53 protein-coding genes and 2 pseudogenes (2 of these 55 cut by a window edge) are annotated in these 57,671 nt (G+C 58.9%); 46 read left to right on the top strand and 9 right to left on the bottom strand.

Annotated features, from left to right (window positions below):
- The 3 genes in view from recF to dnaA are tightly spaced (at most 39 nt apart) and all read right to left on the bottom strand, a layout consistent with a single transcriptional unit that may run on beyond the window.
- On the bottom strand, positions 1-120 hold the 5' portion of the coding sequence (recF, locus tag TU81_RS26360; protein WP_048397363.1) for a DNA replication/repair protein RecF. 984 nt of this gene lie to the left of the window's left edge; 120 of the gene's 1,104 nt are visible here — the first part of the coding sequence; it begins with the start codon at positions 118-120; its stop codon lies beyond the left edge, outside the window.
- A gap of 20 nt (positions 121-140) precedes the next feature.
- Complete coding sequence (gene dnaN / locus TU81_RS26365; RefSeq protein ID WP_007903001.1) at positions 141-1,244, bottom strand: DNA polymerase III subunit beta; 1,104 nt, start codon at positions 1,242-1,244, stop codon at positions 141-143.
- Between the two features lie 39 nt (positions 1,245-1,283).
- Positions 1,284-2,804, bottom strand: a complete 1,521-nt coding sequence (dnaA, locus tag TU81_RS26370; protein ID WP_038980409.1) for a chromosomal replication initiator protein DnaA — start codon at positions 2,802-2,804, stop codon at positions 1,284-1,286.
- Between the two features lie 567 nt (positions 2,805-3,371).
- Between dnaA and rpmH the strand changes: the two genes are divergently transcribed.
- The 39 genes and pseudogenes from rpmH (at position 3,372) to TU81_RS26555 (ending at position 42,823) form a co-directional block, all read left to right on the top strand.
- A complete protein-coding gene (gene rpmH / locus TU81_RS29935; protein WP_003213577.1) occupies positions 3,372-3,506 on the top strand; it encodes a 50S ribosomal protein L34 in 135 nt (44 codons plus the stop codon).
- A gap of 16 nt (positions 3,507-3,522) precedes the next feature.
- Positions 3,523-3,924, top strand: coding sequence for a ribonuclease P protein component (rnpA, locus tag TU81_RS26375; RefSeq protein WP_038983561.1), 402 nt, complete (start codon positions 3,523-3,525; stop codon positions 3,922-3,924).
- Positions 3,917-4,162: a membrane protein insertion efficiency factor YidD gene (gene yidD / locus TU81_RS29940; protein ID WP_052966011.1), complete on the top strand. Its 246-nt coding sequence runs from the start codon at positions 3,917-3,919 to the stop codon at positions 4,160-4,162. Before rnpA ends, yidD begins: the two co-directional genes overlap by 8 nt.
- 2 nt (positions 4,163-4,164) lie before the next feature.
- Complete coding sequence (gene yidC, locus TU81_RS26380; protein WP_038980411.1) at positions 4,165-5,853, top strand: membrane protein insertase YidC; 1,689 nt, start codon at positions 4,165-4,167, stop codon at positions 5,851-5,853.
- A 79-nt stretch (positions 5,854-5,932) separates the two neighbouring features.
- Positions 5,933-7,303: a tRNA uridine-5-carboxymethylaminomethyl(34) synthesis GTPase MnmE gene (gene mnmE, locus TU81_RS26385; protein WP_038980412.1), complete on the top strand. Its 1,371-nt coding sequence runs from the start codon at positions 5,933-5,935 to the stop codon at positions 7,301-7,303.
- A 551-nt stretch (positions 7,304-7,854) separates the two neighbouring features.
- Positions 7,855-9,747: a tRNA uridine-5-carboxymethylaminomethyl(34) synthesis enzyme MnmG gene (gene mnmG / locus TU81_RS26390; protein WP_038980414.1), complete on the top strand. Its 1,893-nt coding sequence runs from the start codon at positions 7,855-7,857 to the stop codon at positions 9,745-9,747.
- On the top strand, positions 9,744-10,388 hold the full coding sequence (gene rsmG, locus TU81_RS26395; RefSeq protein ID WP_038980416.1) for a 16S rRNA (guanine(527)-N(7))-methyltransferase RsmG: 645 nt from the start codon (positions 9,744-9,746) through the stop codon (positions 10,386-10,388). Before mnmG ends, rsmG begins: the two co-directional genes overlap by 4 nt.
- Before the next feature lie 18 nt (positions 10,389-10,406).
- A complete protein-coding gene (locus tag TU81_RS26400; RefSeq protein WP_008007890.1) occupies positions 10,407-11,204 on the top strand; it encodes a ParA family protein in 798 nt (265 codons plus the stop codon).
- Positions 11,205-11,213: 9 nt separating this feature from the next.
- Positions 11,214-12,086 (top strand): ParB/RepB/Spo0J family partition protein, encoded by an 873-nt coding sequence (locus TU81_RS26405; RefSeq protein ID WP_008007888.1) that lies wholly within the window; start codon positions 11,214-11,216, stop codon positions 12,084-12,086.
- 148 nt (positions 12,087-12,234) lie between these two features.
- Positions 12,235-12,642, top strand: coding sequence for a F0F1 ATP synthase subunit I (locus TU81_RS26410; protein WP_007903021.1), 408 nt, complete (start codon positions 12,235-12,237; stop codon positions 12,640-12,642).
- 16 nt (positions 12,643-12,658) lie between these two features.
- Positions 12,659-13,528, top strand: coding sequence for a F0F1 ATP synthase subunit A (gene atpB, locus TU81_RS26415; protein WP_007903023.1), 870 nt, complete (start codon positions 12,659-12,661; stop codon positions 13,526-13,528).
- 133 nt (positions 13,529-13,661) lie between these two features.
- Entirely contained in the window at positions 13,662-13,919 is a 258-nt protein-coding gene (atpE, locus tag TU81_RS26420) for a F0F1 ATP synthase subunit C (RefSeq protein WP_002555987.1), read from the top strand.
- A gap of 56 nt (positions 13,920-13,975) precedes the next feature.
- A complete protein-coding gene (locus TU81_RS26425) occupies positions 13,976-14,446 on the top strand; it encodes a F0F1 ATP synthase subunit B (protein ID WP_007903028.1) in 471 nt (156 codons plus the stop codon).
- A gap of 12 nt (positions 14,447-14,458) precedes the next feature.
- Entirely contained in the window at positions 14,459-14,995 is a 537-nt protein-coding gene (locus TU81_RS26430; protein ID WP_038980428.1) for a F0F1 ATP synthase subunit delta, read from the top strand.
- Between the two features lie 21 nt (positions 14,996-15,016).
- Positions 15,017-16,561: a F0F1 ATP synthase subunit alpha gene (atpA, locus tag TU81_RS26435; protein WP_038980430.1), complete on the top strand. Its 1,545-nt coding sequence runs from the start codon at positions 15,017-15,019 to the stop codon at positions 16,559-16,561.
- 50 nt (positions 16,562-16,611) lie between these two features.
- Positions 16,612-17,472, top strand: a complete 861-nt coding sequence (atpG, locus tag TU81_RS26440) for a F0F1 ATP synthase subunit gamma (protein WP_038980432.1) — start codon at positions 16,612-16,614, stop codon at positions 17,470-17,472.
- Positions 17,473-17,499: 27 nt separating this feature from the next.
- Positions 17,500-18,879, top strand: a complete 1,380-nt coding sequence (atpD, locus tag TU81_RS26445; RefSeq protein WP_038980433.1) for a F0F1 ATP synthase subunit beta — start codon at positions 17,500-17,502, stop codon at positions 18,877-18,879.
- Between the two features lie 45 nt (positions 18,880-18,924).
- Positions 18,925-19,350, top strand: a complete 426-nt coding sequence (locus TU81_RS26450) for a F0F1 ATP synthase subunit epsilon (RefSeq protein ID WP_007969909.1) — start codon at positions 18,925-18,927, stop codon at positions 19,348-19,350.
- A 117-nt stretch (positions 19,351-19,467) separates the two neighbouring features.
- A complete protein-coding gene (gene glmU / locus TU81_RS26455; protein ID WP_038980434.1) occupies positions 19,468-20,835 on the top strand; it encodes a bifunctional UDP-N-acetylglucosamine diphosphorylase/glucosamine-1-phosphate N-acetyltransferase GlmU in 1,368 nt (455 codons plus the stop codon).
- A 197-nt stretch (positions 20,836-21,032) separates the two neighbouring features.
- Positions 21,033-21,809 carry a DeoR/GlpR family DNA-binding transcription regulator gene (locus TU81_RS26460; RefSeq protein ID WP_038980435.1) on the top strand — a complete coding sequence of 259 codons (777 nt, stop codon included), beginning with the start codon at positions 21,033-21,035 and terminating at the stop codon, positions 21,807-21,809.
- 1 nt (position 21,810) lies between these two features.
- Entirely contained in the window at positions 21,811-23,643 is a 1,833-nt protein-coding gene (glmS, locus tag TU81_RS26465; protein ID WP_038980436.1) for a glutamine--fructose-6-phosphate transaminase (isomerizing), read from the top strand.
- 711 nt (positions 23,644-24,354) lie between these two features.
- Positions 24,355-25,416: a Gfo/Idh/MocA family protein gene (locus tag TU81_RS26470; protein ID WP_038980437.1), complete on the top strand. Its 1,062-nt coding sequence runs from the start codon at positions 24,355-24,357 to the stop codon at positions 25,414-25,416.
- A 4-nt stretch (positions 25,417-25,420) separates the two neighbouring features.
- Positions 25,421-26,536, top strand: a complete 1,116-nt coding sequence (locus tag TU81_RS26475) for a DegT/DnrJ/EryC1/StrS family aminotransferase (protein WP_048397370.1) — start codon at positions 25,421-25,423, stop codon at positions 26,534-26,536.
- The gene (locus tag TU81_RS26480) at positions 26,537-27,049 is read left to right on the top strand and encodes an NUDIX hydrolase (protein WP_038980441.1); all 513 of its coding nucleotides are present in this window, start codon (positions 26,537-26,539) and stop codon (positions 27,047-27,049) included.
- Positions 27,046-28,149, top strand: a complete 1,104-nt coding sequence (locus TU81_RS26485; RefSeq protein WP_048397372.1) for a DegT/DnrJ/EryC1/StrS family aminotransferase — start codon at positions 27,046-27,048, stop codon at positions 28,147-28,149. Before TU81_RS26480 ends, TU81_RS26485 begins: the two co-directional genes overlap by 4 nt.
- On the top strand, positions 28,130-29,500 hold the full coding sequence (locus TU81_RS26490; protein WP_048397374.1) for an NAD(P)/FAD-dependent oxidoreductase: 1,371 nt from the start codon (positions 28,130-28,132) through the stop codon (positions 29,498-29,500). The genes TU81_RS26485 and TU81_RS26490 overlap by 20 nt, the downstream gene beginning before the upstream one ends.
- On the top strand, positions 29,497-30,195 hold the full coding sequence (locus TU81_RS26495; protein ID WP_048397375.1) for an HAD family hydrolase: 699 nt from the start codon (positions 29,497-29,499) through the stop codon (positions 30,193-30,195). The genes TU81_RS26490 and TU81_RS26495 overlap by 4 nt, the downstream gene beginning before the upstream one ends.
- A gap of 2 nt (positions 30,196-30,197) precedes the next feature.
- Complete coding sequence (locus TU81_RS26500) at positions 30,198-31,310, top strand: fatty acid desaturase family protein (RefSeq protein WP_048397378.1); 1,113 nt, start codon at positions 30,198-30,200, stop codon at positions 31,308-31,310.
- Complete coding sequence (gene mtnP, locus TU81_RS26505) at positions 31,307-32,218, top strand: S-methyl-5'-thioadenosine phosphorylase (protein WP_048397380.1); 912 nt, start codon at positions 31,307-31,309, stop codon at positions 32,216-32,218. Before TU81_RS26500 ends, mtnP begins: the two co-directional genes overlap by 4 nt.
- Positions 32,219-32,222: 4 nt before the next feature.
- Positions 32,223-32,819, top strand: a complete 597-nt coding sequence (gene nudK / locus TU81_RS26510; protein ID WP_038980451.1) for a GDP-mannose pyrophosphatase NudK — start codon at positions 32,223-32,225, stop codon at positions 32,817-32,819.
- Between the two features lie 2 nt (positions 32,820-32,821).
- On the top strand, positions 32,822-33,739 hold the full coding sequence (locus tag TU81_RS26515) for an ABC transporter substrate-binding protein (RefSeq protein ID WP_048397381.1): 918 nt from the start codon (positions 32,822-32,824) through the stop codon (positions 33,737-33,739).
- Between the two features lie 7 nt (positions 33,740-33,746).
- Positions 33,747-34,958, top strand: a complete 1,212-nt coding sequence (locus TU81_RS26520) for an MFS transporter (protein WP_048397465.1) — start codon at positions 33,747-33,749, stop codon at positions 34,956-34,958.
- Between the two features lie 7 nt (positions 34,959-34,965).
- The gene (locus TU81_RS26525) at positions 34,966-35,622 is read left to right on the top strand and encodes an HAD family hydrolase (RefSeq protein ID WP_082157886.1); all 657 of its coding nucleotides are present in this window, start codon (positions 34,966-34,968) and stop codon (positions 35,620-35,622) included.
- A gap of 60 nt (positions 35,623-35,682) precedes the next feature.
- The gene (locus TU81_RS26530) at positions 35,683-36,585 is read left to right on the top strand and encodes a LysR family transcriptional regulator (RefSeq protein WP_048397385.1); all 903 of its coding nucleotides are present in this window, start codon (positions 35,683-35,685) and stop codon (positions 36,583-36,585) included.
- Positions 36,586-36,716: 131 nt separating this feature from the next.
- Positions 36,717-37,343 (top strand): glutathione S-transferase family protein, encoded by a 627-nt coding sequence (locus TU81_RS26535; RefSeq protein WP_048397466.1) that lies wholly within the window; start codon positions 36,717-36,719, stop codon positions 37,341-37,343.
- 63 nt (positions 37,344-37,406) lie between these two features.
- Positions 37,407-38,360: pseudogene (locus TU81_RS26540) on the top strand (pyridoxamine 5'-phosphate oxidase family protein); the annotation flags it as partial.
- Positions 38,361-38,763: 403 nt separating this feature from the next.
- Positions 38,764-39,138 (top strand): annotated as a pseudogene (locus TU81_RS26545) (DUF6124 family protein).
- 372 nt (positions 39,139-39,510) lie between these two features.
- Positions 39,511-40,704, top strand: a complete 1,194-nt coding sequence (locus TU81_RS26550) for a DUF3142 domain-containing protein (RefSeq protein WP_048397389.1) — start codon at positions 39,511-39,513, stop codon at positions 40,702-40,704.
- Positions 40,691-42,823, top strand: a complete 2,133-nt coding sequence (locus TU81_RS26555) for a hypothetical protein (protein WP_048397391.1) — start codon at positions 40,691-40,693, stop codon at positions 42,821-42,823. The genes TU81_RS26550 and TU81_RS26555 overlap by 14 nt, the downstream gene beginning before the upstream one ends.
- Positions 42,824-42,840: 17 nt before the next feature.
- Here the strand turns inward: TU81_RS26555 and TU81_RS26560 are convergent, their stop codons facing one another.
- Positions 42,841-43,470 carry a LysE family translocator gene (locus tag TU81_RS26560; RefSeq protein ID WP_048397393.1) on the bottom strand — a complete coding sequence of 210 codons (630 nt, stop codon included), beginning with the start codon at positions 43,468-43,470 and terminating at the stop codon, positions 42,841-42,843.
- Positions 43,471-43,615: 145 nt separating this feature from the next.
- Here TU81_RS26560 and TU81_RS26565 point away from each other — a divergent pair, with 145 nt between their 5' ends.
- Complete coding sequence (locus tag TU81_RS26565) at positions 43,616-44,089, top strand: Lrp/AsnC family transcriptional regulator (protein ID WP_048397395.1); 474 nt, start codon at positions 43,616-43,618, stop codon at positions 44,087-44,089.
- 154 nt (positions 44,090-44,243) lie between these two features.
- On the opposite strand, the gene lpdA is transcribed toward TU81_RS26565, so the two are convergent.
- Complete coding sequence (gene lpdA, locus TU81_RS26570) at positions 44,244-45,644, bottom strand: dihydrolipoyl dehydrogenase (protein WP_048397397.1); 1,401 nt, start codon at positions 45,642-45,644, stop codon at positions 44,244-44,246.
- Positions 45,645-45,850: 206 nt separating this feature from the next.
- Between lpdA and hflK (TU81_RS26575) the strand changes: the two genes are divergently transcribed.
- From hflK (TU81_RS26575) to cfaB, 5 genes are all read left to right on the top strand, one after another.
- Positions 45,851-47,815, top strand: coding sequence for a protease modulator HflK (gene hflK / locus TU81_RS26575; RefSeq protein ID WP_048397468.1), 1,965 nt, complete (start codon positions 45,851-45,853; stop codon positions 47,813-47,815).
- Entirely contained in the window at positions 47,812-48,861 is a 1,050-nt protein-coding gene (hflC, locus tag TU81_RS26580) for a protease modulator HflC (RefSeq protein WP_048397400.1), read from the top strand. The genes hflK (TU81_RS26575) and hflC overlap by 4 nt, the downstream gene beginning before the upstream one ends.
- On the top strand, positions 48,858-49,916 hold the full coding sequence (gene hflK, locus TU81_RS26585) for a protease modulator HflK (RefSeq protein WP_048397402.1): 1,059 nt from the start codon (positions 48,858-48,860) through the stop codon (positions 49,914-49,916). The genes hflC and hflK (TU81_RS26585) overlap by 4 nt, the downstream gene beginning before the upstream one ends.
- Positions 49,913-51,823 (top strand): cation-translocating P-type ATPase, encoded by a 1,911-nt coding sequence (locus tag TU81_RS26590; RefSeq protein WP_048397405.1) that lies wholly within the window; start codon positions 49,913-49,915, stop codon positions 51,821-51,823. The genes hflK (TU81_RS26585) and TU81_RS26590 overlap by 4 nt, the downstream gene beginning before the upstream one ends.
- 197 nt (positions 51,824-52,020) lie before the next feature.
- The gene (gene cfaB / locus TU81_RS26595; protein WP_038980482.1) at positions 52,021-53,208 is read left to right on the top strand and encodes a C17 cyclopropane fatty acid synthase CfaB; all 1,188 of its coding nucleotides are present in this window, start codon (positions 52,021-52,023) and stop codon (positions 53,206-53,208) included.
- Here cfaB and cls read toward each other — a convergent pair.
- Positions 53,205-54,644 carry a cardiolipin synthase gene (gene cls, locus TU81_RS26600; protein ID WP_038980485.1) on the bottom strand — a complete coding sequence of 480 codons (1,440 nt, stop codon included), beginning with the start codon at positions 54,642-54,644 and terminating at the stop codon, positions 53,205-53,207. The two genes, cfaB and cls, sit on opposite strands and share 4 nt — an antisense overlap.
- Before the next feature lie 131 nt (positions 54,645-54,775).
- Here cls and TU81_RS26605 point away from each other — a divergent pair, with 131 nt between their 5' ends.
- The gene (locus TU81_RS26605) at positions 54,776-55,297 is read left to right on the top strand and encodes a DUF3617 domain-containing protein (protein WP_038980487.1); all 522 of its coding nucleotides are present in this window, start codon (positions 54,776-54,778) and stop codon (positions 55,295-55,297) included.
- Positions 55,298-55,375: 78 nt separating this feature from the next.
- Here TU81_RS26605 and TU81_RS26610 read toward each other — a convergent pair whose 3' ends face one another.
- The 3 genes in view from TU81_RS26610 to TU81_RS26620 are tightly spaced (at most 35 nt apart) and all read right to left on the bottom strand, a layout consistent with a single transcriptional unit that may run on beyond the window.
- Positions 55,376-56,278: a His/Gly/Thr/Pro-type tRNA ligase C-terminal domain-containing protein gene (locus tag TU81_RS26610; protein ID WP_038980489.1), complete on the bottom strand. Its 903-nt coding sequence runs from the start codon at positions 56,276-56,278 to the stop codon at positions 55,376-55,378.
- 35 nt (positions 56,279-56,313) lie between these two features.
- Entirely contained in the window at positions 56,314-57,651 is a 1,338-nt protein-coding gene (locus tag TU81_RS26615) for a dihydroorotase (protein WP_048397407.1), read from the bottom strand.
- Between the two features lie 2 nt (positions 57,652-57,653).
- A protein-coding gene (locus TU81_RS26620) for a gamma carbonic anhydrase family protein (protein WP_048397409.1) crosses the window boundary here: on the bottom strand, positions 57,654-57,671 show its 3' portion. 543 nt of this gene lie beyond the right edge of the window; the window shows 18 of its 561 coding nt (coding positions 544-561); the start codon falls outside the window, past its right edge — the gene reads right to left on this strand; the stop codon is at positions 57,654-57,656.

Here is a 57,671-nt window from a genome sequence, read left to right on the forward strand (position 1 = left end):
CAGAACACTGGTTTTGCCGCTGCCGTTGGCGCCGTAAAGAATGTTTATTCGGGGGGAGGGGGAGAAGGTCACCGGGTGCAGATTGCGCACCGCGGTGACCGAGACGCGACTTAAGGACATCTAGCTTCTGCTGAGCATGATTACAGACGCATCGGCATGACAACGTAGGCCGAGTCGTCGTTGTCGGACTCTTGCACCAGCGCACTGCTGTTGGAGTCGGACAGGATCAAGCGAACCTGCTCGGTGGTCATCACGCCCAGCACGTCGAGCAAATAGCTCACGTTGAAGCCGATTTCCAGAGAGCCTCCGTTGTACTCAACGCCCACTTCTTCTTCCGCTTCTTCCTGTTCCGGGTTATTCGCCTGAATCTTCAGCTGACCATTGGCCAGTTGCAGACGGATGCCACGGTACTTCTCGTTGGACAGAATCGCGGTACGGCTGAACGCCTCGCGCAACGCCTGGCGATCGCCGAGTACCAGCTTATCGCCGCCTTTGGGCAGAACACGCTCGTAGTCAGGGAATTTACCGTCGACCAGTTTCGAGGTGAAGGTGAACTCGCCGGTGGTGGCGCGAATGTGGTGCTGGCCCAGCACGATGCTGACGTTGCCGTCCGGTTCGGTCAGCAGACGCGCCAGCTCCAGAATACCTTTGCGCGGTACGATCACCTGATGACGATCCGGCTGACCGATATCGGCCTGCATCGAACACATGGCCAGACGGTGACCGTCCGTCGCCACGGCGCGGATGATCCCCGCCGAGACTTCCAGCAGCATGCCGTTGAGGTAGTAACGTACGTCCTGCTGCGCCATGGCGAAGCTGGTGCGTTCAATCAGACGACGCAGTTTGCTTTGCTCAAGGCTGCAGGTCAGCGAGCCTGGGCCTTCTTCCACGGTCGGGAAGTCATTGGCTGGCAGGGTCGACAGGGTGAAGCGGCTACGGCCGGCCTTTACTACGAGCTTCTGCTCATCGACCTTGATGTCGATCAGCGCATCGTTCGGCAGACTCTTGCAGATGTCCATCAGCTTGCGCGCAGGCACAGTGATGGAGCCCGGGTCCGCAGGCTCTTCGAGTTGCACACGACCGACCAGCTCGACTTCCAGATCGGTACCGGTCAGCGACAGTTGCTGGCCTTCGACAACCAGCAGCACGTTGGAGAGCACCGGCAAGGTCTGTCGGCGCTCGACGACGCCTGCGACCAGTTGCAGGGGTTTCAACAGGGCTTCGCGTTGAATGGTGAAATGCATGGTCTAGTCCCTTGCCTTAATAAGCTGCGCTGGTGTTCATCAAGTAGTCAGTGTACGCAGCAGGTTCTTATAGTCCTCGCGGATGTCCGCGTCGGATTCCTTAAGCTCGTTGATCTTGCGGCAGGCGTGCAAAACAGTCGTGTGGTCGCGGCCACCAAACACATCGCCGATTTCCGGCAGGCTGTGGTTGGTCAATTCCTTGGACAACGCCATGGCGACCTGACGCGGACGTGCTACCGAGCGTGAACGACGCTTGGACAGCAAGTCGGAGATCTTGATCTTGTAATACTCGGCGACGGTGCGCTGAATGTTATCCACAGACACCAGTTTGTCTTGCAGCGCCAACAAGTCTTTCAGGGATTCGCGAATCAGCTCGATAGTGATATCGCGACCCATGAAGTGCGAGTGGGCGATCACGCGTTTAAGCGCGCCTTCCAGCTCACGGACGTTGGAGCGAATACGCTGGGCAATGAAGAACGCCGCGTCGTGTGGCAGATCGACCTTGGCCTGGTCGGCCTTTTTCATCAGGATCGCCACGCGGGTTTCCAGCTCCGGTGGCTCGACGGCAACCGTCAGGCCCCAGCCGAAACGTGACTTCAGGCGTTCTTCAAGGCCTTCGATTTCTTTCGGATAGCGGTCACTGGTAAGAATGACCTGCTGGCCACCTTCAAGCAGGGCGTTGAAGGTGTGGAAAAATTCTTCCTGGGAGCGTTCCTTGCGGGCGAAGAACTGAATGTCATCGATCAGCAACGCATCCACCGAGCGGTAGAAGCGCTTGAACTCGTTGATCGCATTCAGCTGCAAGGCCTTGACCATGTCCGCAACGAAACGCTCGGAATGCAGGTACACAACCTTGGCATTCGGATTCTTCTTTAATAGGTGGTTACCCACAGCATGCATCAAGTGGGTTTTACCCAAGCCGACACCGCCATAAAGGAAGAGCGGGTTGTAGCCGTGCTTGGGGTTGTCCGCCACCTGCCAGGCCGCAGCCCGGGCCAGTTGGTTGGACTTGCCTTCGACGAAGTTCTCGAAGGTAAAAGTACGATTCAGGTAGCTGGTGTGCTTGAGCGCGCCTTCGACCTGCACCGTACGCTGTTCGGCGCGAACCGGAGCCTGTTGCGAACTGGCGCCGGCCATTGGATCGAAGCTGTCGCGGGACGGCTCTTCACTGACTTCAGCAACCTTTTGTGTCGCACGCTTGGTCGATGCAGCTGCCGGGGCTGGCGCCGGAGCGCTGACAGGCGCTTGAGCGGCCTGGGCCTGGGACGCCGCGGCGGCCAATGGAGCATTAGGTGCCGCACGCGGCGCCGAACTGCGTTTGCTGCCTATTAATAAGGAGAGCGCCGGCGCCAGGCCATTGCCATGCTCATCCAGCAGTTCAAGGACGCGGCCCAGGTACTTTTCATTGACCCAGTCGAGAACAAAACGATTCGGCGCGTAGACACGCAGCTCGTCGCCTTCGGCTTCGACCTGTAGTGGACGGATCCAAGTGTTGAATTGTTGGGCAGGCAGCTCATCGCGCAAAAGCTCTACGCACTGCTGCCAAAGTTCCACTGACACGGATATCCCCTAAGTTGAAAGCCGGTGAGGCAAAAACAAGCGGTCATTGTAGCGACCAGACGTCCACTTATCCACATGCAGGTTGCGCACAGGGCATGATTTATCAATGCGTTAACCCTGGAAAAGAAGACCAGCGGTATGTGAATAAGCTCTGTGGATAACCGCCCATGAGGGCATTGGACAAGTGGGGGCGAAACTCGGTGGATAACCTGCCTGTGGATAACTAGCCTTTCCATACACAGCTTATCCGACAGCGCAGCACAGGCTGACCACCGTTTTCCACCGTAGTTGTCATTCTCTGTACATCACGGTTTAGAAGGGCTAAAGGTAGTTATCCACAGATGAACGTGACCCTAGCTTTTATAAGCTTTACAGAAAAGCTTTAAATAATTCCCTTCTTTATTTCTATATCTAGCGAACGAGCTTCGACGAGCAAATCGTCTGGAGATCTATTTATAAGGAAACGCTGGTTGGAAATTGACCTAGAGGCTTGCTTTCTCTAGAATCCCCGGTCTCTTAAAACGGGGGCCATTCCGGCCCGTTGTGGACGAACCAGGTAACACGACAATGAAACGTACTTTCCAACCAAGCACTATCAAACGCGCTCGTACCCACGGTTTCCGTGCTCGCATGGCTACCAAGAACGGTCGTGCCGTCCTGTCGCGTCGTCGCGCCAAAGGTCGTGCGCGTCTGGCAGTTTGATAATCCGGCACTGGAGGTGAGTCAGGACTTCAGTCGGGAAAAGCGTCTGCTTACTCCCCGGCATTTCAAGGCAGTCTTTGACTCCCCTACCGGCAAGGTTCCGGGGAAAAATCTCCTGCTCCTTGCGCGCAATAACGATCTTGATCACCCCCGTCTCGGGCTGGTTATCGGGAAAAAGAGCGTAAAGCTCTCCGTCGAGCGCAATCGCCTCAAACGTCTGATGCGCGAATCGTTTCGCCTGAACCAGGATTTACTGGTCGGTTGGGACATTGTTATCGTCGCGCGCAAAGGTTTGGGTGACGTAGAAAGCCCCGAATTGATTCAGCATTTCGACAAGCTCTGGAAACGTCTGGCACGCAGCAAGCCGGTACCAGCAGTCAAAACCGAAACTGTAGGGGTAGACAGTCCCGATGCGTAAACTGGCACTCGTTCCGATCCAGTTTTATCGCTATGCCATCAGTCCCCTGATGGCCAGTCACTGTCGTTTCTACCCCAGTTGTTCCTGCTACGCGTATGAAGCCATAGAAAATCATGGCCTTCTGCGCGGTGGCTGGCTGACCTTTCGTCGTTTAGGTCGCTGTCATCCGTGGAATCCCGGTGGTTATGACCCGGTTCCATCTATCCCTACCTCCCGTTCTTCTTCGATGGCCGAGTAATCATGGATATCAAACGCACGATCCTGATCGTCGCCCTGGCAATCGTGTCCTACGTTATGGTTCTTAAATGGAACCAGGACTATGGCCAGGCTGCCCTGCCGACTCAGAATGTTGCTTCCAGTACTACCGCTCCGGGCCTACCGGATACGGCGACTGGCAATAATGCTTCTGTCAGTGACGACATTCCCCGCGCCGCAAGCGATACCAGTGCAACTGCACCTGCTGAAACACCAGTAGCTGCAAGCAAAGACCTCATCCAGATCAAAACGGATGTGCTCAACCTGGCAATCGATCCACAAGGTGGCGATGTTGCCCAGTTGACGTTGCCGCTGTATCCACGTCGCCAGGACCATCCGGAAATTCCATTCCAGCTGTTTGATAACGGCAACGAGCGGACTTATCTGGCTCAAAGTGGCCTGATCGGCACCAACGGTCCGGACGCAAGTCCTGCCGGTCGTCCGGTTTACTCCTCCGAGAAGAAGATTTATCAACTGGCTGACGGTCAAGACCAATTGGTCGCGGACCTGAAGTTCAGCAAGGACGGCGTCAACTACATCAAGCGTTTCACGCTGAAACGTGGCCTGTATGACGTAACCGTTTCCTACCTGATCGACAACCAGAGCGCTCAGCCCTGGTCCGGTGCAATGTTCGCGCAACTGAAGCGCGATGCCAGCTCCGATCCTTCTTCCAGCACCGCCACCGGCACCGCGACTTACCTGGGCGCCGCCCTGTGGACAAGTAACGAGCCGTACAAGAAAGTGTCGATGAGCGACATGGACAAGGCTCAGCTGAAAGAAACCGTCACCGGTGGTTGGGTTGCCTGGTTGCAGCACTACTTCGTGACTGCCTGGATTCCGGTCAAGGGCGAAAACAATATCGTCCAGACCCGTAAAGACAGCAAAGGCAACTACATCATCGGCTACACCGCCCCGGCAATGACTGTCGCGCCAGGTGCAAAAGCCGAAACCAGCGCCGTTCTGTACGCAGGTCCGAAAAGCCAGGCTGTGCTGAAAGAGTTGTCCCCAGGTCTGGAATTGACCGTCGACTACGGCATTTTGTGGTTCATTGCCCAGCCAATCTTCTGGTTGCTGCAACATATCCACGCGCTGGTCGGTAACTGGGGCTGGTCGATCATCTTCCTGACCATGCTGATCAAGGGGATTTTCTTCCCGCTGTCGGCTGCCAGCTACAAATCCATGGCGCGCATGCGTGCAGTGGCACCGAAACTGGCCGCGCTGAAAGAGCAACATGGCGACGACCGGCAGAAAATGTCGCAAGCCATGATGGAGCTGTACAAGAAAGAGAAGATCAATCCGCTGGGTGGCTGCTTGCCAATCCTCGTGCAGATGCCGGTTTTCCTTTCGCTGTACTGGGTTCTGCTGGAAAGCGTGGAAATGCGCCAGGCGCCGTTCATGCTGTGGATTACTGACCTGTCGATCAAGGATCCGTTCTTCATTCTGCCGATCATCATGGGTGCAACCATGTTCATCCAGCAGCAGTTGAACCCGACTCCTCCGGATCCGATGCAGGCGAAGGTCATGAAAATGATGCCAATCATCTTCACCTTCTTCTTCCTGTGGTTCCCGGCAGGTCTGGTGCTGTACTGGGTTGTGAACAACGTGCTGTCCATCGCACAACAGTGGTACATCACGCGTAAGATCGAAGCGGCTACCAAAAAAGCCGAGGCGTAACTTACTCTGTGGATAACCACTCAAAACGCCCCCTAGTGGGGCGTTTTGCTATCTGTCACTTTTGTCTGGATACCGGTTTATGAGCGTTCCTCGTGAAACCATCGCTGCCGTCGCCACCGCTCAAGGTCGCGGCGGTGTGGGCATCGTCCGTATTTCCGGGCCGCTGGCGAGTCTGGCGGCCAAAGCCATCAGCGGTCGCGAACTGAAACCGCGGTTTGCCCATTACGGCCCGTTCCTCAGTGCAAACGAAGAGGTGCTGGACGAGGGCATCGCCCTATATTTCCCGGGACCGAACTCGTTCACCGGCGAAGATGTGCTTGAGCTGCAGGGCCACGGCGGGCCGATCGTTCTGGATATGCTGCTCAAGCGTTGCCTTGAACTGGGCTGTCGTCTGGCCCGGCCGGGTGAATTCAGCGAGCGCGCCTTCCTCAACGACAAACTCGATCTGGCTCAGGCCGAAGCCATTGCCGACTTGATCGAGGCAAGTTCTGCACAGGCGGCACGAAATGCCCTGCGTTCGTTGCAGGGTGCGTTTTCCCAGCGTGTGCATAACCTCACCGAGCAACTGATAGGCCTGCGCATTTACGTCGAGGCAGCCATCGACTTTCCCGAAGAAGAAATCGACTTCCTCGCCGACGGCCACGTCCTGAGCATGCTCGACAAAGTGCGCGACGAATTATCCACAGTGATGCGTGAAGCCGGGCAAGGAGCCTTGCTACGCGACGGCATGACCGTGGTCATCGCCGGCCGGCCGAATGCCGGTAAGTCCAGCCTTCTGAATGCCTTGGCTGGACGTGAAGCTGCGATCGTGACCGAGATTGCCGGCACTACCCGAGACATTCTTCGCGAACATATCCACATCGATGGCATGCCGTTACACGTGGTCGATACTGCCGGCTTGCGGGATACCGATGATCAGGTGGAAAAAATTGGCGTCGAACGGGCATTGAAAGCCATCGGCGAGGCAGATCGGGTATTGCTGGTGGTCGATGCCACCGCTCCCGAAGCCCTTGATCCCTTTGCCTTGTGGCCCGAATTCCTCGAAACCCGCCCGGATCCGGCAAAAGTTACGCTGATCCGTAACAAGGCAGACCTGACGGGCGAAGCGATTGCCCTGGAAGTCAGCAACGATGGCCACGTTACTATCAGCCTCAGTGCGAGGTCTGCCGGTGAAGGCCTGGAGTTACTGCGTGAGCACCTCAAGGCCTGCATGGGTTACGAGCAGACCTCCGAAAGCAGCTTCAGCGCTCGCAGGCGTCACCTGGAGGCATTGCGTCATGCGAGTGCGTCCCTCGAGCATGGCCGTGCGCAGCTAACGTTAGCGGGTGCCGGTGAACTGCTCGCCGAAGATTTGCGGCAGGCGCAGCAGTCTTTGGGCGAAATCACCGGTGCATTCAGCTCCGATGATCTGCTGGGAAGGATCTTTTCCAGCTTCTGTATCGGTAAATAGTCCTTTCTGATGTCCCCAGACAGGCCATTCAGGCCTGTCTGTTCTCTCCTTTTCTGATTTTTTTTCCCGTTGCCGAGCAGATTCTTCGCTTGAGCGGATTTCCCTTGCCCGGGATTTGCTCATTCGACGGCTTTTCTGTGGATTAAGCCCTGTGAATAAGTGCCGCTAAGGGCAGTTGATAACAAGGCCTCAAAACTGAAGATAACCGCCTCTGTGGATAACCACCCCTTTCATCCACAGGCTTAAACCGGTTATCCAAGGGCCTCCTTGGCACATGACCACAGGGTTTTGAATCTCTGTACATATTGAAAATAAAGGGCTGTATCAATCTATCCACAGAAAGGTGGCTCAGTAGAAATAAACATAAAAACAAAGATTTAATAAATTTCTCTCTTTTTAATTTCTATAACCTCGACTTCTCCACAGCTGGTTAAATTTTGTGCAAAGGGTTCTTTAGGAAGGGCGAAGTCCCTATACTTGCCGACCAGGTCCAAAAACCTGAGCTCAAACTATTTCCGAATTACCTGACTGAAGCAGGCACGAGGTGCGTGGTGGATTTCCCTTCCCGTTTTGAAGTGATCGTCATCGGCGGCGGTCATGCCGGTACCGAGGCAGCACTGGCGTCAGCACGTATGGGGGCAAAAACCCTGTTGCTGACGCATAACGTGGAAACCCTCGGTGCCATGAGTTGCAACCCCGCCATTGGCGGGATCGGCAAAAGCCATTTGGTTAAAGAAATCGATGCCCTGGGCGGCGCGATGGCCATGGCTACCGATAAAGGCGGTATTCAGTTTCGCGTATTGAACAGCCGCAAAGGCCCAGCCGTGCGTGCAACCCGCGCACAGGCAGATCGGGTTCTGTACAAGGCAGCTGTCCGCGAAGCGTTGGAAAACCAGCCGAACCTGTGGATATTTCAACAGGCTGCTGACGATCTGATCGTCGAGCAGGAACAAGTGCGCGGTGTTGTCACCCAAATGGGCCTGCGTTTCTTCGCAGATTCCGTGGTGTTGACCACTGGCACCTTCCTCGGTGGACTTATCCACATCGGCATGCAGAATTATTCCGGCGGTCGCGCCGGTGATCCGCCATCGATTGCGCTGGCTCATCGTCTGCGCGAACTGCCATTGCGTGTTGGTCGCCTGAAAACCGGTACACCGCCGCGTATCGACGGTCGCACTGTGGATTTTTCGGTGATGACCGAGCAGGCAGGGGATACGCCGATTCCGGTGATGTCGTTCATGGGCTCCAAAGAGCAGCATCCGAAACAGGTCAGCTGCTGGATTACCCACACCAACGCCCGTACCCACGAAATCATTGCTTCGAACCTTGATCGTTCGCCGATGTATTCCGGTGTGATCGAAGGTATCGGCCCGCGTTATTGCCCATCGATCGAAGACAAGATCCACCGCTTTGCCGACAAGGAAAGCCACCAGGTGTTCATCGAGCCGGAAGGTCTGACCACCCACGAGCTGTACCCGAACGGGATATCCACATCCTTGCCGTTCGACGTGCAGCTGCAGATCGTGCAATCGATCCGCGGCATGGAAAACGCGCACATTGTTCGGCCTGGCTACGCCATCGAGTACGACTACTTCGACCCGCGTGACCTGAAGTACAGCCTGGAAACCAAAGTGATCGGCGGTTTGTTCTTCGCCGGGCAAATCAACGGCACCACCGGTTACGAAGAAGCCGGCGCCCAAGGTTTGCTGGCCGGAGCCAACGCCGCACTGCGTGCTCAGGGCAAAGATGCCTGGTGCCCGCGTCGCGACGAAGCGTACATCGGCGTTTTGGTCGACGACCTGATTACCCTGGGTACCCAGGAACCGTATCGGATGTTCACGTCCCGCGCCGAATACCGTTTGATCCTGCGCGAAGACAACGCCGACCTGCGCTTGACCGAAAAAGGTCGCGAATTGGGTCTGGTCGATGACGCGCGTTGGGCAGCGTTCTGCAAGAAACGCGAGAGCATCGACCTGGAAGAGCAACGCCTGAAAAGTACTTGGGTTCGCCCAGGCACCGAGCAGGGCGATGCGATTTCCGAGAAATTCGGTACGCCGCTGACCCACGAATACAATTTGCTCAACCTGCTGAGCCGTCCGGAAATCGACTACGCTGGTCTGATCGCCGTGACCGGCGGGGGCGCAGAAGATCCACAGGTCGCCGAACAGGTCGAAATCAAGACTAAATACGCCGGTTATATCGATCGCCAGCAGGACGAAATCGCACGGCTGCGGGCCAGCGAAGACACAAAACTGCCTGTGGATATCGATTACACGAACATCTCTGGTCTCTCGAAAGAGATCCAGAGCAAGCTAGGTGCGACCCGTCCAGAGACCCTGGGCCAGGCGTCGCGTATTCCGGGCGTGACCCCGGCAGCGATTTCGCTGTTGATGATTCATTTGAAAAAACGCGGCGCGGGCCGTCAGTTGGAGCAAAGCGCTTGAGTTCGTTGGTCACCTCGCAACACGCCGAAGAGTTATCCACAGGTGCTCGCCAGCTCGGTGTCAACCTGACGGAAGCCCAGCATGCACAGCTGCTGGGTTATCTGGCCCTGTTGATAAAATGGAACAAGGCCTACAACCTCACGGCAGTGCGTGATCCGGACGAAATGGTTTCACGGCATTTGCTCGATAGCCTGAGCGTTATGTCCTTCATCGAAAACGGCCGTTGGCTGGACGTGGGCAGTGGCGGCGGCATGCCGGGGATTCCCCTGGCGATCCTGTTTCCCGAGTCGCAAGTGACCTGCCTGGATAGCAACGGCAAGAAAACCCGCTTCCTGACCCAGGTAAAACTCGAACTCAAACTGGATAACCTGCAAGTTATCCACAGTCGCGTCGAAGCCTTCCAGCCTGAACTGCCATTCAACGGGATCATTTCCCGTGCGTTCAGCAGCATGGAGAACTTCAGCAACTGGACTCGCCATTTGGGCGACGCCGAAACACGTTGGCTGGCAATGAAGGGCGTTCATCCCGCCGATGAGCTGGTAGCATTGCCGGCAGACTTCCACCTCGATAGCGAACACGCCCTGGCCGTACCTGGTTGCCAAGGCCAACGCCATCTGCTGATACTGCGCCGCACGGCATGATTGGGAACACAAGCAAGAATGGCTAAGGTATTCGCGATAGCGAACCAAAAGGGTGGTGTGGGCAAGACCACCACCTGCATCAACCTCGCAGCTTCCCTGGTCGCTACCAAGCGTCGGGTGCTGTTGATCGATCTCGATCCACAGGGCAACGCCACCATGGGTAGCGGTGTGGATAAACACGGCCTGGAAAACTCGGTCTACGACCTGCTGATCGGTGAATGCGATCTGGCTCAGGCCATGCACTATTCCGAGCACGGCGGTTATCAATTACTGCCGGCCAACCGCGACCTGACCGCGGCTGAAGTCGTTCTGCTGGAAATGCAGATGAAGGAAAGTCGTCTGCGCAGTGCGTTGGCGCCGATCCGTGAAAACTACGATTACATTTTGATCGACTGCCCGCCGTCGCTGTCGATGTTAACGCTCAACGCGCTGGTTGCCGCCGACGGGGTAATTATCCCCATGCAGTGCGAGTACTTCGCGCTCGAAGGGTTGAGCGACCTTGTGGATAACATCAAGCGGATTGCCGAACTGCTGAACCCGAACCTGAAAGTCGAAGGCCTGTTGCGGACCATGTACGACCCGCGCCTGAGCCTGATGAACGACGTATCGGCGCAGCTCAAGGAACACTTCGGCGATCAGCTCTACGACACCGTGATTCCACGCAACATCCGCTTGGCCGAAGCGCCAAGCTATGGCATGCCGGCGCTGGCGTACGACAAATCATCGCGGGGCGCGATTGCCTATCTGGCATTGGCGGGCGAGATGGTTCGCCGTCAGCGCAAAAATTCACGCATCGCCGCTGCTCAGGCAACTTAAGGAATCCCCATGGCCGTCAAGAAACGAGGTCTCGGACGTGGACTGGATGCACTGCTGAGTGGTCCGACTGTCAGCTCGCTGGAAGAGCAGGCGGTGCAAGCCGATCAGCGTGAGCTGCAGCACCTGCCCCTGGACCTGATCCAGCGTGGCAAGTACCAGCCGCGTCGGGACATGGATCCTCAAGCGCTGGAAGAGCTGGCGCAGTCGATCAAGGCCCAGGGCGTGATGCAACCGATCGTGGTTCGCCCGATCGGCAGCGGGCGCTTCGAAATCATCGCCGGCGAACGCCGCTGGCGCGCCAGCCAGCAGGCTGGCCAGGAAACCATCCCGGCGATGGTTCGCGATGTGCCGGATGAAACCGCCATCGCCATGGCGCTGATCGAGAACATCCAGCGCGAAGACCTCAATCCGATCGAAGAAGCAGTGGCCTTGCAGCGTTTGCAGCAGGAATTCCAGCTGACTCAGCAACAAGTGGCAGAGGCTGTGGGTAAGTCCCGCGTCACCGTGGCCAATCTGTTGCGTCTGATTGCGCTGCCTGAAGTCATCAAAACCATGCTGTCTCACGGCGACCTGGAAATGGGTCATGCCCGTGCCTTGCTCGGTTTGCCGGAAAACCAACAAGTCGAAGGGGCGCGACACGTTGTCGCACGAGGGCTGACTGTTCGCCAGACTGAAGCACTGGTTCGCCAGTGGTTGAGTGGCAAACCGGAGCCTGTGGAACCTGCAAAACCAGACCCGGATATCGCCCGACTCGAGCAGCGCCTGGCCGAGCGCCTAGGCTCTGCGGTGCAGATCCGCCACGGAAAGAAGGGTAAGGGGCAGCTGGTGATCGGCTACAACTCTCTTGATGAGCTTCAAGGTGTGCTTGCACACATCCGCTGAAACAATTCCTCATGTAGCGTGAAGTCGGAAATCACTACCTGACAGTTGAATAGGGGCAGAACCGCCCCTATACTCTGCGCGCATTTTGTCGGCACAAATTATGCCAAGTTATTGAATTCTGGCAGCCGACCATTGGGGAGCAAAAGAGATGGAAAACCGCACGCCAGACCGCTTGCCGTTCCATCGCCTGGCAGTTTTTCCGGTGTTAATGGCTCAATTTGTCGTTTTGCTGATTGCCGCTTTGGCGCTCTGGCAATGGCATGGAGTCGTTGCCGGGTACTCAGGACTCTGCGGAGGCCTGATAGCCTTGCTTCCCAATATTTATTTCGCTCACAGGGCATTTCGGTTTTCCGGCGCCCGAGCAGCTCAAGCCATCGTCCGGTCTTTTTATGCCGGCGAGGCGGGCAAACTGATTTTGACGGCAGTGCTGTTTGCATTGACGTTTGCAGGTGTGAAGCCATTGGCGCCGTTAGCAGTCTTCGGCGTCTTCGTGCTGACCCAACTGGTTAGCTGGTTCGCTCCCCTGCTAATGAGAACAAGACTTTCGAGACCTTAGGGCGTTTGAGGCAACCATGGCAGAGACAACCGCTTCGGGCTATATCCAGCACCACTTGCAGAACCTGACCTTCGGTCAGCACCCAACTGGCGGGTGGGGTTTTGCCCACACCGCAGCAGAAGCCAAAGAAATGGGCTTCTGGGCTTTCCACGTCGATACTCTCGGCTGGTCGGTCGCGTTGGGTCTGATTTTCGTTCTTCTTTTCCGCATGGCGGCGAAGAAGGCGACTTCCGGTCAGCCTGGTGCTTTGCAGAACTTCGTTGAAGTATTGGTCGAATTCGTCGATGGCAGCGTGAAAGACAGCTTCCATGGCCGTAGCCCGGTGATTGCACCGTTGGCGCTGACCATCTTCGTCTGGGTCTTCCTGATGAACGCCGTCGACCTGATTCCGGTTGACTGGATTCCTCAAGTGGCCATGTTGATCTCCGGCGATCCGCACATTCCGTTCCGCGCCGTATCGACTACTGACCCGAACGCTACCCTGGGCATGGCCCTGTCGGTATTCGCGTTGATCATTTTCTACAGCATCAAGGTCAAGGGCATCGGCGGTTTCATCGGCGAACTGACCCTGCACCCATTCGGCAGCAAGAACATCTTCGTTCAAGCCCTGCTGATTCCGGTGAACTTCCTGCTTGAGTTCGTGACACTGATTGCCAAGCCAATCTCGTTGGCACTGCGTCTGTTCGGCAACATGTATGCCGGCGAACTGGTCTTCATTTTGATTGCTGTGATGTTCGGCAGCGGTCTGCTCTGGCTTAGCGGCCTGGGCGTAGTTCTGCAGTGGGCGTGGGCTGTGTTCCACATCCTGATCATCACCCTGCAGGCGTTTATCTTCATGATGCTGACCATCGTTTACCTTTCGATGGCGCACGAAGAGAACCATTAAGACCAGTCTCGACTAGTCTGATGTCCCACCCGGTAACACGGGTGGGTGCCCGAACAGGGCTATGAAACGATTTGTTTTACCGCTTTAAAATCTAAAAAACCTAAACCATACGACGTAAAAGTCGGGAGGAAAGATGGAAACTGTAGTTGGTCTAACCGCTATCGCTGTTGCACTGTTGATCGGCCTGGGCGCACTGGGTACCGCAATTGGTTTCGGCCTGTTGGGCGGCAAGTTCCTGGAAGGCGCCGCGCGTCAGCCAGAAATGGTTCCAATGCTGCAAGTTAAAATGTTCATCGTTGCCGGTCTGCTCGACGCCGTAACCATGATCGGTGTTGGTATCGCTCTGTTCTTCACCTTCGCGAACCCATTCGTTGGTCAACTCGCTGGCTAATCACTCGAATCGTCGAGTGATTAGTGTGTTGTGCAACGAACGAGCGAGGTGTTGGCGTGAACATTAATGCAACCCTGATTGGCCAGTCCGTTGCGTTCTTAATTTTTGTACTTTTTTGCATGAAGTTCGTATGGCCTCCGGTCATCGCGGCTTTGCACGAACGTCAGAAGAAGATCGCGGATGGACTGGACGCTGCCGCCCGAGCAGCTCGCGACCTGGAGTTGGCCCAAGATAAAGCGGGTCAACAACTGCGCGAAGCGAAAGCTCAGGCAGCCGAAATCATTGAGCAAGCCAAGAAACGCGGTAACCAGATCGTTGAAGAGGCTGTTGAAAAAGCCCGTATCGACGCTGACCGTGTGAAGGTTCAGGCTCAGGCCGAGATCGAGCAGGAACTGAACAGTGTCAAAGACGCGCTGCGTGCCCAATTGGGTGCACTGGCTGTCGGCGGCGCCGAGAAGATCCTGGGTGCCACAATCGATCAAAACGCGCACGCGGAGCTGGTAAACAAACTGGCTGCTGAAATTTAAGCGAGGGCGATCATGGCAGAATTGACCACGTTGGCCCGACCTTACGCTAAGGCAGCCTTCGAGCACGCCCAGGCCCACCAGCAACTGGCCTCTTGGTCAGCCATGCTCGGCCTGGCTGCAGCAGTGTCGCAAGACGACACCATGCAGCGCGTGCTCAAGGCCCCGCGACTGACGAGCGCAAACAAGGCCGCCACGTTTATTGACGTGTGCGGCGACAAGTTTGATGCCAAGGCACAGAACTTCATTAACGTCGTTGCCGAAAACGACCGTCTCCCGCTTTTGCCGGAGATTTCCGCTCTGTTCGACCTGTACAAGGCTGAACAAGAGAAGTCGGTAGACGTTGAAGTGACCAGTGCTTTTGCATTGAACCAAGAACAGCAAGACAAACTCGCCAAGGTTCTCAGTGCACGACTCAACCGGGAAGTGCGCCTGCAAGTCGAGGAAGACAAATCCCTGATTGGGGGCGTTGTCATCCGCGCCGGCGACCTGGTTATCGATGGCTCGATTCGCGGCAAACTCGCGAACCTTGCCGAAGCATTGAAATCTTGAGTTTGAAGGGGCAGCAGAGCAATGCAGCAACTCAATCCTTCCGAAATAAGTGAAATTATCAAGGGCCGCATCGACAAGCTCGATGTGACCTCCCAAGCCCGTAACGAAGGCACTGTCGTCAGCGTATCTGACGGTATCGTGCGGATTCACGGTCTGGCCGACGTTATGTACGGCGAGATGATCGAGTTTCCGGGCGGCGTCTTCGGTATGGCTCTCAACCTGGAGCAAGACTCCGTAGGTGCCGTTGTATTGGGCGCTTACCAGTCTCTGGCTGAAGGCATGAGCGCCAAGTGCACCGGCCGCATCCTCGAAGTTCCGGTTGGTAAGGAACTGCTGGGTCGCGTAGTCGACGCACTGGGTAACCCGGTTGACGGCAAAGGTCCGCTGAACAACACCTTGACCGATGCGGTCGAGAAAGTTGCTCCAGGCGTGATCTGGCGTAAGTCGGTAGACCAGCCTGTACAGACTGGCTACAAGGCTGTCGATGCCATGATCCCTGTCGGCCGTGGCCAGCGTGAGCTGATCATCGGTGACCGTCAGATCGGTAAAACCGCTCTGGCGATCGACGCGATCATCAACCAGAAAAACAGCGGAATTTTCTGTGTCTACGTAGCAATCGGTCAGAAGCAATCGACCATCGCCAACGTGGTTCGCAAGCTGGAAGAAAACGGCGCTTTGGCCAACACGATCATCGTGGCTGCCAGTGCTTCGGAATCTCCTGCGCTGCAATTCCTGGCACCGTACTCCGGTTGCACCATGGGTGAATTCTTCCGCGACCGCGGTGAAGACGCGCTGATCGTTTATGACGATCTGTCCAAGCAAGCAGTGGCATACCGCCAGATTTCCCTGCTGCTGCGCCGTCCACCAGGCCGTGAAGCTTACCCAGGCGACGTGTTCTATCTCCACTCCCGTCTGCTGGAGCGCGCATCCCGCGTTTCGGAAGAATACGTAGAGAAGTTCACCAACGGCGCAGTGACCGGCAAAACCGGTTCCCTGACCGCACTGCCGATCATCGAAACCCAGGCTGGCGACGTTTCCGCGTTCGTTCCGACCAACGTGATTTCCATCACCGACGGTCAGATCTTCCTGGAATCGGCCATGTTCAACTCCGGGATCCGTCCTGCTGTGAACGCCGGTGTTTCGGTATCCCGTGTGGGTGGTGCCGCTCAGACCAAGATTATCAAGAAGCTCTCCGGTGGTATCCGTACCGCTCTGGCTCAGTACCGTGAACTGGCGGCATTCGCCCAGTTCGCTTCTGACCTGGACGAAGCGACCCGTAAGCAACTTGAGCATGGTCAGCGCGTTACCGAGCTGATGAAGCAGAAGCAATACGCACCAATGTCGATCGCTGACATGGCGCTGTCGCTGTATGCCGCTGAGCGTGGGTTCCTGACTGACGTCGAAATCGCCAAGATCGGCAGCTTTGAACAAGCGCTGATTGCTTTCTTCAACCGCGATCACGCCGAATTGATGGCGAAGATCAACGTGAAGGGTGACTTCAATGACGAAATCGACGCTGGCATGAAAGCCGGTATCGAGAAGTTCAAGGCCACCCAAACCTGGTAAGCCGCAGCGGGAGCCGCAAGGCTCCCGCTTGCTAACCTGATAGGTGTTACATGGCAGGCGCAAAAGAGATTCGCAGTAAGATTGCGAGCATCAAAAGCACGCAAAAGATTACCAGCGCCATGGAAAAAGTGGCGGTCAGCAAAATGCGCAAGGCACAAATGCGCATGGCTGCTAGCCGTCCTTACGCGGAGCGCATCCGCCAGGTTATTGGCCATCTGGCCAACGCCAACCCGGAATATCGCCACCCATTCATGATCGACCGTGAAGTAAAGCGCGTCGGTTACGTCGTGGTGAGCAGTGACCGTGGTCTGTGTGGTGGCTTGAACACCAACCTGTTCAAGGCCCTGGTCAAGGACATGGCGGTAAACCGCGATAACGGCGTCGAGATTGATCTGTGTGTCGTTGGTAGCAAGGGTGCGGCTTTCTTCCGCAACTTCGGCGGTAACGTCGTTGCAGCTATCAGCCACCTGGGTGAAGAGCCGTCGATCAATGACTTGATCGGCAGCGTCAAGGTGATGCTGGATGCCTACCTGGACGGCCGTATTGATCGCCTGTCCGTGGTATCCAACAAGTTCATCAACACCATGACGCAATCGCCTACCGTGGAGCAGTTGATTCCACTGGTGGCAACCCCGGATCAAGAACTCAAGCACCACTGGGATTATCTGTACGAACCGGACGCCAAAGAGCTGCTTGACGGCTTGATGGTCCGTTACGTGGAGTCGCAGGTCTACCAGGCGGTGGTCGAGAACAACGCGGCTGAACAAGCTGCGCGGATGATCGCGATGAAGAACGCTACCGACAACGCCGGTGATTTGATCAGCGATTTGCAGCTGGTCTACAACAAGGCGCGTCAGGCTGCGATCACCCAAGAGATCTCGGAAATCGTCGGCGGCGCTGCCGCGGTTTAACGGTTCAAATATTCAGAGGATCCAGCTATGAGTAGCGGACGTATCGTTCAAATCATCGGCGCCGTTATCGACGTGGAATTTCCACGCGACAGCGTACCGAGCATCTACAACGCGCTGACAGTTCAAAGCGCGGCCGGGACCACCCTGGAAGTTCAGCAGCAGCTGGGCGACGGCGTGGTTCGTACCATTGCGATGGGTTCCACCGAAGGCTTGAAGCGCGGTCTGGACGTCATCGACTCCGGCGCAGCCATCTCCGTACCAGTCGGTAAAGCGACCCTGGGCCGGATCATGGACGTTCTGGGTAACCCGATCGACGAAGCTGGCCCGATCGACACCGAAGAGCGCTGGGGCATTCACCGTCCTGCGCCATCCTTCGCTGAACAAGCGGGCGGCAACGACCTGCTGGAAACCGGCATCAAGGTTATCGACCTGGTTTGCCCGTTCGCCAAGGGTGGTAAAGTCGGTCTGTTCGGTGGTGCCGGTGTAGGCAAAACCGTAAACATGATGGAACTGATCCGTAACATCGCCATCGAGCACAGCGGTTATTCCGTGTTCGCCGGTGTGGGTGAGCGTACTCGTGAGGGTAACGACTTCTACCACGAGATGAAGGATTCCAACGTTCTGGACAAAGTGGCACTGGTTTACGGTCAGATGAACGAGCCGCCGGGTAACCGTCTGCGCGTAGCACTGACTGGCCTGACCATGGCCGAGAAGTTCCGTGACGAAGGTAACGACGTTCTGCTGTTCGTCGACAACATCTATCGTTACACCCTGGCCGGTACTGAAGTATCCGCACTGCTGGGCCGTATGCCTTCGGCAGTAGGTTACCAGCCGACCCTGGCTGAAGAGATGGGCGTTCTGCAAGAACGTATCACTTCGACCAAGGAAGGTTCGATCACTTCGATCCAAGCGGTATATGTACCTGCGGATGACTTGACTGACCCGTCGCCAGCGACCACCTTCGCCCACTTGGACGCCACCGTCGTTCTGTCCCGTGACATCGCTTCCCTGGGTATCTACCCAGCGGTCGATCCACTCGACTCGACTTCGCGCCAGCTGGACCCGAACGTAATCGGCCAGGACCACTACGACACCGCTCGCGGCGTACAGTATGTTCTGCAGCGTTACAAAGAACTGAAGGACATCATTGCGATCCTGGGTATGGACGAGCTGTCGGAAGCCGACAAGCAGTTGGTAAACCGTGCTCGTAAGATCCAGCGTTTCTTGTCGCAGCCGTTCTTCGTGGCTGAAGTCTTCACCGGCGCTTCGGGTAAATACGTTTCCCTGAAAGACACCATTGCTGGCTTCAAAGGCATCCTCAACGGTGACTACGACCACCTGCCAGAACAAGCGTTCTACATGGTCGGCGGCATCGAAGAAGCGATCGAGAAAGCCAAGAAACTGTAATCCCGGCGCCCGGCAACGGGCGCTAATTTAGGTTGAGGCAATCAGATGGCTATGACAGTCCATTGCGATATCGTCAGCGCGGAAGGGGAAATCTTTTCCGGTCTGGTCGAGATGGTGATTGCGCACGGTGCACTGGGTGATCTTGGTATCGCTCTGGGTCACGCGCCGTTGATCACTAATCTCAAGCCGGGCCCGATCCGCCTGGTCAAGCAGGGCGGGGAAGAGGAGGTGTATTACATCTCCGGCGGTTTCCTCGAGGTTCAGCCGAACATGGTCAAGGTTCTTGCCGACACCGTGCAACGTGCTGCCGACCTGGACGAAGCCTCCGCTCAGGAAGCCGTTAAGGCTGCCGAGAAGGCCTTGCATGAGCGAGGCGCGGAATTCGATTACGGTTCTGCTGCCGCACGTCTGGCCGAGGCTGCAGCTCAGCTGCGCACCGTCCAGCAGATCCGCAAGAAGTTCGGCCACTAATCGGCCATCGACTTATTGTGTGATTGATTAAAAAGGGTAGCCTCGGCTACCCTTTTTTCTTTTTCCGAGTTTCATCACCCGGTCGCAGCCGCTGACCCCCAGGATTAGTAGCCTGTCATGTCTCTTGAAATCGTTATCCTCGCTGCCGGCCAAGGCACGCGCATGCGTTCGGCCTTGCCGAAAGTTCTGCACCCGGTTGCCGGTAACTCAATGCTTGGCCATGTTATCCACACGGCCCGGCAACTTGATCCACAACGCATCCATGTGGTGATCGGACATGGTGCCGAATCGGTGCGCGAGCGTCTGGCGGCCGATGACCTGGATTTCGTCCTGCAGGATCAACAACTGGGTACCGGACATGCGGTGGCCCAGGCGGTACCGTTCATCAAGTCCGACACCGTGCTGATTCTGTACGGCGACGTCCCCTTGATCGAAGTCGAAACCCTGCAACGCTTGCTCAAGCATGTGGTGCCAGGGCAGATGGGCTTGCTGACCGTCGAACTGGACGACGCGACTGGTTATGGCCGCATCGTGCGCGACACTGACGGTAACGTTGCAGCCATTGTTGAACACAAGGACGCCAACGAGGCTCAACGTGCCATCAATGAAGGCAATACCGGCATCCTTGCTGTTCCTGCCGATCGCCTGGCCGACTGGACGAGCCGTCTTTCGAACAACAATGTTCAGGGAGAGTACTACCTGACCGATGTCATCGAAATGGCGGTCAGCGATGGTCTGGTGGTGGCTACCGAGCAACCCCACGACCCTATGGAAGTGCAGGGCGCCAACGATCGCAAGCAACTGGCTGAGCTTGAGCGTCACTATCAGCTGCGCGCTGCTCGTCGTTTGATGGCTCAGGGCGTGACCCTGCGCGACCCGGCACGTTTCGATGTGCGTGGTGAGGTCACCGTTGGTCGCGATGTGCTGATCGACATCAACGTGATCCTCGAAGGTAAAGTGGTCATCGAGGACGACGTGGTGATCGGTCCGAACTGCGTGATCAAGGACAGCACCCTGCGCAAAGGCGTGGTGATCAAGGCCAACAGCCATATCGAAGGCGCGATCCTCGGCGAAGGCAGCGATGCCGGTCCGTTCGCACGTCTGCGCCCGGGCACGGTGCTGGACGCTCGCGCGCATGTGGGTAACTTCGTTGAGCTGAAGAATGCCCACTTGGGCGAGGGCGCCAAGGCCGGTCACTTGACGTATCTGGGCGATGCCGAGATCGGTGCGCGCACCAACATCGGCGCGGGCACCATCACCTGTAACTACGATGGCGCGAACAAGTGGAAAACCGTGCTGGGTGAAGATGTGTTCATCGGTTCCAACAACTCGTTGGTGGCGCCTGTGGATATCTCCGCGGGTGCGACCACGGCGGCAGGTTCGACCATTACCCAGAATGTGGATAAGGCTCAGTTGGCCGTGGGTCGGGCGCGGCAGAAGAACATTAATGGCTGGAAGCGGCCGGAGAAGATCAAGAAGAGCTGAGTTATCCACAGCAAGATCAAAAGATCGCAGCCTTCGGCAGCTCCTACAGGATGAACACGAATTCACCGTAGGGAGCTGCCGAAGGCTGCGATCTTTTTTATGGGATCCACACATTTTTTTTCTGACGCTGGCTTGACGAAGTTTCGACAATAGGTTTTGATTGCTTACGTTATCTTTCGAATCGAAACTTACTAACCATGTCGAAGCGCAACACGCCCCAACGCCGCCACAACATCCTCGCCTTGCTCAATGAGCAGGGAGAAGTCAGCGTGGACGAGTTGGCCAAGCGCTTCGAAACCTCCGAAGTTACGATTCGCAAGGACTTGGCGGCGCTTGAAAGCAATGGTCTGTTGCTGCGTCGTTATGGCGGGGCGGTCACGATGCCTCAGGAGCTGGTCGCCGACCTCGGCCAACCGGTTTCCAAATACAAGCAGGCCATTGCCCGCGCCGCCGTCACGCGAATCCGCGAGCATGCGCGAATCATCATCGACAGCGGCAGCACCACCGCCGCGATGATCCCGGAACTCGGTCAGCAACCGGGTCTGGTGGTGATGACTAACTCCCTGTATGTCGCCAACGCTTTGAGCGAACTCGAGCACGAGCCGGTGCTGCTGATGACCGGGGGGACCTGGGACCCGCATTCCGAGTCCTTCCAGGGTCAGGTGGCCGAGCAAGTACTACGCTCATATGACTTTGATCAGCTATTTATCGGTGCCGATGGCATTGATCTGATACGCGGGACCACCACCTTCAATGAATTGCTGGGCTTGAGCCGCGTCATGGCCGAAGTTGCCCGCGAAGTAATCGTGATGGTCGAGGCCGACAAGATCGGTCGCAAAATTCCCAATCTGGAGCTGCCATGGAGCAGCGTCCATACCCTCATTACCGATGATCGTCTGCCACTGGAGGCACGCGATCAGATTCAGGCCCGCGGCATTAATTTGATTTGCGCCGCCGTCAGTCAGGAGAACTAGCATGTGTGGAATTGTCGGTGCAGTCGCAGAACGTAACGTTACCGCCATCCTGCTCGAAGGCCTCAAGCGCCTGGAATACCGTGGCTATGACAGCGCCGGTGTGGCGGTGTACACCAACGATCAAAAGCTCTTGCGCACGCGTCGTCCGGGCAAGGTCAGCGAGCTGGAACAAGCGCTGATCGAAGAGCCTCTGGTCGGCCGCCTGGGCATTGCCCACACCCGCTGGGCGACCCACGGCGCGCCGTGCGAACGCAATGCTCACCCGCATTTTTCGGGCGATCTGGCGGTGGTGCACAACGGCATCATCGAGAACCATGAAGCCCTGCGCGAGCAACTCCAGGCTTTGGGTCATGTGTTCACGTCGGACACCGACACTGAAGTCATCGCGCATTTGCTGCACGAAAAACTCAAGCTTCAACCCGACCTGACGGTAGCCCTGAAAGCGACCGTGCAAGAGCTGCACGGTGCTTACGGCCTGGCGGTGATCAACGCCCTGCAACCGGATCGCCTGGTGGCGGCCCGTAGTGGCAGCCCATTGGTGATCGGTCTGGGCATGGGTGAGAACTTCCTGGCCTCCGACCAGTTGGCACTACGTCAGGTCACCGACCGCTTCATGTACCTGGAAGAAGGCGATATCGCCGAAATTCGCCGCGACAGCGTGCAGATCTGGGACATCAATGGCGCGCTCGTCGAGCGTGAAAGCGTTCAGTACCGCGACGGTGCCGAAGCGGCTGACAAGGGCGAATTCCGGCATTACATGCTCAAGGAAATTCACGAGCAACCGGTCGTGGTGCAGCGCACTCTCGAAGGTCGCCTGAGCCATAACCAGGTGCTGGTCGAAGCATTCGGCCCAACAGCTGCCGAGCTGTTCGCCAAGGTGCGCAATGTACAGATCGTCGCCTGCGGCACCAGCTATCACGCCGGCATGGTTGCCCGTTACTGGCTCGAAGAACTGGCTGGCATCCCATGTCAGGTCGAAGTCGCCAGCGAATTCCGCTACCGCAAAGTAGTGGTGCAGCCCGACACCCTGTTCGTGAGCATCTCCCAGTCCGGTGAAACCGCCGACACCTTGGCCGCCCTGCGCAATGCCAAAGAGCTGGGCTTCCTTTCCAGCCTGGCCATCTGCAACGTCGGCATCAGTTCCCTGGTGCGTGAATCGGACCTGACGCTACTGACCCAGGCCGGTCGCGAAATCGGCGTGGCCTCGACCAAAGCCTTCACCACTCAATTGGTTGGCCTGCTGTTACTGACTCTGTCTCTGGGTCAGGTTCGCGGTACGTTGGCCGAAGGTGTCGAAGCCACACTGGTCGAAGAGCTGCGTCGCCTGCCGACCCGCTTGGGCGAAGCCCTGGCCATGGACAGCACCGTGGAGAAAATCGCCGAGCTGTTCGCCGAGAAGAACCACACGCTGTTCCTCGGTCGCGGCGCGCAATTCCCGGTGGCGATGGAAGGGGCCCTCAAGCTCAAGGAAATCTCCTACATCCACGCTGAAGCCTATCCGGCCGGCGAACTGAAACATGGCCCGTTGGCGCTTGTGGATAACGATATGCCGGTGGTTACCGTGGCGCCGAACAACGAGTTGCTGGAGAAGTTGAAATCCAACCTCCAGGAAGTCCGCGCTCGTGGTGGTGAGTTGATCGTCTTCGCCGACGAGCAGGCCGGCATGACCAATGGTGAAGGCACTCATGTCGTCCAGATGCCGCACATTCACGACATCCTGTCGCCGATCCTCTACACCATCCCGCTGCAACTGCTCTCGTACTACGTCGCTGTATTGAAAGGCACTGACGTTGACCAGCCGCGTAACTTGGCGAAGTCGGTGACGGTGGAGTAAGCCGCAGCGACTGCCCCTGCTGACAAGGCCCCGCAAGTCATGATGACTTCCGGGGCCTTGTGCATTCTGAATCTTCAGAATCTATAGGCTGGTATTCATCAGATCTATATAGATACTGGGTCTAGCAGATTAACTGGCGGGGTTATCAATCATGGTCTAAACATAAAGCCACATTGAAGAGCTTGCTATCAATGTGGCGCCGCAGGGGACTCGCGGAGTTCGAGTACCTGCGTCTCAGGGAAGAAAATGATGTTCAAGGATGATTTCGCTCATGCATGATTATTTGCAAGAGAGTCGCTTTTCCATTGCTGATGGAATCCGCGGCCGGCTCATGAAGGCTTTTGCTCGATGGGCAACAAATCCGGACCCGGACACCTCGCTGAAGGCCCGATCCAGGGATCCCCTCAATCACCGCTTCGGCGGCGTAACACCGGCTTCCGCCGACAGCCAGGCTGCCCGATGGCATGCCTGTTCCACGCGGCAATCGTCAAGGCATACGGCTTTGGCAACCTCAGGTAACAGCCCCAATAGACCGCGCGATGATGATCATCGTCAGTGCGAGCTATTGATCTAGAAGAAGCACTGCAAGAGTTCAAAACGAACGCTGGATTCTTTTGGCTTACTGGAGAGTAAAGCCAGTCGGAATCCGTGTACACGTTCGTCCAACATTCCTACGTACGCAGCACCCACTTTTCCAGGATGGAGATGGTAATGACAGTACTCAGAGTTGGCATCGTTGGTCTCGGCAATCAAATGCAAGAAAATTTGCTGCCCACCCTATTACAAATGCCGGACATTCGGATTGTCGCCGTATGTGACAGCGACCTTGCCCGAGCCGCGCAAATCCACCGCTTTATCTCGGATGTCGTTATTACCGACGACTTCGACCATATGCTCGATACAGGCACGCTCGACGCCGTCGTCATGGCTTGTCCACCCCAGGCGCATCGAGATCTTTCGCTCAAGGCCATGGCCAAGGGCGTCCATGTGTTCGTCGAAAAACCACCGTGCTTTACCCTGAGTGAGCTGGAAAACCTGATTGAGGTCAGCCGTCAGACCAATGTGATCACTGGCGTTGGCATGAACTTCAAGTTTGCCAAGCCTATGCGTCAGTTGCGCGATATCACCCGCACCGAACAGTTCGGCAAAGTCGTACACATCCAACTCAACCATTACGCCAGCAAACCCACGGCACCACTCTGGGGCCTGGATTCGACACTGCGTTCCTTCCTGCTGGCTCAAGCAATCCATACGATCGACTTGGGGGTGACATTCGGCGGCGGTGAGCTGCGTGACATCGAATCACGGGTTCAACGGCATGACGACTCACTGTTGGTGAGCCTGGAATTGCAATTCTCGACCGGTGCCACGGTGAGTCTGTTGAGCGGCACGATGTTCCCGTACTTCGAGTTCGACATGAAGATCGTCAGCTCCAAATCGATGATGGTCGAGTTGAACAACCTGTGGAATATCACCATGCACGAGCCGGAGCACGGCACCAGTGCAACCGGCACTGCCAAGCGCTGGCGCGGGGCCTGGCAGCCTGGTCCGCTGGACTCCGGGTATGAACGCAGCGGCTATTTCGGTGAGTTGGAGAAGTTCTTCGACGCCGTGCGCAATCACACACCGTACGAGGCCAATTTCGAAAGCCTGCTGCCGACCTTCAAAGTGATCGAGCAAATCTGCTACGCCGATAGCCAACGTGATATCGCGCCGGTGCTTCCCCTGCGCGCTGACCATTTCGCGAAATCCAAAGCCCAAGTCGGAGCCTGATTCAATGCCTTCTAATCAATCCAACGTCGCGACTGCCCGAGTGTCTGTTTCTGATAAGTATCGCCCGGTGTATGCCGACGACCTGCTGACCATGCAACAAACCCTGGAGCGTCCGCTGTCGGGCACCAGCGATGTGGTGACCGAGTACGAAAGCAAGCTTGCCCAGTGGTTCGACGCTCGGCATGCGATTGCCGTTTCGTCGGGCGGTGCAGCGCTGAGCGTGGCAATTTATGCCGCTGGCGTAGGTCCGGGCGATGATGTGCTGCTGACCCCGAGCTGCCCGCTGTGCACCATTTACCCGATCATTGCTGCCGGCGCCAATCCGATTTTCGTCGACACCCGCACCCATGGTTTTGGCGCCGATCCGGCATCGATCAAGGCCCGCATGACTCCGCGTACCCGGGCGATCATCGATATCCCGATGTGGGGCTATCCGACCGAAGTCGATGAGTTGCGCACCCTCACCCATGAATTGGGTATCAAGCTCATTCTGGACCTGGCGCATTCCCACGGTACAACCCTGCATGACCGTCCGCTTTCGCAGTATGGCGACCTGTCGTGCTTCAGTACCCATGAACGCAAGCCGCTGGCCACCGGTGAGGGCGGTTTTATCCTGACCGACGACGATGCGCTGGCCCAGCGCAGCCGCGATTACAGCCGTTTCGGCAACCTGAACGGCAAGGATTTCGGCCTGAACTACAAGCTTGCGGCGCTGCCAGCAGCGCTGGGTGGCAGCCGTTTGGCGTCCCTGGCGGGTCAGATCGAGAAGCGCAGCGAGAACGCGGCGTATTTCCTCAGCAAGCTTGATCACAGCAAGGTGCGTGAGAAGAAAATCATTAATGGCGGTGTGCCGAACTACTACTTCCTGAATCTGGAACTGCACTTCGCCGATAACCGCGCCTTCATCGATTATCTGGACGAAGCCGGTATTCCCTCCGACATCAAACGTTACGGTTGCAAGGCGCTCTATGAGTTTCCGGCATTGACCCAATACCGCAATGAGTGCCCGAATGCCGAAGCCTTGCTGGCGGGCATGACGACGATTCCGGTGCATCCGGACATCACCCTGGCCGAGCTCGACTACATGGCCGAACGCATCAACCAGTACGGTGCCCCGTGAATGACTGACACACTCGATCGCTCGCAATTGGATCGGCACTTCACCGCGTCCGGGTTCGTTCTGAACCCGGAGCGGGAGATGTTGCTGCTGCATCACCGCAAGCTCGACGTCTGGCTGTACCCGGGCGGCCATATCGAGCAAGGCGAAACCCCTGACGTGGCGGTGTTGCGGGAAATTTTCGAAGAAACGGGGATTCGCGCCCACCTGATCGGTGAGCGCGATGAAGAGCTTGCCGATGTCGAAACCGACGTCACGGTGCTGCATCAGCCGTACCGGATTCTGTGCGAATACATCAACGACAAGCGCGGGCCGCACTATCATCTGGACCTGATTTACGTCACGGCGACCGAGTTGCGCAGCGTCCCTGACAACAGGGAGGTGGAGCACGCCCGGTTCTTCACGCAAAAGGAAACGGCGAACCTGAAGATGTTCCCCAACTTCCGGCGCATGGTGGACCGGGTGTTTGCCGATGATGCGGTCTGGGACATGGTCGGCATGAAGGTGTCGAAATGAGTCTGGCGGCGGTTTCAACGCGAACCATCGCGCAGAAATGCTCTCACGCCACGGCCGACGATCTGCGGGAGCTTGAGTGGGCATTGCATAGCGGCCTGACCGGCACCTCGCAGATCGTCGACGAGTACGAGGCCGCGCTTGCGGCGCTGTACGGCGTGCGGCATGTGATTGCCGTATCGTCCGGGGCTGCGTCGGTGACAGCCGCGTTGGCCGGTGTCGATTTCCGTCCGGGGGATGAAGTTATCGTCGCACCGACAGGACCGATCTGTACCGTGCTGCCGATTTTGTCCCTGGGGCTGGTGCCGGTCTTTTGCGATGTGGCGCCGGACAGTTTCGGCCTCGACCCAGTGGACCTGCGACGCTGCATCAGTGATCGCACCTGCGCGGTGATCGAGGTGCCAATGTGGGGTTATCCGATTCGCTCGGATGCCACTTGGGCGTATTTGCGTGAGGCAGGCATTCCGCTGATTCAGGACTTGGCCCACGCCCACATGACTCGCCTGAACGGCACCTGGCTTGCCCATCACGGCGAGATCAGCTGTTTCAGCACCCACGATTGTAAGTTCATCTCCACCGGCGAAGGTGGTTTTGTCATGACCGATGATGATGAGCGGGCAGCGCGCATCCGCGCCTACACGCGCTTCGGCAATCTGACAGGCGAAACCCTGGGCATCAACCTGAAACTCGGTGGCCTGCAAGCGGCGCTGGGTCTGGCGCGCTCGCGTCAGCTCGGTGCGAACCTGCAGCACCGCCAGCGCAATCGCGAGCGGTTGCTGGGGATGCTGGACAACCCGGCCTTTCGGGAAATGCCGGTGGTCGTCGGTGGTGAAGTCAACGCCTATTCGTTGTTGCTGCAAGCAGTCGGGCACGATGGGCGCGAACTGGTGCACTACCAGCAGCGGCACGGTATCGAGTCGGATATCGGCAAGTACGATAACCAACCGCTGTACCAGTTGCCCCTGTTGACCCGCTACCAGCGCGATTGCCCCAACGCCGCCCGATTACTGCGTTCACTGACCACAGTGCCGTTGCACCCCGATCTGGTGGACGACGACCTGCATTACATCGCCAAGGTGCTCAATGACTACTCTCCCGCCTGAATCAGCCGGTCGCGGCCGCCATGCGGTGGTGATCGGCGGCAGCGTGACCGGTTGCCTGACGGCCGCGGTGCTCGCCCGTCGTTTCGAGCGCGTCACCGTGATCGAAAAAAGCAACTTCTACGACGAAACCGGCCCGCGTCAGAGCATTCCCCAGGAGCATCACGTGCATCTGCTGCTGTTGCGTGGCAAGCAGATCATCGAGGGCATATTCCCCGGAATCCTCAAGGCGCTGGAGCACAGCGGTGCGCAAGTGGCGGACCTTGGCCACGATGTGAAGTGGTATCAGGGTGGACGCTGGAAGAACCGCTACCGAAGCGGCATCTATGCGCACTATTGCAGTCGTCGACTGATCGACAACCAATTGCGCCGATGCCTGTCGCAGGTGCCACGGGTCGAGGTGCTTTCCGGCGCGCGGGTGACGCGTCTGGAGTTTTCCGGCCACAGCAACCCGCGTGCGGTGAGCGGGGTGGTGATTGACAGCGGCTCTGGCGAACACAGCCTGGCCTGCGATCTGGTGGTGGACGCCAGTGGCCGGGGCACGCACCTGCCAACGTGGCTGAAAGAGGCCGGGTTCGGCGCGGTCGAAACCAGCGTGGTCAAGACCGAGCTCGGTTACGCGTCACGCATCTATCGCCGCCTTCCGGCCTTCGCCGAGCAATGGCAGGTGCTGCTGGTGCTGCCCACTGCACCGGCGCAGAGTTCCATGGGGGTAATCAGCCCCATTGAAGGCAATCGGTGGATGGTGACGACCGGGGGATGGTTCGGCAATTTTCCTGGCAAGGACCCTGACGAGTTCTTGCAGGCCCTGGCCGCGCTACCGGTGCCGGATATCCATGAAGTCATCCGCGACGCCGAACCGCTGTCGGACGTTTTCACCTTCAAGATGCCGGGCAGCAGTCGTCGCCATTACGACCGTATCGAACACTGGCCGACCGGTCTGCTGGTGGTGGGCGATGCCCTGAGCAGCATGAATCCGCTCTACAGCCAAGGCATGACCATCGGTGCCCTCGAAGCCGATTGCATCGATCAACACATCGATGCAGTGCTGGGGCAATCGATCAGTTTTCAACAGTTACAGGCCTCGCTGTGTGGTGTGGTCGATGGCGCCTGGAACATGGCCACCACCGAGGATTTCCGTTTTCCGCAGACTCAGGGCGAGCGCAGTTGGCGTACCGGTTTCCACCATTGGTATGGCGCAGGCCTTGGCAAATTGTCGGCGAGCAATCGTCGCGCGCTCGAAACGCAAATCGGTGTGACCAACCTGGTGATGGAGCCCAGCCGGCTCTATTCACCGGCGATTGTGTCGCGTATCGCACTCAATGCCATCTTTCCCGGGAACACTCGACAATGATCGACGATCTCCTGCACTTCTCTGGCATCGAACACTTGGTGTTCGATTGGAACGGTACTTTGATCGACGATCTCGATCTGGCCGTCTTCGCGGTGAATCGCTGTGGCGAGCATTTTGATGTGGCGCCCATCACGGCGGCTCAATACCGGGCCAAGTTCGATTTCCCCATCGTCAATTTCTACGCGTCGTTGGGTTTTGATTTTTCGCGGACCCCATTCCCGATCATCGTCCAGCGCTACCTTGAGCATTTCGACGCCAACGTTGCGCAATGTCGGTTGCATGACGGTGTCATCGAGTTACTCGCCGCGGCGCGGCGCGCAGGCATTGGTGTGTCGATCCTGTCGGCGTCCCACTGCGATGTGCTCCAGCAAACCCTGGAAGCCAAGGGCCTGCGCGATTGCTTCGAGCACGTGGTGGGGCTGACGCACAATCACGCGACCAGCAAGGCCGCCGAGGCAGTCGTCCTGCAGCAAACCCTCGGCACGCCGGCCGCTCGCACCCTGTTTGTCGGCGATACCCTGCATGACTTTGATGTCGCTCGTTCCGTGGGCTGGCAACCGGTGTTGGTCACCACTGGCCATCAGGACGCCAATCGCCTGCGTCGCAGTGGCGCGGTGCTGTTCGACGGGCTGGGTGAGTTGCTGACCCGCTTCAGCCCCGACGACATGCGCGTCATCGAACTCGGGGAGGCCTGATCGTGACCACACCGCAGATTGTTCTTGTTTGCCTGATCGCGACAACGCTGCTATTGCGTGCGCTGGTCACCTTTTATTACCGCGACAAGCAGCGTGTGCTGCGTTTGCTGAAGCTGGAACCGCGCCTGCCCGATCGCAAGGAGCATTACTACCGACCGCTGGATGAATGGTTCGCACCGTTGCCGTTTATCTGGGTCTGGCTGGATATCGTCGCCGCCGTGCTGCTCGCGTCGATTTATTCCACGCCGTTGATGTGGCTGGGGGTGGTGCTGTGGAGTGGCGGGCGCATGCGGGCGCTGCAAGAGTTCGGGCACAACGCTGTGCATTTCGCCTTGTGTCGGCACCACGCCTGGCAATGGTGGCTGGGCAACGTGTTCTATCAGTTCCCGATATTCAAGCGCGACATGCGCAGCCGTCACCAGGCGCACACCATCGAACACCATCGCCACCCCAATCATCCGCAACTGGACCCCAACCGCGCACGCGTGCACGCCGGCGGTTATGTCGCCGGGTTGTCGCCGGGCGGCTTCTATCGCTTGTTGCTGTACCCGCTGACCCCTGCCGGGGCCTGGGTAAATCTGAGCACGATGGTGCGCAACAGCCTGTTGAATCATTCCCGGGTGACGACGGTGATCCGCTGGCTGAGTGTAATGGCCGTGGCGGCGCTGCTTTACTGGGCGGGTGGCTGGAAAGGCGTGGTGTTTGGCTGGTTGCTGCCGTTGCTGACGTCGTACCCGGTCTATGCCTGGGTCTCGTTGCTTACCGAACACCGCTGGTTCATCGAAGGGTCGTCAAGGGACCGACGTGATCTCGAATACCTGGCCGGTCGGCCCACCGACTACTTCGGCCTGAGCGGCTGGATGGTGCGTGTGTTCATCGCGCCGACCTCTGACGCCTATCACCTGGCCCATTCGCTGTATCCCGGGGTGCGCTGGAATTACCTGCCGGCAATCGACCGTCATCTGAAGATTCACGAACCGCGCTACAGCAACAACGCCAGTGAAGGCTTGCTGTTGCGCCGGGGCAACGCACCGACGGCGCTTTCGGAACTGTACGAGCGCCTGGTCAGCACCGAACAAGAAGAATCCATCCTGAAGACGAGAGGCAATACGTGACGAACTCAACGGAATTTCAACAGGTGCAACGCATTGGCATTATTGGTGGCAGCGGTCTTCAACAGCTGCCAGGTCTGGAAGATATTCGCCTGGTCGAAATCGAGACCGCGTTCGGCCAGCCTTCCTCCCCCGTCACCCTTGGCACGCTCAACGGCGTGCCGGTGGCCTTCGTACAGCGTCATGGGGTTGGGCACACGATTCCACCCGCCTCAATCAATGTGCGCGCCAACATTGCCGCGCTACGTCACGTCGGTTGCACTCAATTGTTATCGGTCAGTGCGGTGGGCAGCCTCAGCCACGATGCGCCACCGGGCAGTTTCGTGCTGATAGATCAATTCATCGATCGCACCATCCAGCGTGACAAGACCTTCTTCGGCCCAGGCCTGGTGGGGCACGTGCCGTTCGGCAATCCAGTGTGCGGGCGCATGCACGCTGTCCTGGCCAAGAGTGTGAAAACGACGGATGTTCAGGCACTCGATAGCGGTACTTATGTCGTGATGGAAGGGCCGCAATTTTCGACCCGGGCCGAATCGAACCTCTATCGCCAATGGGGCGGCACCGTCATCGGCATGACCGCGATGCCCGAGGCGAAACTGGCTCGCGAAGCCGAGCTTTGCTACGCGATGATTGCCATCCCCACCGACTTCGATTGCTGGCATGAGTCCCATGAGGATGTGAACGCCGCCCTCGTCGCCCAACGCATGGCCGACACCTTCACCCTGACTCGCCGATTGGTCACCGAGGCGGTTTCGCGTCTGGGCAAGCATCGCGGTGCCTGCCCGTGCGGCTGTGACCGCGCACTTGATACGGCGGTGATGACCGCGCCTGAACACCGTGACCCGGCCATGGTGGATCGTTTGCTGACCGTCGCACCCAACGCCATGCACCTGAGATCGAATAAGGATTGAAATCATGAATCAAGCCATTGCCACCAAGGATCGCGTGCGCATCAAGCAGGTCGAGGTACTGTCGGATAACTGGTACGTACTGCGCAAAACCACCTACGATTTCCAGGGCCGCGACGGCACCTGGCGAAACATGTCCCGGGAGACCTACGACCGTGGCAACGGGGCGACGATCCTGCTTTACAGCAAGTTGAAGCAGACGGTTGTACTGACCCGGCAATTCCGGTTCCCGGCCTTCGTCAACGAACACGATGGCATGCTCATTGAGACCTGCGCCGGCCTGCTGGACCGAGACGATCCGCACACCTGTATCCGCAAGGAAACCGAGGAAGAAACCGGTTACCGGATTAAAGACGTGCGCAAGATTTTCGAGGCTTTCATGAGCCCTGGATCGGTGACCGAACGCTTGTATTTCTTTGTCGGCGAATATTTCGACGAGGACAAGCTGGGGGAGGGGGGCGGCGTCGAAGCGGAGGGCGAAGAGGTCGAAGTGCTTGAACTGCCCCTCGACGAGGCCCTGGCCATGATCGAGACAGGCGCTATCAGTGACGGCAAGACGATCATGCTCTTGCAGTACGCCAAATTACACCGGCTACTGGAGTGAGCATGAACGAGCTTATTGCGATCAGCTCCATGGAAAACGCCGAACTGGCCGAGTTCGTCGACGGCATTGCTGCTCACGTCGGTATACCCGTGCGCCTTACCCGTTGGTCAACCGCCGAACTGGTCGAGCGTTTGCGCAGCGACACCGCCGGGTCGTGGGATCTATTGCTGGGCACGGCGGCCACCGCGTTGCTGGACCCGGCACTGGCGTCGCTATTGATGCCCCTCGACAACCTGGACGTTTCGGCCTTGCCTCCCTCGGCGGTTGCGCAAGACCGACGCTGGTTCAGCCCATCCGGTTTTGTACCGGCGTTCTGTTACGACCCGCACGTGTTGGCAGCGCAAGGTCTTGCGCCGCCCACAACGTGGGAAGCCCTCTGTGCCGCGCACTGGTCGGGGCGCCTTGCGTTGCCGGATCCGGCGCGCTCGGGCGCAGGCTATCTGCACCTGAGTGCGCTCCTTGAGCGTTACGGTGACGGCGCCTGGGACATGCTCGACACGATTGCCCGGTTGCAGCCGTCAATCAGCGGTTCGTCCACTGCGCCGATCGAGGCTGTGCTTGCCAGTCAGGCGTGGCTGGGGGTGACCGTGTCAACGGCAGCTACCCGGGCCGCCCAGGAACATCCTTCGCTACGCTGGTGCGTGCCCGATGATGCGCGCTGCTACGAGTATGAAGTGTTCGGTTGTCGTGCCGGTTCGGCAAAGGCTGTGCAGGCACAGCAAGCGCTCGGCTGGATGCTCACACCCGCGGCGGCGGCGATCAGTCGCCGCTTCGGCAAAGTGGTGTTGGGCGGTGTTTCGGGTGGCGAACTGAAGGTCAGCGACTTGCAGGCGCTGGATGCGCAAAAGGCCAGTCAGGCGAAGATTGCCCGTTGCGCGCAGTGGCATTCCCTCTTTGCTGAACGAGTGCTCGATGAGTGAGCTGCCTATGACTGACACCACACGCAACGACTGGCCCGTACCCGTCGACGGACACCCTTGGGGCATCTACCTGATGTTCGGGCTCTTCGGCGCCCAACAAGGCATGTTGGGTCCGATCATGCCTTTTTTGCGCGGTGAACTCGGGCTGGACCTGCGCTGGACCGGTTTGCATTTTGCCGCCTATGCGTTGGGCCTGGCCTTGGTCGGCTTTCCGTATCGCTGGCTGGAGCGACGTTCGTTATCCATCGGCATGGGGCAAATCGCGATTGCTTCGATCGTGGTTGCCAGCGGTTTGTTCAGCTTGGCCAACTACCTGCCGATGACGCTTCTTGCCGCGATGTTGATGGGGTTGTCGGGTGGGTTGGTCATGGCGGTTGGCCAAGCCATGCTCGGCGCTCGCTATCAGGAACAAGCAGCGGCAAAACTGGTGGCGGCCCATGTGGTGGCGGGTCTTTGCGTGCTGGGCGGCGCCTTGCTGGTGGGCGGCGCGACGGCCGTCGATTGGTCTTGGCGGGTGGCGCCACTGGTCGTTGCAGTGTGTGCGGTCCTGCTGGTGGTGGTGTCGCGCACGGCGTATCGAATGGACGCGGGGTCGCCACATGACGCTCGGCTTGTGCAGGGCAAGAATAGCCTGCCCCTTGGACGACGGTTGCAGCTGAGCCTGTGGGCGTTGGTAATCCTGGGGATTTCGGCGGAATGGGGCGTCGGTTTCTGGGGCGCCGAGTACATGAAAACCCATGTGCAGATCAGCGCCTCGGCAGCGGCGACCTTGATGAGTGTGTATTTCGCGGGTACGGTCTGCGGTCGCCTGGCCAGCAGCTATGCGTTGCGCGCAATCAGACCGCTGACGCTGCTGGTGGCGGTAATGCTGGGGGCGATCGCCACGTTGTTGGTGTTGTACTTCACGCAAGAGCGATGGGCCACGGCGGCTTTCACCTTTGTACTGGGTGCCTGCCTGGGCAATTTTTTCCCGCTGATCCTGGGCTCGGCGATGAGCATCGCGCCCCGCGCCAGTTCCGCGCTCAGTACCCAGGCATCGCAAGCGGTGGGGGTGGCGTTGTTGCTGGCGCCGTTTCTGCTCGGCCTGCTCTCGGAACGGATAGGCGTAGAAGCCGCCTTCAGTTTGTTGATTGTGTACCCCATTCTCATGTTGCCGGTTGTGCTGGGGTTGCGCGGCGCGTTATCCACAGGCAATGCGGCTGTTATTCGACAGGAGTAAGTGTCAATTGGTTATCTCTGCACTGTTGTTCGACCTGGATGGCACCCTCATCGATACCGATGAGTTACACCTCAATGCTTACAATCAGTTGTTGGCGCGCTGGGACCGCTCGATGGACATCAGCTATTACAAAGCAAAAGTCATGGGCTTTCCGGACGACATGATCTTCGGCGGGTTGTTTCCCGATATGCCCGTAGAACAATACGCGGCACTGGCGGCGGAAAAAGAGAGAATGTTCCGCGATCAATTGGGTGAAACCCATCCTGTGCCCGGGGTGCTGCGCATTCTTGACTATGCCGACGCCGCCAACATTCCCGTGGCTGTGGTGACCAATGCCCCGCGTGAAAATGCAGCGGCCATGCTGAGCGGAATGGGGATTGCCAACCGCTTCAAGACGTTGGTGATTGGTGGCGAACTGGCACGCGGCAAACCGCATCCGATGCCGTACCTCACCGCCCTGGAAATACTCGGTGTCGGGGCGGGTGATGCGATTGCCTTCGAAGACTCGCTGGCCGGTGTGCAATCGGCTTCGGCGGCCGGCATCCATACCTTTGGCATGCTGGCCGGGCTGCAAGAAAACCAGCTTCGCGAGGCCGGTGCCCGGAGTATTATCCGGGACTTCAACGATGCTGCCCTGTGGGACTGGATCAAACCCGTCTCTTGATCCATCGTCCCCCGGGTCGAAGTGTGTCGGGTGGCGGCACACGACTGGCCGAGGACACCGATGGACCGATTCCAGGAAATGCAGGTATTCGCCGCCGTCGCCCAGGAGCAAGGCTTCTCGGCGGCGGCGCGGCGTTTGGGGATGTCGGCGGCCAGTGTCACCCGCGCCGTGGCGGCGCTGGAGAAACGCATCGGCACCCAGTTGCTGACACGTACCACCCGCAGCGTGCATTTGAGCGAGGCGGGTCAACGCTACCTGGAAGATTGTCGGAGAATTCTCACCGAGGTGCAGGAAGCCGAGGATTCGGCAGCCGGGAGCCACGCCCAACCCCGTGGGCAACTGACGATCACGGCGCCGGTATTGTTCGGTGATTTGTTCGTTACGCCGGTCATGGTCGGTTACCTGACTCAATTCCCTGACGTCAGCATCAACGCTCTACTGGTCGACCGGGTGGTGAGCATGGTCGAGGAGGGCATCGATGTGGCTGTGCGCATCGGTGAGTTGCCTGACAGCAATCAGCATGCAATTCGCGTGGGCGAAGTGCGGCGGGTGATCTGCGCTTCCCCTGGATTCCTGGCTGACCATGGCCGGCCTCGGCATCCTGCAGATTTGAGCGCAGCCCCGATCATCGCCACCTCGTCCATTGGCCAGCAGAGAAGCTGGCCGTTCCTTGACGCGGGAGAGCCGATCAGCGTTCGTCCGGAACCGCGTCTTGTGGTCACCGCCAATCAGGCGGCTATCACTGCCGCCGCCATGGGGCTGGGACTGACCCGGGTGCTGTCGTATCAAGTGGCGAGCAAGGTCGCCGTCGGTGAGCTGGAAATCGTTTTGTCTGACTTCGAACTGCCGCCATTGCCCATTCATGTGGTCTACCAGGGTGGGCGCAAAGCCCCGGTGCGGGTCCGTAGTTTTGTGGACTTCGCGGTGCAGGTACTGCGCGAACACCCAGCCCTGCACGGATGAAGGGTTATTGCACTGGATGAAATAATGGATTGCGTTTGCTGGTTATTCTGTTGTTTTGGTTGCAGATGGAAGATAGCCCCCTATCGGCGCTGATCTTTCCTGAACGGCGCCACCACCCAGCGGAGTCGACCATGCAAGCCATCAAGCTCTACAACTTCCCCCGTTCCGGCCACGCTCACCGTGTGGAGCTGATGCTGTCGCTGTTGCAACTGCCGGCCGAGCTGATCTTCGTCGATTTGGCCAAGGGCGCGCACAAGCAAGCGGATTTTCTGGCGCTCAACTCGTTTGGTCAGGTTCCGGTGATTGATGATCAAGGCGTGGTGCTGGCCGATTCCAACGCGATCCTGGTTTACCTTGCGCTGAAATACGGCAACGGCCATTGGCTGCCAACCGATCCGGTCGGTGCGGCCAAGGTTCAGCGCTGGTTATCGGTCGCCGCCGGGCCGATTGCCTTTGGCCCGGGCAGGGCAAGGCTGATCACTGTGTTTGGTGCACCTTACAACGCGCAAGAAGTGATCGCTTATGCCCACACCTGGCTCAAAGTGATCGATCAGGAACTGGGCGCAACGCTCTATCTGGTCGGTAGCGAGCCGACCATCGCCGATGTCGCCGCGTACAGCTACATCGCCCATGCACCGGAAGGCAATGTGTCGCTGGATGACTACGCCAACATCCGCGCGTGGCTGGTGCGGATCGAAGCCTTGCCAGGGTTTGTCGGCATGCCGCGCACCGTCGCCGGTTTGCAAAAAACTGCCTGATGCTCACGGCCCGATTCAGTCGGGCCGTGCTTATTGCGCGATGAGCGCAGGGGAGAAACCGTTATGGAACGTTCACCTTGGCACGCAGGCGAGAAACAGTTGCAGGCTCATGTGGGTGTCGCCGAGCGAATGGACGCATTAGGTCGTAGGGTGATTCGCGGCGAGATGCCGGATCAGCACCGCGCGTTCTATCAGCAACTGCCGTTCATGCTGTACGGCGCGGTGGATGCCGACGGCAACCCTTGGGCCAGCATTCTTGAAGGAGCGCCGGGGTTTGCCCATTCTCCAGAGCCAACGCTGCTGCAATTCGGCAGCCTGCCTGGCAACGACGACCCTGCACAATTGCAAGAGGGAGCGGCGATCGGTCTGCTCGGTATCGAACTGCACACCCGACGTCGCAACCGACTCAATGGTCGAGTCGGCGCTGTGACGGCTAGCGGCTTCGCGGTGGAGGTGGAGCAGTCTTTCGGCAATTGCCCGCAATACATTCAATTGCGCCAGTTTCGCTCGGTGCCCCTGGCGGATCCGGCGACCCGTATTACGCAGCACCTCAATGGGCTGGATGGCGCGGCCAAAGCCATGATCACCGGCGCCGATACCTTCTTCGTCGCCAGTTATGTGGACGTCGATGGCCAACGCTCGGTGGACGTTTCTCATCGTGGTGGCCAGGCCGGTTTCGTCCAGGTAGAGGGCAATCGCCTGACCATCCCGGACTTCGCCGGCAACCTGTTCTTCAATACCTTGGGCAACCTGCTGATCAATCCTCGAGCCGGTTTGCTGTTCATCGATTTCGACTCGGGCGACCTGCTGCACCTCAGCGGTCGCACACAAATCATTCTCGAAGGCCCGCAGGTCGAAGCCTTTCAAGGAGCCGAGCGGCTGTGGACATTCGAGGTGGAGCGCGTGGTGCGCCGGCCCGCGGCATTGGCCTTGCGCTGGCGCTTTGACGGCGTGTCCCCCAAAAGTTTGCTGACCGGTACTTGGGCGCAGGCGAATGAGCGCCTGCAAGCTCAGGCTTCAGAGCCTTCGGTGCTCGACCTTTAGAAAAAGATCGCAGCCTTCGGCAGCTCCTACAGTGTGTAAACAAATCCCGCGTAGGAGCTGCCGAAGGCTGCGATCTTTTGATCTTCAGGCAGTCCTACAGAAGATGATTTTGGGGGGATGTTTCCGACAAGTTTTGACGGTTGTCGGTCGGAAATGGGGTGGATAGGCTTTGGGGGTCGCTGCAAATTCAGTGATCGGGTTTGGTCGCCCAGGTTTAGAATGGCGCACTTTTGTGCTTGCTTCATGGCGAGCTGTGCGTGGGAGGGCTTAGGCCCTGCCGGGTTCCATTCCCTGGTCGACCAACCCGCGTACGGTTCGCCACCCTTCTGCTTGGTCGCAGTGTTGGCGAACTCCAGTCCTCGAATGGAGTTTCATCATGTTCAAAGCAACACCGAATCCCCCGGAAACCGACGACGTTTCCCCCTACGAATCCCTCGATTCAAAAAAATTCCACGAAGCCGCTAACCGCGCGCTCGATCACTAGCTCAACCCAGCCGCCCTCAAATCACCCGCGACCCGCAAGCCGAGCACGATGTATATGGTTGCGCCGGATATCAAAGACGAAGATTTGTTGGCCCACACTTGTGAATCGTTGGCCCAGGCCAGTGTAATGGCGAGTGATTTTGCGGGGTATCTGGAAGGGCCGCACCGGCATACGGCGATGGCGATTCAACAGATCGTCATGCTGGCAGAACTGGCGGTGAACCGGATGCTGGATAACGTGGGCGTACCAAAACCTGCGCCCCTGTAGGAGCGAGGCTTGCCCGCGAAGGCGGCCTGACATTCAACATTGATGTTGGCTGATACGCCGCCTTCGCGGGCAAGCCTTAATGCCGGTCAGTTAAGCGAATGAACCGCTTTTCGTAGGAGCCAGGCTTGCCGGCGAAGGCGCTCTTAAGGACGCCTTCGCCGGCAAGCCTGGCTCCTACAGGTCCGATTTACCCTTAACTGACTGGCATTAGGGCAAGCCTCGCTCCTACGGAGTCATGCGTAGGACAGGGATTTCTCTTCCACCGAAAATTCAGGTGATCATTGCCCGCAAGCCAATGGCTGAGTAGGGTAACGAGCAGAGCGACAAAGGGCCTTGAGAGGCCCTTTTTGTATTTCAGGGATAAGGTTTTTCATGGTTTTTTTCACACGCTTGATCGTTTTGCTGGCAGCGGTGTTGCTCAACGGTTGCGAGCGACCGGGCGCACCGCCACTCGATCAGCAACTCTACGTCTGGCAACGCCAATGGACGTCGGCCCATGACGCCGCGCTGCGCGACAGCCGCGCCGATTTCTCGACCTTGCGCGTGCTGGCCTTGCAGGCGTTCCCACAGGCCGGCTGGAGCCGGGCGCGGATCGATCCGGTGCTGCTCAAGCGTGATGGCCGGCCGCTGATTGCGGTGATTCGTCTGGATGGCCAGCTCAAGGGGCTGGATCAGGACGAGGTCACCGCGCACATCCATCAGGTGCTCAGCGATTGGCAAGGGCAGGGGCTGATCCTTTCCGGCGTGGAAATCGACCACGATGCGGGTAACGCCCGGCTACCGGCCTACCGCGAATTCCTCACGCATTTACGTGCTGTTCTGCCGGCGTCCTTGCCTCTGAGCATCACCGCGTTGCCGGCCTGGCTCGACAGCCCTGAATTGCCGGCGTTGCTGGCGACGGTCGACAGCAGCGTATTGCAGGTGCACGCGGTGAGCGATCCACGGCGTGGGCTGTTCGACCCGAATCAGGCACGGCAATGGGCCAGGGCCTGGAGCCGTATCACCTCGAAACCGTTTTATCTGGCGCTGCCGGCTTATGGCGTGGCGTTGTTGTCGGGGGCCAGTGGCGCGCCGATCGTGGAAAGCGAAGTGTCTATCGACCGGGGTGGCGATCGACGGGAGTTGCTGGCGGATCCGCTGCAAGTGAGCAAACTCGGTGCCGAGTTACGCGCCGATCCTCCGGCTCATCTGGCCGGATTGATCTGGTTTCGTCTGCCGCTAGTCAATGATCGCAGGGCCTGGAGCCTGACGACGCTAATCGCTGTGGCGCGTGGCGATACGCTCGACAGCCGCGTGGGGCTGAAGCTCTTGGCGCAGGACGGCCTCTACGACATCGGCGTCAGCAACCAAGGCAACCTCGACAGCGCCTGGCCCGAACGCCTGACATTGGCGGTGCAGGGCTGCGATGGCGCCGATGCATTGGCCGGTTATGCATTGCAACAGCGCCCGGATCTGCTTACCTTCACCCGCCTGCGCGAGGGGCGAATCCCCGCCGGCGGGCAGCGCGCCATCGGTTGGGCACGCTGCGCAACTATTGATCAAGGAGGTTCGAATGTTCACCCGTAACTGGCCCCGCCATATGCTTTGCCTGAGCCTCAGCCTGCCGTTGGGTTCGGCGCTGGCCTGCGGGCCGGACTTCCCCATGCGGCTGCTGGACAACCGTGGCCAGTCGCTGGCGGAACTGCCGGAAGGCAACTTCAACGTCGAGATCAACCGCCTCGGGCACGCCATCGCGGGACTGAAAAATGTCACCGCAGCCACCAACATTCCGGGGGACGGTTACGGCGATGCGCCGGATTACGCGGGGCAACGGAACACCGCCGAACAGGCCGGTCTGACGCCTGAGCAGCAAGCGCTGGTGCAACAGCTGCGCAGCCTGACCGATGCCCGTCAGGTTGAAGAACAAGGTGCGAGCCTGCCGGCCGAGCACATGTTCTATCTGGCGGGTGCCGTGGCGTTCAACGCGGGTGATCACGGTTTGGCCACCGAGTATTTTCAGAAAGTGCTGGCGCTGCCGGCGGATCAACGTGCGTTGCGCAGCACCTGGGCGGCTTACTCGTTGGGGCGGGCACTGTTTGCCATGAGTTCAGAGGCGGGCGCGGGTCCCGACCTGTTGGCTCAATCCCGGAAGGCCTTCGAGCAGACTCGTCAATTGAGTATCGACGGCTTCAGCGACCCTTTGGAGCTGGGTGTTGCCAGCCTCGGCGAAGAAGCGCGAGTGGCCCGCACCGCGGGTGATTGGGATAGCGCCATCGAACTCTACGCGACGCAGAACCTTCACGGTTCGGCGGTGGGCTACAGCTCGTTGAAGTTGTTGATGGCCGATCTGATGACAATGTCCGACGATCGACTGGCCGTATTGCTCAAGGGCAAAGCGGTGCAGCAACTGGTGACGGCGTCGTTGATCAGTCGACTGGGCTGGTCATTCGGTGATCAACCCCCGAACGAACAGAAATTGATCAAACTGCTGCAAAACAGCACCCGCGGCAGCCTGGATAACGCGGATCGCCTGGCGGCGATGAACTATCAGCAGGGCGATTACGCCAGTGCCAAAGCCTTCCTCGAACAGGCCGGTGACGGCGGCCTCGCGTGGTGGCTGCGGGCGAAACTGGCGTTGCGTGATGGCGATAAAAGCGCTGCCGCGGCGGCCTATGCCAAAGCAGCCCAGGCCTTCCCGCAAAACGAATCCTGGGGTGAACGACGGACCCCTGACTGGGATTACGAAACGGTGCAGCCCAAGTGCCGGGTCGACGGCGAAAGCGCAATCCTGGCCCTGCAACGCGGGGATTATCTGCAAGCCTTTGATCAGCTCTATCGCAGCCAAAATATTTACTGGTACGACGCGGCCGCCGTTGCCGAGCGGGTGCTGACCCTCGATGAACTCAAGCAGTACGTCGACACTCAGGTGCCCGCACCGCCGCCGCTCAGCCAGCAAGATCGCGACAATTATGTGCCGTTGCCGGTAGCCGCGAACCTGCGCAATTTGCTCGGGCGGCGCCTGCTGCGTGAAGGGCGTTATGACGAAGCACCGGCTTACTTTGACAGTGTCGACCTGCAGAACAAGGCCAAGGCGTACGGGCAGTTGCGTCAAGAGGCGGACGCTGCCTGGTGGCCGACCAAACGTGCGGCGGCATTGTTCAACGCTGCTTCGACGGCACGCCAATGGGGAATGGACATTCTTGGCTACGAAATGGCCCCGGATTACGCCACATTTGGTGGTAACTACAGCCTTGAGAGCCGTGAGCTAAAGGTCGGCCCGTTAGTGGCCGAAGATGAAGTCCTGCGTCAGCAAGCCAGCGCCGCTCAACCCGATGAGCGCTATCACTATCGTTATGTCGCAACGGCTTTGGCCAGTCGTGCTGCCGATAATCTGCCTCACACCAGCCAGGCTTTTGCGGCGGTGTTGTGTGCGGCGGCGGGGTGGAACACCAGCGTTGAAGAAGAACGTGCGTTCTATCAACGCTATGTGAAAGAAGGCCCGTACGTGGATTGGGCAGAGAACTTCGGTCACCAATGCCCTTATCCAGACTTTGAAAACGCCAGCAAACGTTATGTCACCCAGGCCACCGATGCTACGCGTTCGATGCTGCGGCCCTACAAGAAACCGGTGCAGGTAGGCGCTATTGTGGCGATCACGGCGACGGCTTTGCTGCTAATTAGTCGCCGCCGTCGTAGAGCGCGATAACCCTCAAGCCTCAAGCCTCAAGCCTGCTGCACAAAGGTCAGCCGCACCGCGAAGCCGATCAGCAGGCTGCCGAACAACCACTGCTGCACCCGCTGGGCCGATGGACTGCGTTGCAGCCAGCGGCCCAGTGCGGCGCCGACCAACGCGTAGGCGCTGTCGAACAACAACCCGACACCCACCAGCATCATGCCCAGCGTTGCGAATTGCGCGAGCACTGGGCCGGCGTGCGGATCAATGAACTGCGGCAACAGCACCGAGCAGAACAGCAGCGCCTTGGGGTTGAGCAGGTTCGTCAGCAAACCGCGCTGGATCGCCTCGCGCCAATGCGGTTTTTCAGTTGTGGTGCCTGCACTGTTCAAGCTCGGCAGCATCGTGGTGCGCAGGCACTGAATGCCGATCCACAGCAGGTACGCTGCTCCGACCAGGCGCACCATATCGAAGGTCCAGGGCGCCGTCTTGAATAGCGCCGCCAAACCCAGCGCCGCCAAGGCCACATGACAACCACGCGCCACGCCCAGCCCCAACGCCGTGGCCAGCGCCGCGCCTTTGCCCTGACGTGCGCCGGTCTGCAACAGCAGAATCATGTCCGGGCCGGGCAACAGGTACACCACCGCCAGTGCCATGAAAAACAGCCAGAGTCCTGCCATGTTGCACCCCATTCGTTGTCGATTTGGTGGGATCAGTCTATGGCTGGAGGGCAGGGCAGGTGGTTGCGTAGTCAGCTTCTAAAGCGTCGATATTTGGCATAACCTGCCATTTTATGATGATCGAACCATCGGGATCTGCCAAACCATGAAACTGGACGCCTACGACCGCAAGATTCTCGCGGCGCTGCAACGGGACGGTCGCCTGAGCAACGTGCAATTGGCTGACGAAATCGGTTTGTCCGCCTCGCCCTGTTTGCGTCGGGTACGGATGCTGGAAGAAGCGGGAGTGATTCGCGGCTATCAGGCCAATCTGGATCGAGATGAAGTGGGCCTTGGGCTGACGGTGTTTGTCGGGGTCAAAGTCGAACGACACAACGATGAACAGGCCGAAGCCTTTCGCCTGGCCGTGACGGCATTGCCCGAGGTGATTTCGGCGTTCCTGGTGTCAGGGGAATCAGATTTTCTGCTGCAAGTGGTGGTGCCGGATTTGCGCGCCTATGACCGTTTTCTCACCGGGCGACTGCTGAAATTGCCGGGTGTGAGCGACATCCGCAGCAACTTTGCGATTCACACGGTGAAGACACCGGGGGCACTGCCGTTGGAGCATTTGCCGCCTTAGACCGAGTTAGGATCGTTCCCATGCTCTGCGTGGGAATGCCTCTACGGACGCTCCGCGTTCGGCTCTTGATGTAACGCGGAGCGTCACGGGCTGCATTCCCACGCAGAGCGTGGGAACGATCAAGCGGTAGACCAGCTGCCGCCAATCTCCGGCCCTACATCTGCGTCGCCATTCCCTCCACATCCATTGCCGCCTGACGCAAGGCTTCGGAGCGGGTCGGGTGTGGGTGACAGGTCAGGGCGATGTCTTCGGCCGAGGCACTGAACTCCATGGCTACGCAATATTCGCCAATCATTTCACTGACGCTCGGGCCCACAAGATGCACGCCGAGGACTTCGTCGGTGCGCTCATCGGCCAATACTTTGGCGAAGCCTTCGGTTTCGTGATTGATCTTCGCCCGGCTGTTGGCGGTGAAGGGAAATTTGCCGACCTTGTAGGCGCGACCTTCGGCCTTCAGCTGTTCTTCGGTCTTGCCGACGCTGGCCAGCTCCGGTTTGGTGTAGATCACGCTGGGGATCAGGTCGTAATTGACCTCGCCGGCCTTGCCAACGATTTGCTCGATGCACGCCATGGCTTCGTCTTCGGCCTTGTGGGCGAGCATGGGCCCCGACGTCACATCACCGATCACCCAGACGCCCGCCGCTTCGGTGCGGTGGCCCTTGTTGGCGAGCATGCCGCGTTTGTCCGTGGCGAGGCCGACGTTTTCCAGTCCCAGGCCTTGGGTGTAAGGACGACGACCAATTGCCACCAGCACGTAGTCGGCTTCCAGCAGCTCGGCGGTGCCACCCGCGGCCGGTTCGACGCTGAGCTGAACACCGCTCGCCGATGTCGTGGCGCGGGTGACTTTCGAACTCAACTTGAAGCTGATGCCTTGCTTGCTCAATGAGCGCTGAAGGGTCTTGCCCGCTTCGCCATCTACACCGGGGCAGATCCGGTCGAGAAATTCGACCACCGTCACCTGAGCACCCAGGCGCCGCCATACCGAGCCCAGCTCTAGGCCGATCACCCCGGCACCGATCACCACCAGGTGCTTCGGTACTTCGTTCAGCGACAGGGCGCCCGTGGAGTCGAGGATACGTTTGTTATCGATGTCCACGCCGGGCAGGGGAGTGGGTTCGGAGCCGGTGGCGATAACGATGTCCTTGGCGCTCAGCTCGGTCTTGACGCCCTGGCTGTCGGTCACCGTGACTTTGCCCGGCCCGTCGATGTGGCCCCAGCCCTTGATCCAGTCGACTTTGTTTTTGCGAAACAGAAACTCGATGCCTTTGGTCAGCCCGGTAACGCTTTCATCCTTCTGTTTCATCATTTGAGCAAGGTTGAGAATGGGTTTGACCTCAATCCCCAGGTTGGCGAATTCCGCCCCCATGGCCGCGTCGTAGAGTTCGGAGGCATGCAGCAGCGCCTTGGACGGCATGCAGCCGACATTCAGGCAGGTCCCGCCCAGAGTGGCGCGGCCTTCCACGCACGCCGCTTTCAGACCCAGCTGGCCGGCGCGGATCGCTGCGTTATAACCGCCGGGGCCTGCGCCCAGAATCACGACGTCATAGGTGCTCATAGTGGTACTCCTGGCAAAAGGGACGGGATCGATAAAAGTAGCCTTCGATAAAAATTACGAGCGTAATATGTGCGTTTCGAGCCATTTCGGTCAAGGCTTCAGCTTGGCGACAGGTTCAGGGTTTTAGATAGAGCGATTTACGACGAATATTTCACCACTTTCGTTATATCGTAACGAATTGTGATGTGAGCGATGGCTGGGGTGGTATGCAAGTCGATCTCGATGGCGATGGGGCACAGATAGCAGGGCTGCCGCGCTTTCAGCAGGCGGTCATTCAAGGACGGCGATTGCGGCAATTCGCGATCGGTTTAGGGGCCTTGGCTGGCGCAGGACTGGTGCTGGCGTTTTTTGTCGGGCTGTTTGCGCGGCAGTCGCTTTGGCCGGCATTGCTGGTTAATCAGAGCGCCGGTTTGCTGGTCATGGTCGCCGGCCTGCAATCGGCCTGGTGGGTAACGCAGTGGCGCGCACGGGCGATGAATCCGGTCGTGTTAGTGCCGGTGGCTGTCGCTGAAGAAGTCGTTGCCGCCGAAGGCTGGTACGAGCGGTTGCTGGACCGGATCAGTCAGCGTTGGTTGCGCTTGCTGGGGCAGATTGGTGCCCCGACGCTTTGGCTTGCCGGCTGGGCGTTATTGACGATGTACTGCATCGAGCAAGTCTGGAACCTGACCCTGCCGCCCGCTGCGTTGGGGTTGTCGGCCAGTGTCGGTGCCACGCTGTCGTTGCTGCTGGCTTTCGGTTTGCTGGTGCTGGAGCGGCAACTGGCGCAGGAAAACGTCGCCCAGTGGCCCGAAGCAGGGCCGTTGGCGCAGCTGACGCGGGTCGCGATTATTTGCCTGGTGCTCAGCGCCCTGTGTTTGCTGTTCGGCAGCGAAACATCGGTCTGGCCGGTACGTCTGGCGGTGCTGATCGGCTTGCTGCCGGGGCTGGTCGCCGTCGAGTTACTGCTACGGGCCGTGTTGTCGCTGTTCAGTCCTCGTCGTGAACAACTGGAGCCGGCCTTGCTGGCGCGAAGCTTCGTCGCCGACATGCTGCGCTGGCCGCCGCAACCTTTGCTCGCATTGCAGCACGAATTGCACAACCGCTTCGGTATCGACCTGCGACAAATCTGGGCCTTTACTTACATGCGCCGGGCGTTTTTGCCGGTGCTGGCGGTGGTGGCTATCGTCGGTTGGTCGCTCACCGGCATTCACGAAATTGCGCTGCAAGGCCGAGGTATCTATGAGCGCTTTGGCAAACCGGTGGAAGTTTTCGGTCCCGGTTTGCACGCCGGTTTGCCGTGGCCACTGGGCCGCGTGCTGAGCGTCGAGAACGGCGTGGTCCACGAGTTGGCCACCAGCGTGGGCGAAACGTCGGCACCGGTCGAGGCCGAACCAGCCGAAGGCCCGGCACCGGCGATTGCCAATCGCTTGTGGGACGCCAGCCATGTGAACGACAAATCCCAAGTCATCGCCAGCAGTCGCGCCGACAAGCAGAGCTTCCAGATCGTCAATATGGACGTGCGCTTCGTCTATCGCATCGGCCTGAGTGATCAGGCGGCGCTGGCCGCGACCTACAACAGCGCCGATGTGCCAACGTTGATCCGCAGCACCGCCAGCCGGATTCTGGTTCACGATTTCGCCTCGCGAACCCTCGATGGTTTGCTCGGCGAGGACAGGGTAGGGCTCGCCGAAGAGATCGGTCGCGCCGTGCAGGCTGACCTGCAAAAACTCGATAGCGGCGTGGAAATTCTCGCCACGGTGGTTGAGGCCATTCACCCGCCAGCGGGGGCGGCCAACGCTTATCACGGCGTGCAAGCGGCGCAGATTGGTGCTCAGGCATTGATTTCCCGTGAGCGCGGCGCTGCGGCGGAGGCGACCAACCAAGCACAGTTGCAAGCCAGCATCGCTCACGATCAAGCCACGGCCAGTGCTCATGAAATCAACTCGACCGCTCAGGCCGCCGACCTGAAATTTGCCGCCGAGCGAAAGGCTTATTCCAGCGCCGGCCAAGCCTTCGTGCTGGAGCAATACCTCAGTCAACTGACCCAAGGTTTGACCAACGCCAAGCTGCTGGTTCTCGACCATCGTCTGGGCGGCAACAGCAATGCACCAACCATCGACCTACGTACATTCACGCTGCCGGCTGACCCTGCGCCGCCGCGTAATTCCGCTCAGCCAGGAGCCGTCCATTGAGCCAGCCGACGCCTACACACAATCGCGATCACGATGATCACGCCGGCCACGATCACGGCCATGGCGGGCATCACCACGGCCATCACCATCATCACCACGGCGACCCACACGAAGCGGGCCCTTTCCCGTGGCGGCGAATGGGTTGGGCGGCGCTGCTGGTGGCGTTTGCCATTGCGGCGGCGAGCCTGGTGCAAGTGCGTTCGGGAGAGGCCACGGTCATCACTCGCTTCGGCAATCCATCGCGGGTGTTGCTGGAACCCGGTCTTGGCTGGCGCTGGCCGGCACCGTTCGAGGCGGCGATTCCGGTGGATCTGCGGCTGCGCACCACCTCCAGCGGTTTGCAGGATGTGGGCACGCGCGATGGTCTGCGCATCATCGTGCAAGCCTACGTGGCCTGGCAGGTGCAGGGTGATCCGGACAACGTGCAACGCTTTATGCGCGCCGTACAGAACCAGCCGGACGAAGCGGCGCGGCAGATCCGCACCTTTGTCGGCTCGGCGCTGGAAACCACCGCCAGCAGTTTCGATCTGGCTAACCTGGTGAACACCGATGCCAATCAGGTACGCATCGCCGATTTTGAAGCGCAACTGCGTCAGCAGATCAATCAACAGTTGCTCACCACTTATGGTGTGCGAGTGCTGCAAGTCGGCATCGAGCGTTTGACGTTGCCGTCGGTGACGCTCACCGCGACGGTTGATCGTATGCGCGCCGAGCGTGAAACCATCGCCACTGAACGCACGGCCATCGGCAAGCGTGAAGCCGCGCAAATTCGCTCTGCAGCCGAGCGTGATGCGCGAATCGTGCAAGCCGATGCGACGGTGAAAGCTGCGGACATCGAAGCCCAATCCCGCGTCGAAGCCGCGCAGATTTACGGCCGTGCCTACGCCGGTTCGCCGCAGCTCTACAACTTGCTGCGCTCTCTCGACACCTTGGGCACCATCGTCACGCCAGGCACCAAACTGATTTTACGCACCGATGCCGCGCCGTTTCGGGTGTTGGTTGACGGCCCGCCGACGCTCGATAACAAGTCCGGGTCGCAGCCATGAGTTTAGTTCCACGTGGAACAAATGAGTTGAGCAGCCCCTGGATTCAGGCCGGGCGCTTGGCTTTTTTGGCGCTGTACGCCGTAACTGTGCTAGCTGCTTTGGCATGGGCATTCTCAAATGTGCGGCAAATCGACCCGCAAAATCGTGCCGTGGTGCTGCACTTCGGCGCATTGGATCGCATTCAAAATGCCGGTTTGTTGTTGGCATGGCCGCGTCCGTTTGAGCAGGTAATCTTGTTGCCGGCAGCGGATCGGGTGATCGAGCGTCGGGTGGAAAATCTGCTGCGCACCGATGCTGCATTGCAGGCGGATCGAGTCGCGAGTTTCGCCACGCCCATCAGCGATGCGCTCGCCGGCTCAGGTTATTTATTGACCGGTGATGCGGGCGTCGTGCAACTGGATGTGCGGGTGTTCTATAAAGTCACCGAACCCTATGCCTTCGTCCTTCAGGGTGAGCATGTGCTGCCGGCACTGGATCGGCTGGTGACGCGCAGTGCTGTGGCGCTCACCGCCGCACGAGATCTGGACACCATTCTGGTGGCTCGACCGGAACTGATCGGTGCCGACAGTCAGGCCGCTGAGCGCCGCGAACGTCTACGCGGCGATCTGGTGCGGGGCATCAATCAACGCTTGGCCGAACTGACGGCGACCGGGCAGGGGATGGGCATCGAAGTGGCGCGGGTCGATGTGCAATCGAGTCTGCCCGGCCCGGCGGTGAACGCGTTCAACGCGGTGTTAACTGCCAGCCAGCAGGCCGACAAAGCCGTGGCCAACGCGCGCACTGAAGCCGAGAAGCTGACCCAGTCCGCCAACGAGCAAGCCGACCGCATGCTGCAAGTGGCTCACGCTCAAGCCAGCGAACGCCTGGCCAAAGCCTCTGCCGACACCGCCACGGTGCTGAGTTTGGCCAAGGCGCAACAGCAGGGCACCGACCCGCAAATGCTGCTGCGTATTTACCGTGAACGGATGCCGAAGATTCTCGGGCAGGCCGGCTCGGTGACCACGGTTGATCCAAAAGACGATTCCCGCCTGATCATTCAGGGAGCTGCGCAATGACTGCCCAAACCGCCGCCGCGCCGAGCATGTTGTCCTCGGCTGAACAACGTAGCGCCGCGCGCCAGTTGACTCTGGCCATGCTTGCACTGGGGTTGCTTGCGCTAGGCCTTATCTGGCGTTGGTTGTCGCCGGAGCAGACCGGTGTCAGCCAATTGCTGCTGGGTTTCGCGTCCTTGCTGGTGGCCGTGCCGGTCATGCGCTCGGCGTGGTACAGCCTGCGTTATCCGAGCTTGCACGGGATCACCGATCAGTTGATTGCCTTGGCCATGCTCGGCGCCTGGGCCACAGGCGATCTGCTCACGGCGGCGCTGCTGCCGATCATCATGATCTTCGGTCACGTGCTGGAAGAGCGCAGCGTCATCGGTTCCCAAGAAGCGATTCATGCCCTTGGCAAACTGACTCGCAGCCATGCACGCAAGATTCAGGTTGACGGTTCCGTCGTTGAAGTCGACAACGGCACACTCAAGGCCGGTGACCTCGTGGAGGTGCGTGCCGGTGATCGAGTGCCGGCGGATGGCCGGGTGTTGTCCGGTCAGGCAAGCCTCGACACCGCCTCGATTACCGGTGAGTCGGTGCCAATAGAAGCTGGCGTGGGCATGCCGGTGTTCGGCGGGGCGATCAATCTTGATGGCCTGCTGCGCATTGAAGTGACCCGCACCGGTAACGAATCGACCTTGGGTAAAGTCATCGCGCTGATGCAAAGCGCCGAACGTTCCAAGCCGCCGATCACCCGTTTGCTCGAACGCTACGCCGGCAGCTACATGGTGTTGGTGTTGCTGCTGGCCGCCGTGACCTGGTTTGTTACCAACGATGCGCAAGCGATGCTCGCGGTGTTGGTAGCGGCTTGTCCTTGCGCGCTGGTGTTGTCGGCACCGGCCACGGCCATTGCCGGGGTGGCGGTGGCGGCTCGGCACGGGATTCTGATTCGCAGCTCGGCGTTCCTCGAAGAGTTGGCTGACCTGACGTCGTTGGTGGTCGACAAGACCGGAACCCTGACGTTCGGCACCTTGCGCCTGCAATCCATCGACAGTCCACTGCAAGATCGCAGTCAGGTACTGAAGCTCGCCGCCAGCCTCGGTTCCGCCAGCAGCCACCCCGTCAGCCGCGCTTTGGCCGGGTTGGTCACTCAGGAACACTTTCTGCTGCTCTCTGACATTCATGAGCGTCAGGGGCTGGGTGTAGTGGCGATGACCGAGCAGGGCGAGGCGGCCCTCGGTCGTCCTGAGCTGTTCGCGCAATTGGGCATCAACACATCAGCTGTGCCCGAACACGACGGCCCGATTGCCGGATTGGCACTCAACGGTGAATTTCTCGCTTGGCTGTTGCTCGCTGACAGCGTCAAACCCGAGGCGCGGTTTGCCCTGAGCGAATTGCGTGAACTGGGTTTGGGTCGTCAGTTGTTGCTCACCGGGGATCGGCAGAGCGTTGCGCATACGCTGGCCCGGGATGTGGGCATCAGCGATGTCGAAGCCCAGGCCTTGCCCGAGGACAAACTCAATCGTGTGCTGAAAGAAATCGGCAGCGGATTCCGGCCGATGGTGGTGGGAGACGGCATCAACGATTCCCTGGCGCTCAAGGCCGGTGTGGTCGGCGTGGCCATGGGGGCGGGCGGTGCGGACATCGCGCTGGCCTCGGCCGATATCGTACTGATCGGCAGCGACCTGCGCCGGCTGGGAACCTGTGTGCGCTTGAGTCGCCAATGCCGCCAGACCTTGCAGGTCAACGTGATCATCGGTTTGGGCTGGACCCTGGCCATCGTCGCGTTCGCCGCATTCGGCTGGCTCGGCGCGGCAGGAGCGATGATTGCCGCCCTCTTGCACAACTTGAGCACGTTATTGGTGCTCGGTAATGCCGGGCGTTTGCTACGCTTTCAGGAACCCCTACTCAAGCTTAAGGATGAGGTGTGAGCGTCTACAACTTTTCAGAACTGTGTGCCGGATTTGTAGTCATCTAGGGTAAGGCGATCATTTTCAACGGTCGCCCGCCGGCTGGCTTCACTGTTGGAAGCAATACGGGAATAGAAAAAGGCTATTAATTCGATAGCCTGCTATTTTTCAAGGATGGTCTACCCTCAGATTTGTCGTCTGAAAAAGGGGGGCTTTTCATGCTCGCGCAACTTCCACCGGCCTTACAGAATCTGCAATTACCGCTTCGCTTGCGACTCTGGGACGGCCATGAGTTCAATCTGGGGCCGACGCCCAGCGTCACCATTGTGGTCAAAGACCCCCACATGGTTACCCAGTTCACCCATCCCAGCCTTCATGCGCTGGGGGCGGCATTTGTCGAAGGCAAGCTGGAGCTGGAAGGCTCCATCAGCGATGTGATTCGTGTCTGCGATGAATGGAGTCAGGCACTAATCAACGAAGACGAAGATGCGCAACCGGAGCGCTCGGTTCACGACAAGGAAACCGACGCCCAAGCCATCTCCTATCACTACGACCTCTCCAACGCGTTTTATCAACTGTGGCTCGACAGCGACATGGCGTATTCCTGCGCCTATTTCGAAACCGGCAGTGAAACCCTCGAGCAAGCTCAACAAGCCAAGTTTCGCCACCTGTGCCGCAAGCTGCGGTTGCAACCAGGCGAGTATCTGCTGGATGTCGGTTGCGGCTGGGGCGGGTTGGCGCGGTATGCGGCTCGTGAGTTCGGCGCGAAGGTGTTCGGGATAACGCTCAGTAAGGAGCAATTGGCGCTGGCCCGTGAACGGGTGAAAGCCGAAGGCCTGGAGGATCAGATCGAATTGCAACTGCTCGACTACCGCGATTTGCCTCAGGACGGGCGCTTCGACAAGGTGGTCAGCGTGGGCATGTTCGAACACGTCGGCCACGCCAATCTGGCCGAGTACTGCAAAATCTTGTTCGGTGCGGTGAAAGAGGGCGGTCTGGTGATGAACCATGGGATCACCGCCAAGCACACCGACGGTCGGCCGGTTGGGCGCGGCGCCGGTGAATTCATCGAGAAGTACGTGTTCCCCAACGGCGAGCTGCCGCACTTGGCGATGATCTCGGCCGAGATCAGCGAAGCGGGGCTGGAGATCATCGATGTCGAGAGTCTGCGTCTGCATTACGCGCGAACCCTGGACCACTGGAGCGAACGCCTGGAAGACAATCTGGAAGCTGCCGGCAAACTGGTGCCAGAACAGGCTCTACGCATCTGGCGGTTGTACCTGGCGGGGTGCGCCTATGCCTTCGCCAGAGGCTGGATCAACCTGCATCAAATCCTCGCGGTGAAAGCCCATCCCGATGGCAGCCATGAACTGCCATGGACCCGCGATGACATTTACAACCCTTAAAGAATCGGTGAAATAAGCCGGGCGATCCGCATGCCGATCTGTTGCAGGCGGTGGGTCTCCCGGCCTTCTTCTTTGGCGATCTCGTGAGCCTGGGCGAAGTCATCGTTGAGCATCTGTTCCACTTCGGCGGCAAATACGCTGTCGACCGTCAGCAACATCACTTCGAAATTCAGCCGGAACGAACGGTTGTCCAGATTGGCGCTGCCGATGGCGCTGATTTCGCTGTCGATCAACACCACTTTCTGATGCATGAACCCCGGCTGGTAACGGAACAAGCGCACGCCTGCACGTACCGCTTCGAAGGCGTAAAGGCTGGAAGCGGCGTAGACGATCCGGTGATCCGCCCGCGCTGGCAACAAAATCCGTACATCCACACCACGCAACACTGCCAGTCGTAACGCGGCGAACACCGCTTCATCGGGGATGAAATAAGGGGTGGTGATCCACACCCGTTCCGTCGCCGCATGGATGGCTTCGACGAAGAATAGCGAACAGGTTTCGTAGGAATCCGCCGGGCCGGTGGCCAGCAATTGGCAGAGCACGCCGTCATCCGGATAAACCTCCGGCAGGATCAACGGCGGTAGCGAACGGGCCGCCCAGAACCAGTCTTCGGCAAAGGATTCCTGCATGCAGGCCACCACCGGTCCGCGCACTTGCACGTGGGTGTCGCGCCAGGGTGCCAAGGGTGGTTTTTCGCCCATGTATTCGTCACCGACATTGAGCCCGCCGACAAAACCGACAATCCCGTCGACCACGACGATCTTGCGGTGGTTGCGGAAATTGACCTGAAAGCGGTTGAGCCAACCGCTGCGGGTGGCGAAGGCTTTGACCTCAATACCGGCATCGCGCAACGGCTGCACGTAACCGTGGGGCAGGGAGTGGCTGCCGATGCGGTCGTAGAGCAAGTAAATCGCCACGCCCTCTGCTGCTTTCTTCATCAGCAGGCTGTGCAGGCGTTGGCCGAGGCGGTCGTCGTGGATGATGAAAAACTGGATCAGTACCGCTTGCCGGGCGTTGCTGATGGCGTCGAAAATCCCATCGAAGGTGGCTTGGCCATCGATCAGCAAGCGTACTTCGTTATTCGCCAGACAAGGCATGCGTCCCAGTTTCGGCATAGCCCTCAAAGACGCGTAGGCGCTGGAGGCGCGAGCAGCCAGTGCCTCTTCTACCCAGGGGCGCCAGTTCAGCTCGGAGATTGCCTTGCGCATTTCCTCGTTGGCTTGCCGCCGGGCCTTGATGTAGCCATCGAAGGTGCTGCGGCCAAAGACCAGATAAGGGATAAGCGTGAGGTAGGGAATGAACAGCAGTGACAGAGCCCAGGCGATCGAGCCCTGGGCGGTCCGAACGGTCAATACGGCATGGATGGCGGCAATCGAACCCAACGTGTGCAGCATTGCGATCAGATAACCGAAAACATGCGGTCCAAAATAATCCATGGGGCAGCCTTGCTCCTGAAGATTCAATGCTTAACAGACCATGTTCCGGGCAGAATGTCGCTATTTAATTGGCCCATGAACCGAAGCCCGTGGCTGACGTCTAACGGCCACTAATGATCAGGAGTAACTCGATGAACGTTCGTCTGCTGGGTTTGGCCATTGCGTTTGGTTTGACACTTCCTGTGGCTGCTCAGGCGCAGATGTTGCAACCGGGCTTGTGGGAAATGACTTCAAGCAACATGAAGGTCGATGACCAGAACCTGCCCGATCTGCAATTGATCCTCGGCCAGATACAGAGTCAGATGACCCCTGAACAGCGCGCCATGCTGGAAAAGCAGGGTATCACCATGGGTGGTAAAGGGATTCGGGCGTGCCTGACGCCTGAGCAGGTGAAGACCGACAACATTCCACTGACGGACCCACAATCGGGCTGCAAGCAGGAAATCACCGAACGCACCGGCAACCAGTGGAAATTCCGTTTCAGCTGTCCGAAAGCGCAAGGTGCGGGTGTCGCCACGTTCCTCAGTGATCGTGAGTTCACCACCAAGGTCAACGGCACCTTCAACGCCACCGGCATTCAGCAGAAAGGTAGCCTCGATACTCGCGCTGTGTGGTTGGGTCAGAATTGCGGGACTGTTAAACCCAGAGCTTAAAAGCTTCGCGGGCAAGCCCGCTCCCACAGGGATCACACTTGACCTTGTGGGAGCGGGCTTGCCCGCGATGGCGTCCGCTCAGGCACCTCCAGTCTTGGACGGATTCAACAACTCACACACCGCCTCAATCCCTTTCTCCCCAAAGTCCTCTCCACTGCCGCTGCGCATACTGACAAACCCGCCTTCCTTTTCCTTCTCTCCCACCACCAACAGATACGGCACTTTCTGGCTGTGCTGGCGAATCTTGTGACTGATTTTCTCGTTACGCAGATCCGAGTTGGCCCGCAGTTCGCGGCGGCGCAGTGCCTGGGTCACCGAGTGCGCATAAGCGCTCTGACGTTCATCAATGTTCACGACCATCACCTGCGGCGGCGCTCGCCAGGTGTCCAGCTCCTGTTGGCTGGACCAGCACGTGCCGTAGATCCGTTGCTCAGAGGTGCCGCCAATATGATCCAGCGCGAAGGCCTGCAACACCTTGGTGGTGGGAACATGCGGGCCTGTGGCAAAACTTTCAAAATCCCCCAAGCGATACAGCGATAACCGTTCGGTTGACGTCCCCTGGAGAGCTGTTTCCTGGCGGATCGAATGGTTGGTCGCCGCCAGTGCACGCATGCGCGCTTCAATCAGGGGCAGCTCGGCCAGGGTTAAAGAGCGCTGGAAAGCAAACTCATAAAAGAAACCATCACCCAGTGACGATCCGGCTCGCAACTGTGCATTCGGATGGAGCTGTTTGACGGCCATGGCCAGCATCAGCGTGCAGGAACGGCGAAGGATCTCCAGGCCATCGGGTTCCTGGGGCGTGACGATACTGACCCGGGCATCGCCCTCGATCAGGAATCCACAGTCCACCAACACGCCGTCGACCCGACCGGCCACCGCCGCGTTGGCCAACCCGAGACTGATAGTTGCAGCGACTTCATACACAGTCAGCGGCTGATCGTACTCACGCAATGAACCATCGGGCAGGGTGATGTGGATCATGATCGGTGTTCTCGAATGTTTTTCGATAACGCGCGCTAGCGCATAAACCGTAGGGCTAAACCCTGGCAGCTGTCATTTAGACGTTGGTCGTGCCAGGCAATTTGCCCCGACACCACCGTGGTGCTGACGCTGTGGCGAAAACGATGGTAGGTGAAGGGCGTCCAGCTGCATTGAGAGAGGATCGGTTGCCGGGAAACGGCAAGGCCATCGGTCTCGGGTTTGATCAACACCAGGTCTGCCCAGTAGCCTTCGCGCAGGTAGCCGCGGTCGGGGATGGCAAACAGATCGGCGACCCGGTGGCTGGTCTTGGCCACAAGGGTGGTGATCGGCAAAACTTTATCGGCCACCAGTTCCAGCAGCGCGGGCAGGGCGTGTTGCACCACCGGCAAACCGGACGGCGCCTGGCTATAGGGCCGCTGTTTTTCGGCCCAGGTGTGAGGCGCGTGATCGCTGCCGATCACGTCCAGTCGATTGCTCAACAGCGCTTTGCGCAAGGCGTCACGGTCGGCCTGGGTCTTGATCGCCGGATTGCACTTGATCAGGTTGCCGAGGCTCGGGTAGTCGCGATCATCAAACAGCAAGTGATGCAGACAGACTTCGGCGGTGATGCGCTTCTGTGTCAGCGGCTGGTCTTCGAACAGCGTCAGCTCACGGGCAGTGGTCAAGTGTAAAACGTGCAGTCGGGTGCCGTGTTGCCTCGCCAGATCAACGGCCATTGAGGAGGAGCGAAAGCACGCGTCGGCGTTGCGGATCAGCGGGTGAGCGGCGGGCGGAAGGTGCTCGCCGAACAGTTCTCGCAGGTTCGCAGCGTTGGCTTCGATGCTGGCCGTGTGTTCGCAGTGGGCCAACAAAATGGTCGGTACTTCGGCAAATAGCCGCTCGAGAATCCGTGGATCATCCACCAGCATGTTGCCGGTGGAGGCGCCCATGAACACTTTGACTCCGGCCACCTCGCAAGGATTGAGCGCGGCGACGGTATCGAGATTGTCGTTGCTCACGCCGAAATGAAAACCGTAGTTGGCCACTGAGTCGGTCGCCGCTCGACGCTTCTTGTCGGCCAGCGCGGCGAGGGTCAGGGTGGCCGGGGAGGTGTTGGGCATGTCCATGAAGCTGGTGATGCCGCCGGCCACCGCCGCTCGAGACTCGGTATGGAAGCTGCCCTTGTCTGGTGCTCCAGGGTCGCGGAAATGCACCTGGTCATCGATCATGCCCGGCAGTAGCCACTGGCCGTTGGCGTCGATTTCCACGGCGGCCGTTTCACCTTCGATGCTGCTGGCAATCTTGACGATGCGACCGTGGCTTACCAGCAAATCACCGTCGAATTCACGACCTTCATTGACCAGCCGGGCATTGCGAATCAGCACGCTACTCATGCTCAGAACTCGTTTTGCAG

The organism is Pseudomonas lini (genome assembly GCF_001042905.1).
GTDB classification, from domain to species: domain Bacteria; phylum Pseudomonadota; class Gammaproteobacteria; order Pseudomonadales; family Pseudomonadaceae; genus Aquipseudomonas; species Aquipseudomonas lini.

Bases quoted from the DNA above. Each gene is read 5' to 3' on its own strand.
- atpE (WP_002555987.1), top strand. From the start codon at position 13,662: ATGGAAACTGTAGTTGGTCTAACCGCTATCGCTGTTGCACTGTTGATC.
- TU81_RS26555 (WP_048397391.1), top strand. From the start codon at position 40,691: ATGTTCACCCGTAACTGGCCCCGCCATATGCTTTGCCTGAGCCTCAGC.
- TU81_RS26590 (WP_048397405.1), top strand. From the start codon at position 49,913: ATGACTGCCCAAACCGCCGCCGCGCCGAGCATGTTGTCCTCGGCTGAA.
- TU81_RS26405 (WP_008007888.1), top strand. From the start codon at position 11,214: ATGGCCGTCAAGAAACGAGGTCTCGGACGTGGACTGGATGCACTGCTG.
- atpG (WP_038980432.1), top strand. From the start codon at position 16,612: ATGGCAGGCGCAAAAGAGATTCGCAGTAAGATTGCGAGCATCAAAAGC.
- TU81_RS26410 (WP_007903021.1), top strand. From the start codon at position 12,235: ATGGAAAACCGCACGCCAGACCGCTTGCCGTTCCATCGCCTGGCAGTT.
- TU81_RS26530 (WP_048397385.1), top strand. From the start codon at position 35,683: ATGGACCGATTCCAGGAAATGCAGGTATTCGCCGCCGTCGCCCAGGAG.
- TU81_RS26430 (WP_038980428.1), top strand. From the start codon at position 14,459: ATGGCAGAATTGACCACGTTGGCCCGACCTTACGCTAAGGCAGCCTTC.
- TU81_RS26490 (WP_048397374.1), top strand. From the start codon at position 28,130: ATGACTACTCTCCCGCCTGAATCAGCCGGTCGCGGCCGCCATGCGGTG.
- cls (WP_038980485.1), bottom strand. From the start codon at position 54,644: ATGGATTATTTTGGACCGCATGTTTTCGGTTATCTGATCGCAATGCTG.
- TU81_RS26605 (WP_038980487.1), top strand. From the start codon at position 54,776: ATGAACGTTCGTCTGCTGGGTTTGGCCATTGCGTTTGGTTTGACACTT.
- glmU (WP_038980434.1), top strand. From the start codon at position 19,468: ATGTCTCTTGAAATCGTTATCCTCGCTGCCGGCCAAGGCACGCGCATG.
- TU81_RS26450 (WP_007969909.1), top strand. From the start codon at position 18,925: ATGGCTATGACAGTCCATTGCGATATCGTCAGCGCGGAAGGGGAAATC.
- TU81_RS26475 (WP_048397370.1), top strand. From the start codon at position 25,421: ATGCCTTCTAATCAATCCAACGTCGCGACTGCCCGAGTGTCTGTTTCT.
- yidC (WP_038980411.1), top strand. From the start codon at position 4,165: ATGGATATCAAACGCACGATCCTGATCGTCGCCCTGGCAATCGTGTCC.
- TU81_RS26535 (WP_048397466.1), top strand. From the start codon at position 36,717: ATGCAAGCCATCAAGCTCTACAACTTCCCCCGTTCCGGCCACGCTCAC.
- TU81_RS26520 (WP_048397465.1), top strand. From the start codon at position 33,747: ATGACTGACACCACACGCAACGACTGGCCCGTACCCGTCGACGGACAC.
- atpB (WP_007903023.1), top strand. From the start codon at position 12,659: ATGGCAGAGACAACCGCTTCGGGCTATATCCAGCACCACTTGCAGAAC.
- atpD (WP_038980433.1), top strand. From the start codon at position 17,500: ATGAGTAGCGGACGTATCGTTCAAATCATCGGCGCCGTTATCGACGTG.
- TU81_RS26615 (WP_048397407.1), bottom strand. From the start codon at position 57,651: ATGAGTAGCGTGCTGATTCGCAATGCCCGGCTGGTCAATGAAGGTCGT.
- TU81_RS26550 (WP_048397389.1), top strand. From the start codon at position 39,511: ATGGTTTTTTTCACACGCTTGATCGTTTTGCTGGCAGCGGTGTTGCTC.
- rpmH (WP_003213577.1), top strand. From the start codon at position 3,372: ATGAAACGTACTTTCCAACCAAGCACTATCAAACGCGCTCGTACCCAC.
- TU81_RS26400 (WP_008007890.1), top strand. From the start codon at position 10,407: ATGGCTAAGGTATTCGCGATAGCGAACCAAAAGGGTGGTGTGGGCAAG.
- lpdA (WP_048397397.1), bottom strand. From the start codon at position 45,644: ATGAGCACCTATGACGTCGTGATTCTGGGCGCAGGCCCCGGCGGTTAT.
- TU81_RS26480 (WP_038980441.1), top strand. From the start codon at position 26,537: ATGACTGACACACTCGATCGCTCGCAATTGGATCGGCACTTCACCGCG.
- TU81_RS26515 (WP_048397381.1), top strand. From the start codon at position 32,822: ATGAACGAGCTTATTGCGATCAGCTCCATGGAAAACGCCGAACTGGCC.
- dnaN (WP_007903001.1), bottom strand. From the start codon at position 1,244: ATGCATTTCACCATTCAACGCGAAGCCCTGTTGAAACCCCTGCAACTG.
- hflK (WP_048397468.1), top strand. From the start codon at position 45,851: ATGCAAGTCGATCTCGATGGCGATGGGGCACAGATAGCAGGGCTGCCG.
- nudK (WP_038980451.1), top strand. From the start codon at position 32,223: ATGAATCAAGCCATTGCCACCAAGGATCGCGTGCGCATCAAGCAGGTC.
- yidD (WP_052966011.1), top strand. From the start codon at position 3,917: ATGCGTAAACTGGCACTCGTTCCGATCCAGTTTTATCGCTATGCCATC.
- cfaB (WP_038980482.1), top strand. From the start codon at position 52,021: ATGCTCGCGCAACTTCCACCGGCCTTACAGAATCTGCAATTACCGCTT.
- TU81_RS26560 (WP_048397393.1), bottom strand. From the start codon at position 43,470: ATGGCAGGACTCTGGCTGTTTTTCATGGCACTGGCGGTGGTGTACCTG.
- atpA (WP_038980430.1), top strand. From the start codon at position 15,017: ATGCAGCAACTCAATCCTTCCGAAATAAGTGAAATTATCAAGGGCCGC.
- mnmE (WP_038980412.1), top strand. From the start codon at position 5,933: ATGAGCGTTCCTCGTGAAACCATCGCTGCCGTCGCCACCGCTCAAGGT.
- TU81_RS26485 (WP_048397372.1), top strand. From the start codon at position 27,046: ATGAGTCTGGCGGCGGTTTCAACGCGAACCATCGCGCAGAAATGCTCT.
- hflK (WP_048397402.1), top strand. From the start codon at position 48,858: ATGAGTTTAGTTCCACGTGGAACAAATGAGTTGAGCAGCCCCTGGATT.
- TU81_RS26610 (WP_038980489.1), bottom strand. From the start codon at position 56,278: ATGATCCACATCACCCTGCCCGATGGTTCATTGCGTGAGTACGATCAG.
- glmS (WP_038980436.1), top strand. From the start codon at position 21,811: ATGTGTGGAATTGTCGGTGCAGTCGCAGAACGTAACGTTACCGCCATC.
- TU81_RS26495 (WP_048397375.1), top strand. From the start codon at position 29,497: ATGATCGACGATCTCCTGCACTTCTCTGGCATCGAACACTTGGTGTTC.
- TU81_RS26470 (WP_038980437.1), top strand. From the start codon at position 24,355: ATGACAGTACTCAGAGTTGGCATCGTTGGTCTCGGCAATCAAATGCAA.
- TU81_RS26565 (WP_048397395.1), top strand. From the start codon at position 43,616: ATGAAACTGGACGCCTACGACCGCAAGATTCTCGCGGCGCTGCAACGG.
- TU81_RS26460 (WP_038980435.1), top strand. From the start codon at position 21,033: ATGTCGAAGCGCAACACGCCCCAACGCCGCCACAACATCCTCGCCTTG.